Source organism: Cohnella fermenti, assembly GCF_004801405.1.
Taxonomy (GTDB): Bacteria; Bacillota; Bacilli; order Paenibacillales; family Paenibacillaceae; genus Cohnella; species Cohnella fermenti.
In genome coordinates, this window is record NZ_SSOB01000004.1 from 1 (window position 1) to 57,671 (window position 57,671).

Here is a 57,671-nt window from a genome sequence, read left to right on the forward strand (position 1 = left end):
GGGACTTCGATGGGGACACCGTCAGCGGCGATATGACGTTGTACGCGCACTGGACGTTGAACAGCTACACGGTGACGTTCGACCCGAACGGAGGCAGCTTCTCGGGAAGCGAGGTCACCGTCGAACACGGGCAGACGGTAGCCGAGCCGACGGAGCCAACGCGAGTCGGGTATGCGTTTGAGGGCTGGTATGTCGATCCGGCGGATGAGACGGGCGAGTGGGACTTCGATGGGGACACCGTCAGCGGCGATATGACGTTGTACGCGCACTGGACGTTGAACAGCTACACGGTGACGTTCGACCCGAACGGAGGCAGCTTCTCGGGAAGCGAGGTCACCGTTGAACACGGGCAGACGATAGCCGAGCCAACAGAGCCGACGCGAGTGGGGTATGCGTTTGAGGGCTGGTTCGTCGATCCGGCGGATGAGACGGGTGAATGGGACTTCGACGCCGCTCCGGTAGTCGAGGACATGACGTTGTACGCGCACTGGACGAATCGTGACACGGGCGGTACGGATGACTCCGACTCCCCCGATGCCGATTCGGGCAATGATGCGGACCACCAGGCAGATGAACCCGGTAGTCCGACCGGCGCTTCGGCTACGGCGAGCGTCAAGTTGAACGGCGTGACGGCAGAGGTAAGCGTCACGGAGGAAGTCACGGCCGAAGGGCAGAGGTATATTCGTCTCACGTTCACCTCCGAACAACTACGGGAAGTATTGGTGTCCGATACGCCAGAAATTGTGATTGCGGTGGAGGGACCGGATCCGGCGGTCAAGGCAATCTTCCCTGCACAACCGTTTCTTCAGACGTGGCGGGTGCGGCCGGATGCCAGGCTGTCGCTTAGCGTCAACGGCAACGGGTTGCAGATTCCGTTCGAAGCCTTCGGAGAACTGGAAGAGGAAGCGACGTTAACGGCGACGATTGCGCAGGTCGCCGCTGCAGATCGCATCGACAGCGCCGACGCAGCGCGGGTACTGGGGAATCCGATCTTCTTTGCACTGAATTCGGGAGACCGGACAATCGAAGGCAGTGGGCCCGACCGTTACCTTCGGCGAACGATTGCGCTGTCGACGCCGGTCAATCCGGACGAGGCTTCGGTCGTCCGAATCGATGCGAGCGGCGAGCTTCATTTCGTTCCGGCTGTTTTTGCAGGCGGACAGGCGAAACTGTATGTTTTGCACGATGGCTTATACGCGGTCATCCGTTCGAGCGTGTCGTTCACGGATATGCAGTCGCATTGGGCTGAGGCGGATGTACGGCTATTGGCGAACAAGCGAATCGTTACAGGTCGGCCGAATGGCGGGTTTGCCCCGGATGAGCCGATCACTCGCGCCGAATTCGCGTCGTTGCTTGTTCGGTCGCTCGGCCTCTGGGAAGAGGGCCACGCTTCGACATTCACGGATGTGGCGGCGAACGACTGGTACGCCGACGCAATCGGTGCGGCACAGCGATCGGGTCTGATCGGGGGTTACGAAGACGGAACGTTCCGTCCCGATGCCAAGATCACCCGCGAACAAGTCGCAACGATGATTGCAAGAGCGATGGAGTTCGTCGGTAAAGCGCCGCAGGCCGATGCGGGAGCGCTGGAATCGTTCGTCGATGTCGCAGACATCTCGGACTGGGCTGCGGAGGCAGCGGCGTGGCTCTTCGAGGCAGGCATAGTTAAGGGGATGAACGATACGGTCTTCGCCCCTGCGGCGGACGCTTCGCGGGCGCAAAGCGTGGTGATGCTGAGAAGAATGCTCCAATACATTCAATTCATTGCCCCATTTTCCGAATAAAAATAGTTCCACAACCGTTTTTTGACCGCCTGCACATGGGTTTCCAGCAGAAATCGCAGGCGGTCGAGGCACTAATCGGGTGCCGTTCTGAACAAATACTGGACTAATCGTTCCGGAAAAGATATACTGTGTTCACGAGAGGGGGGGCCCGCCATCGGACGCAACAAAGAATTCGATAGGGAGCAGGTGCTCCATCAAGCCATGCTGGTGTTCTGGGAGAAAGGCTTCGAGGGAGCGAGCATCCCCGATCTGCTTCAGGCGATGGGCCTCAGCCGGTCCAGTCTGTACGAGACGTTCGGGGATAAAGAGTCGCTTTACCTGGAAGCGATCGAGCTTTACAAGAAGAGGAGCTTGAGCAAGAGGCGCCTTCTGGAGAACCCGACATCCGCGAAGGAAGGCATTCGGCAATACTTCGACCGCCATATCTCCGCCGCCTTGGACGAGGCTTCTCCCCATGGTTGCTTGATCACGATCGCGACCGTTGGCATGGACTCGCCGGACGAGCAGACGAGAGCCGCGATCCGGGACAGCTTCGACGGGCTGGAGAAGTGCTTCATCGACGTCCTCCGCCGGGGACAGCAGACGGGGGAGATCGCTGCGGACCAAGACGTGAAGACGATGGCGACCTTGCTGCTCAGCCTCAACCACGGGATCAATGTCGTGACGAAGATGAAGCCGGACAGGCAGCAATACGACGATATGATCGAGGCCGTTCTTGGATTGCTGTAGGAGGAGACGGCCTTTTTTTAAGAGATTACTGGAACGATTGTTCCGGTAAAAAATGCAGTTTTGTACGCATCACCAAGCAAAGGGGAAATTCGCATGAGCGCACTCGAAGAGCAGCAACCTGCCGCCAAAGACTTCTCGCCCGCAATTATCCGCATTCTTGCCGTCGCCTGCGGACTCATCGTCGCCAATCTTTATTACGCCCAGCCCTTGATTGGGCCGATCAGCTCGGACCTGGGGCTGTCGTCCGGAGCGGCGGGGCTGATCGTTACGCTGGCCCAGATCGGCTACGGCCTTGGGCTTCTGTTCCTCGTCCCCTTGGGGGACATCGTCGAGAATCGCCGGCTGGTCGTTATTCTTCTGTTCCTCGCGGCTGTCGTGCTTGCGGCCGGAGGCGTCGTTCATCATTCCGTCCTGTTCCTGGGCGTCTCCATGCTGATCGGGGTAAGCTCCGTCGCCGCTCAGGTTCTTGTCCCGTATGCGGCGCACCTGTCGCCGGAAGCGACGCGAGGCCGCAACGTCGGCAATGTCATGAGCGGACTGCTGCTCGGCATTATGCTCGCTCGTCCCGTGTCGAGCCTGGTGGCGGAATACTTGGGGTGGAGAGCCGTCTTCTACTTGTCCGCGGTCGCCATCGCCGCTCTCGCTATTGTTCTGGCCCGCGCGCTTCCGGCTCGCCAGCCGACGTCTTCCGTGCGGTATTCGGCGCTGATCGGCTCGATGACGCAGCTTCTGAAGACGACGCCGGTGCTTCGGCGCAGAGCGCTCTACCACGCCAGCGTATTCGGAACGTTCAGCTTGTTCTGGACGACGGTGCCCCTGTACTTGACCGGCCCGGTGTTCCGCTTCTCCCAACAGGAGGTCGCGCTCTTCGCGTTGGTCGGCGTATCCGGCGCGCTCGCCGCACCCGTCGCCGGCCGACTGGCGGACCGGGGCTGGATTCGTCCCGCGACCGGAATCGCGCTCCTTCTCGTGCTGCTCTCGATCGCGCTGCCGCTGGCCGATCAAGGAGGCTCGACGCTTGCGCTTATCCTGCTCGTTGTCGCGGCCGTTGTGCTCGACATGGGGGTGTCCGCGAACCTGGTGCTTAGCCAGCGAGAGATTTTCTCTCTGGGGGCCGAGGTGCGCAGCCGACTGAACGGCTTGTTCATGGCCATCTTCTTCGCCGGCGGGGCGCTCGGTTCCGCGCTCGGCGGCTGGGCGTATTCGGCGGGAGGCTGGCAGGCGGCTCTGTGGATCGGCATTGCCTTGCCGGCGTTAGCCTTGGCTTATTACGCCACCGAGAAGCGCCGCTAACCTCCTCCGAAGCCGGGGGCTGCCGCAATAGCCGCAATATATGTGAAATATCACATTCGCGCCGCCCGGCAGCGGGCACTTTGTCCGATTCTATGCGAAAAATCACATTCGTGGAGGAATCTTCGGCTTGAGTTACCGCATATATGCTAAAAACCACATAAAACGCCGCAATTGCCCCCAATTCAAGCCGACGAATGTGAAAAAACGCATAAAATCGGCAAACGGCGGCGAATGGCGAGTAGCAAGCGGCCCAGCATCCCAGCATCCCAGCATCCCGAAGGAGGCACGGCTAGGCGGCCGATGCACCGATCGGCAACCGCAGCGAGACGGTTGTGCCGCGCTCCTCCTCGGAATGAATGGACAGTCCATATTCTTCCCCGAACGTAAGCTGAAGCCGATCGTTCACATTGCGCAGACCGAAGCCGCCCTCCGCTTCGGAATCGGCGGAGACGGGCCGCTTCAGCAGGCCGGCCAGCTCGCCCGGAGGGATTCCCTTGCCGTCGTCTCCGATCTGAAGGAGATACGAGCCGGAGTCCCTCTTCGCTGCGGAGATCGAGATGGAGCCGCGCTTGCGCTCGGTCTCCATGATGCCGTGCAGCACCGCGTTCTCGACGATCGGCTGCAGAATCGTGCGCGGCACGAGGCAGGTCTGAAGCTCCGGAGGCACCTCGACGATCAGCTCGATCGCCTCCTCGTAGCGCATGTTCATGATTCCGATATAAGCCCGAATATGCTGGAGCTCGGCCCGAAGGGGCACGAGCTCTTTGCCTTGGGAGAGGCCGAGCTTATAGAAGCGGGTCAGCGACAGCACCATGCGCGAGATGTCCGGCACCTGATGCTCGATCGCGAGGCAGTTGATCGTGTCGAGCGAGTTGTAGAGCAGGTGAGGGTTGATCTGCGCCTGAAGCGTTCGCAGCTCGGCGTTCTTCAGCTCCTTGCCCATGCGGAACTTCTCCTGCACAAGCCCGTCCATTCGCCGGACCATGAAGTTGAAGCTCTCGGTCAGCTCGCCGATCTCGTCCTTGCCGCCCACGGTCATAACGACCGGCAGGTCGCCGTTCTGCACAAGGCGCATGCGGGAGGACAAGCGCTTGATGCGAATCGTGCTCAACCGCGAGTAGAAGTAAGCGACGACATAGGAGAGCGCCGTGATCACGAGCATCATGACGATCATCCGGTTGCGCAGGTCCGTCAGCGGGCGCAGCGCCTCCTTGAGCGAGACGTGGGAGACAAGCGACCAGGAGGTGCCGGGAATGGCGACGCTCCGGAGCAGCATCTGGCGGTTAGCGCCGCCGCCGTCCCCGCTCGCCAATTCGCTCCCGCCCGCCGCCCCGGCCGCATCCCCGCCTTCCGCTCCGGCCGCACTTCCTGCGTCCGGCCGGGATGCGGCGACGGTCTCGCCCGACTCGTCGCTGCGGAGCAGGACGTAGCTGGAGGCGGTGAGCTGCGCCTCCGTCACGATCCGCTCGACATCGGCGAGCGGGATATCGACCCGGGCCACGCCGACCGGCTTGGTGAAGTCCACAAGGCTCCAGACCGTTCGCGCGACGGAGACGACCGCGACGGCTCCGGCATCCCGGCGGGGAACGAACCAGTACGCGGATGCGCCGGAAGCGTTCATGCGAGCGTACCAGTCTTCGCCGGCAAGCCTGGACAGGGGGGACAGCCGCGCCCCGTCGTCCGAGAAGACGAAGCGGTCGTCGAGATACAGACGCACCCGGTAAACGCCCTGGGACTTCTCGATGTTCTGCAGGAACGGCGTCATTCGGTTGTAATCCGTAAGCTGCGAAGGAATGTCGTAGCGGTCCGCATCGGTGGCAAGAATGGCGTTGATCTGGCCGTCCAGCGAGACGGTGTTGAGCGCGCCGATCGCCTTGTCCGCCAATGCGTCCAACTGGCGCGCAGCCTCGTCGAAGACCTGCTCGGCCGACTGCATCGTCTGGCGGCGGACGACTTCCGCGCTTCGGTGGTAGGAGAACCAGGTCAGAATCGCCATCGGGACAAGAATGAGAACAACGTAAGAGAGGAACACTTTGCGCTGCAGACTCAGATGGCTGATGACGCGGTACAGCGGCCGGAGCGGGAAGCCTCTCATGGGTTGATTGTCCTTCTGAACTCGGAAGGCGTCAGCCCGCATTCCTTCTTGAACAGGCGGGCGAAGTACTTGCCGTCGGTGTAGCCGACGAGGCCGGCCACCTGATGCAGCTTGACGGCCGGGTCCGCGATCCGCTCCTTCGCCTTCCCGATCCGAACCGAGGTCAGGTACTGGTTGATCGTGATGCCGGTCTCCTGTTTAAAAATCAGGCAAACATACGAAGGAGTCAGGTAGAGGTGGTCCGCAAGCGCGCTGATCGACAGGTTCGGATCGCACGCCCGCTGTTCGATGAATCGCTTCGCCTTGCCGACGAGGCCGCCCCCTTCCGCGCCCGGCTCCCGCAACGGTGCGGCGGCATCGCGTTGGACCGGCGGCTCATTCTCCTTGAAGCGAGCCTGCTCCTCGGCGCACTTCGCGACGGCCGAAGCGAGCACCCGCTTCACCTCGTCCAGATCGATCGGCTTCTCCACGTAATCGACGACGTTCAGCTTGATCGCCGACTTCAAGTAGTCGACCTCCGAGTAAGCGCTTAAAATTATGACCTTGCTCTTCGGAAGGCAAGCTCTCAGCTCGCGCGCGAACGTCAGGCCGTCCATGCGGGGCATGCGGATGTCGGTCATGACGATGTCCGGGGAATGCCGCTTCGCAAGCTCCAGCGCACGGATTCCGTCGTCGGCCTGCTCGACCTCCCCGATTCCGAGCTCCCGCCACGGAATATGGTTCAGCAGCGTGTTGCGCGTCGTGCGCTCGTCGTCCACGATCAGCATCTTGAGCACTTGTCTCTCCCCCTTTATCCTGTAGTATAACGCATACGCGCGAGTTGGCAACGACCGCTTCCTTCCTGCGCCCAAGTCTATAATTTTGTCTATCCGATTCGTATTTTCTCCCCCTATCCGCCGTTTGTAAGCGTTTTATATAATGGGGTCAGCCTAGGCCGAACACCCATACCGAATGCAAAGGATGATGCATGGCATGCGCAGCAAGAGCGGAGGGAGCTCATGATCAAGGAGTTCCGCAAGAACAGGATGCTGTTCCTGATGATGGTTCCGTCCGTCGTTTATTTTTTCCTGCTTTGTTATCTGCCGATGGCCGGCACGGTGCTGGCGTTCAAGAGCTATCGCTTCGACAAGGGAATCTTCGGAAGCCCCTGGGCGGGACTGGCCAACTTCGAGTTCTTCTTCCGCTCAGGCAAGGCTCTGCTCGTCACGTCGAACACGGTGCTGTACAACGCGGCCTTCATCGTCAGCGGGCTTGTTCTCCAACTGGCCGTCGCGATTGTGATCGCCGAGATGGGAGGGAGGTTCATCAAGAAGGCGGCGCAGTCGATTCTGCTGTTCCCGTTCTTCCTCTCCTGGGTCGTCGTCGGCGCAATCGTCTACAACCTGTTCAACTACGATTACGGCTACCTGAACGTGCTTCTCCAGGCGATGGGGCTGCCGCAGCAGGACTTCTATTCCTCTCCCGGCTGGTGGAAGTACATCCTGCTCTTCTTCAACAACTGGAAGTACGTCGGGTACAATTCGCTTATCTACCTCGCGGCGATCATCGGCATCGACCGCAGCCTGTACGAAGCCGCCGCGATCGACGGGGCGAACGTCTTCCAGCGCATCCGCCGGATTACGCTCCCGCTTATCGTTCCGACGACCGTCATCATGGTGCTTCTGTCTATTGGGAATATTTTCCGCGGCAACTTCGATCTGTTCTATCAGCTTGTCGGCACCAACGGCCTGCTGTACGACGCGACGGACGTCATCGACACCTTCGTCTTCCGCTCGCTGCTCGGCTCCCAGGACATCGGCATGTCGGCCGCCACCGGCTTGTACCAATCGGTCGTCTGCTTCGTCATCATCCTGATTACGAACGCGATCGTGCGCAGGGTGCAGCCCGACTATTCGCTCTTCTAGGAGGCCCGTATGCTAACTTACACCAAGGACCGTCTGCTGTTCAACGTCCTGGGCTACACCTTCCTTGGCCTGCTGTGTCTTCTGTGCCTCGTGCCGCTGCTGCTGGTCGTCAGCGGTTCGCTGTCGGGAGAGGAGCAGCTTGTCCGCAACGGCTTCCGGCTGCTGCCGCAGAAGCTGAGCCTGGACGGCTACCGGATGGTGTTCAAGGCCCCGGGGGATATTGTGCGCGCATTCGGCGTGTCGCTGCTCGTGCTCGTCGCCGGCACGTCGCTGGGCGCCTTCCTGACCGCAATGACCTCGTACGTCATCGGGCGCAAGGACTTCAAGTACCGGAACTACTTCTCGTTCTACATCTACTTCACGTCCGTCTTCAGCGGGGGCCTCGTGCCCTGGTATCTGCTGATGGTCAACTATTATCATATGAAGGACAGCGTGCTGGCGCTGATCGTGCCGCTGCTGATGAACGTCTTCTACATCCTCGTGATGAAAAGCTTCTTCGCATCCATTCCGGAGGCCATCATCGAATCCGGCAAAATCGACGGGGCGGGGGAGCTGCGGATATTCCTGACACTTATGCTGCCGATCGCCAAGCCGGGGCTGGCGACGATCGCTCTGTTCATCGGGCTCGGCTACTGGAACGACTGGGCGAACGCGATGCTGTTTATCCGCGATCCGAATCTCGTTCCCTTGCAATACTACTTGTACAACCTGATGAACAAGACGGAGATGCTGAACAACCTGGCGGGGAAGACCGGCATGCCGATTCCCGACATTCCGAAGGAGACGTTTAAGCTGGCGATGACCGTGATCGTCATTGCTCCGGTGTTCTTCGTCTATCCGTTCCTGCAGCGTTTTATCGTCAGCGGGGTGACCATCGGCTCCGTCAAGGGTTAAGCCAATCGCGATATCAATTATGCTGTCTATTATGCTGTTCCTAATAAAGGGAGGATCATCGAATGACTGTCCGTCAAACAGCAATATCGCTGCTGCTGCTCGTCTGGCTCGCGGCTCTGCTCGCCGGCTGCTCCGGCTCGAAGGATAACGGGGGAGCGTCGCAGCAGGCTTCGCCTTCCGAATCGAACGCCGGGGCGTCCGCATCCGCCTCGGGAGAGGCCGCGAAGCCGGACACGTCCAAGCCGGTCACGCTCAAGATGGTGCTGATCAGCGACGGAGCTCCGGATTCCGATCTCGTCTACGGGGAGATCAACAAGAAGCTGAAGGAAGACATCAACGCAACCGTCGACGTCGAGTACATTCCGTTCGCGGACTGGCAGAAGGCGTATTCGCTCAAGTTCGCCGCCGGCGAGGACTTCGACCTGATCGTAACGGCGACCTGGGGCCAATTCGCGGATTACGCGAGGAAGGGCGCCTTCATGGAGCTGACGCCCGGGCTGATGCAGACGTACGCTCCGCAGACGCTTGCCAGCTCCAGCCAGGAGGTGCTCGACGCCGGAACGGTCGACGGCAAGCTGTACGCGCTGCCGATGAACTACCGCGAGATCTCCGTCTACGGCTACGTCGTAAGAGGCGATCTGATGGACAAGTACGGCATCTCCTCGATTGATTCGCTTGACGACTTCGAAGGGTATCTGAAGGCCGTCTCCGAGAACGACAAGGAGCTTGTTCCGTGGGAAGCGACCTCCTACGACAACTGGATCATTCCGCACATGCAGCTTCAAGATCTGCGCGACCGCTACGAGATGGGCACGGTCGGCGTCAGCGTGGACCTGGCGACGAATCGGATCGTCGATGCGACGGAGTCCGATCCGGCGGCGCTCGAGCTGTACAAGAGAATGCAGACGTGGAATCAGTCAGGCTACATCTCGAAGAATTCGCTCGTCAACAAGGTGTCGTCCAAGGATTCGTTCGTCAACGGCAAGAGCTCCGCGTTCCTGACGAACCTGCTCGACGCCAACGCCGCTTATCAGACGGTAATGACCGCGCATCCGGAATGGGACGTCCGCTTCTACCCGATCAATACGTCCAACAAGGTCGTCGCGAACTCGTACATGGCCAACGGCATGGCGATCAACGCGAAGTCCAAGAACGCGGAGCGCGCGCTGATGCTGCTCGACCTGTTCAAGAACGACGCGTGGTACAACCAGACGACGACGTACGGCATCCAGGGCAAGCATTGGGACGTCTCGGCGGAAGGCAAGCTTGTTCTGCTCGCCGACAGCCCGAACTACCCGCCGGACGGCACTTGCCCGTGGGGCTGGCGCGACGAGCGCTACTATCTGACGTCGCAGGACGGCCTGCCGAACTTCGACGACGTGATGAAGTCGCAGCGCGACCGGGTGTTCAATACGCCGCTTAACGACTTCCAGCCGGACCTCGAGAACATCAAGACGCAGCAGGCGGCGCTGTCCGACGTGTCCAGCCAGTACCAGTCGCCGCTGACGCTCGGCTTCGTCAAGGACGTCGACAAGGCGTATGCGGAGCTGCTCGCCAAGCGGAAGCAGGCCGGCTTCGACACGCTGCGCCAGGAGCTTCAGGCTCAGATCGACAAGGACGTTGCGAATTAAGGGGCGGAAAAGAGCATGTGGCATCCGGACGATTACCTGGCCAAACTGTATGAGGAGACGAAGGGGAGAAGGGAGCGGGAAGCGAAGGACGAGAGCGTGCCGGAGCGGCGAGAGAGGCTCAGGCTGCGGTTGAAGCAAGCTCTCGGGCTCGAATCGGGGGCCAAGGAAGCGCAACCACTGAACCCGCGCCTGCTGGAGAGAACCGAATGCGTCGGCTTCGTCCGGGAGCGGATCGAGCTGACGACGGCGGACGGGCTGCGAATGCCCGTGTACGTGCTTATCCCCTCCGACCGGCCCGGTCCGCATCCGATCGCGATCGGATGCCACGGGCACGGCTATGGCAGCCGCGAGGCGATCGGCCTCGCGCCGGACGGCTCGGAGCTCGGCGAGAACGCGGGCCGACATTCGCGATTCGCCGCGGAACTCGCGCTCCGCGGCTTCGCGGTCGCCGTGCCGGAGCTGCTCGGGTTCGGCGACCGGCGGCTCCGCGACGATGCCGCGGCGGGTCCCGAGACGTACAGCTGCTACCGGCTCGCGGTCCATCTGCTGATGCACGGCCGCACGCTCGCCGGGCAGCGCATCGCCGAGACGCTGCGCGTCGCCGACTACATGGCAGCCAGGCCGGACTGCGACGCCGCCCGCATCGGCGCCATGGGCTATTCCGGCGGCGGGCTTGTCGCCGGAGTAGCCGCCGCGCTCGACGAGCGCATCGGGGCGACCGTGCTGTGCGGCTACGCGAGCCTGTTCCGCGACGGCGTGCTGGCGACGGCGCACTGCCTGGACAACTACGTTCCCGGCCTGCTGGAAGCGGGGGAGCTGCCCGATGTGCTCGGCCTGATCGCGCCGCGGCCGCTGCTGCTCTCCTCGGGAACGACGGACCCGTTGTTCCCGGTCGAGTCGGTCCGCGAAGCGCACAGGCGGCTGCGGGAGCTGTACTCGGAGACGGCGCGAGACGCGGTGGCCGAGTCCGGTGCGGAGTCCGGGAATGGGGCTGCGGCCGCGGCAACGGAATCCGGTGCGGAGTCCGGGAATGGGGCGGCAGCGGAATCCGGCTCGATGCCGGAGCTGGACATCTTCGCGGGCGGGCACGTCGTCAACGGAACCCGGGCCTACGAGTGGCTGCAGCAATGGGCGGGGCTGACGTTCTGACGCAGGCGGCCGGCTGCGGCTCGAACAGCGGCGGCTCGGACGGATCGATGAGGAGTTGTCCTGCAATTGCATATTGGAGAAATGGCGGCATTGGGGGCCTCTCCCGGTGCCGCCATTTTGGCGTTGTTGAGCCTGTCCGCCTTGCTCTCGAGCGATAGGCCGATCCGCTCAACCGCAGACTCAGCTTCCGATTCCGGCGTGTACCTATTCGTATTGGCGAGGGGGAGGGCCCCCATCCTTATTTCCCAAAAGGGCGCCTTATCCCATCTGTTCAGAGCATGATTTTCCAAAAATTAGGATTCTGATAGAAAGGGATAAGGCACTCTATTTTGAAGAAAAGATAGCGGCACTGTCGGTCGGTGCGGCGATACGGAAAATCAGGAACTGGAGTCGCAGGCTCGCTATAACAAACGGAATTGCCGGGGCCATTTGTCAGCGAGTGGTGATGTGCGGGGAATCCGTCTAGAATAACGGCGACTTCGGCGTTCCGATTATTTGCGGAGACTGCTTCTTTATCGAGTCGATCCTGCGGCTGCAAGGGCGGCATCGGCTGCTCTGGTAGGATGATCTGTTGTCTTTTATAATTCGCTGTTCTTTTACGATCCGGCGTCCGATCTTATCAGCGGACAAGAATCGCAAGATCGGCTTATTGGCCGCGCTCCCTCCTTCCGTTACAGTGACTCTAGAGCAATGAACATCACGCACATCTGCAGGAGGCCGGCCATGATCTACGAGAAGCTGACGGAACAACATTTGCACGAGATAGTGAACATATGGAACGCGGAGCTGGGAGCATCGTATCCGCTGCGGCCGCGGCTGCTGAAGCAGAATGTGTTCGCGGACAGGCGGCTGCTGAAGGAAGGCTCGTGGGCGGCGCGGGAGTCCGAGGGCGGCGAATTGGTCGGATTTGTCGCGGTCAAGAGAACCTCCGAAGGAGACGAGAGCTTCGAGCTGGGACGGGACCTCGGGTGGATTCACGCGCTGTTCGTGGCGCCGAATTGGCGGGGGCAAGGCATCGGCGGCTGCTTGCTGCGCCGGGCGGAGGAGGCACTGGCCGCTGCGGGCGTCCGCCGGGTCCAGCTCGGCAACGACTTGCACCGCCGCCTGTTCCCGGGGGTGCCGAACGAGCTGACGGAGACGAAGGGATGGTTCGAGCGGCGGGGGTACGAATACCGGGAGGATGCGTACGACTTGATTCGATCGTACTCGGCCGAGGAGCGGGCGGAGCTGCCCGACACGGGAGAGGCGACGGCGAGAATTGCGCAGGCGGCGGATCGCGAGGAGCTGACCGCCTTCATGACGCGCTGCTTCCCCGGCACATGGGACCTTCAGCAGCGCGACTACTGGGAGCAGGGGGGCGACGGGCGGGAGTATGTCGTGCTGGAGCGTGCGGGCCGGATCATCGGCTTCTGCCGGATGAACGACGCGAAGTCCCCGCTGCTCGCACAGAACGTCTATTGGGCGCCTCTGTTCAATGAGGAGCTTGGCGGGATCGGCCCGCTTGGCATCGACGAGGCGCAGCGCGGGCACCGCTACGGCATCTCCATCGTCCAGGCGGCGATCGGCTTCCTGAGGGAGCGGGGCGTCCGGCACATCGTGATCGACACGACTCCGTTCGTCGACTTCTACGGGAAGCTCGGCTACAAGCCCTGGAGGAAGTATGCGAAGTATGGGCGAAGCTTGGCCGGAAGCCAGAAGGAGAGGGAACGGTGAGAGAGGAACGCATCGTCCTGGAGAGCAAGCGGATCGTGTTCGCCGCCGCATTCGCCCGTGAAGCGCTTCTTCGGCCGGCCTCGCCGAGAATAATAGAACGACCAGAGATAATAGAACGACCAGAGCCTTGGGCCGGATGCCGATCCGGTCTCGTTTTTTTATTTATCGGCAAAAAAATGGACATGGCAGGAATGATGTTATCATGGTATTGACACTGATTGGTAATATAATATAACATACACATATCATAAAATTCCCCTACATCCTCAGAAGCAGGCTCGAACGACAACCTCAACCGATAACCGACAACGAACACCTCACCTGCATATTTAACCGACACTGCATGCAAAACAAGAGAAATTGATCATTTTTTTTAGGTTTTCGCGGAATTTCCTAATCATTTTTCTTTTTTATATCCGAATGTTCGGATGTTGCTCGTCTATGTTGACATGCATGAATCTCGATAATTTTCGCTGCGAAACTGCCGGGATGCATGGTTTTTATGTCATTCCCTTCGTTCTTTTTGTCTTTTTTCCTCCAAATTTTCGCTTGTTTTCAGTTTTTGTACCATTTTATTTTATAATAAATTCCAAATAATTAGCATTATTTTATAATTTATTTAAATGTCAGATCAAGTACAAGACATTAACATTTTTAACGTAAGATATATTGACATGAAAATAAATCCAACACTATAATACAGACAGCCGAACGGTAATCGACTACAAATAAAAAAACGTTCGGAAAATCACCATTAGGAAAAGGGAGTGGAGTTGTGAAGAGAAAAGGAAATTGGTTTAAAGGCATGGGGTTGGCCGTATCGGTGAGTCTTGCTCTGGTGGGATGCGGCAGCAATAACGAGAACAATTCGGCCTCGTCTTCGGCACCGGCTTCCTCGGCGCCGGCCTCTTCGTCCGCAGCAAGCGAAGGCGGCACGGTCAAGGTCGGCATTCTGCACTCGCTCAGCGGCACGATGTCCATCAGCGAAGTGACGGTCAAGAACTCCGAATTGATGGCGATCGACGAGATCAACGCCGCCGGCGGCGTTCTGGGCAAGCAGATCGAGCCCGTGATCGAAGACGGCGCATCGGATTGGCCGACCTTCGCCGAGAAGGCGCGCAAGCTGATCTCCGAAGACAAGGCAGCGACGGTATTCGGCGGCTGGACATCCGCAAGCCGCAAGGCGATGCTGCCCGTATTCGAAGAGCTTAACGGTCTGCTGTGGTACCCCGTCCAGTATGAAGGCCTCGAATCCTCTCCCAATATTTTCTACACCGGCGCTACAACGAACCAGCAGATCGTCCCTTCGGTCGACTACCTGCTGGAACAAGGCAAGAAGAAGTTCTTCCTGCTCGGCTCCGACTACGTATTCCCGCGCACGGCGAACAAGATCATCAAGGCGCAATTGGCTGCCAAGGGCGGCGAGACCGTCGCCGAAGAGTATACGCCGCTCGGTCATACCGACTACACGACGATCATCGCCAAGATCAAGGAAGCGAAGCCGGACGTCGTGTACAACACGCTGAACGGCGACAGCAACGTAGCCTTCTTCAAGCAACTGAAGGATGCGGGCATTGCCGCCGCGGATCTGACGACGCTGTCGGTCAGCATCGCCGAAGAGGAAGTCAAGGGCATCGGCGCCGACTTCCTGGCCGGACATCTGGTTGCCTGGAACTACTATCAGACAACCGACACGCCGGAGAACAAGACGTTCGTCGAGAGCTTCAAGGCGAAGTACGGCGCGGACAGCGTAACGAGCGACCCGATGGAGGCGGGCTATACGGCCGTCTACCTGTGGAAGGCGGCGGTGGAGAAGGCAGGCTCCTTCGACGTGGACGCCGTGAAGGCAGCCGCAGGCGGCATCGAGTTCAACGCTCCGGAAGGCAAGGTTACGATCGACGGCGAGAACCAGCACATCTACAAGACGGTCCGAATCGGCGAGATTCAGTCCGACGGCATGATCAAGGAGCTGTGGAACTCCGGCAGCCCGGTCAAGCCGGACCCGTACCTCAAGGGCTACGATTGGGCAGGCGACCTCAGCTCGGGGTCCTAATCCTCAAGGCATAAGGGCAATCGAATGGGCGGGAGCAGCGCTCGGCGAGATATTCGACGACACGGCGCACTCCCGCTTTACCTTCATCGCAGGGAGGGGGCGAATGTCATGGAGATGTGGATCTCCCAGTTGTTCAACGGCTTGAGCGTCAGCTCCATTCTGCTGTTGATTGCGCTCGGCCTCGCCATTACCTTCGGACTTATGGGCGTCATCAATATGGCGCACGGCGAGTTTATTATGATCGGCAGCTACACCGCCTACTTGACGCAGAATTTGTTCAAGGACCTGCTGCCCAAGGGCGCTTTCGACAGCTACTTTATCGCGGCGATCATCGCCAGCTTCCTCGTTGCGTTCGTCATCGGCTATGTGCTGGAGGTGATATTGATCCGGCACTTGTACGGCCGTCCGCTGGACAGTCTGCTCGCTACATGGGGCGTCGGCCTCGTGCTGCAGCAGATCGCGCGATCGATCTTCGGCGCGCCGAACGTCGCCGTGAGCAGTCCGTCGTGGCTGAACGGCGGGCTTGAGCTTATAGACGGCGTGGTGTTCCCTTACAAGCGGCTGTTTATTCTCGCGCTGGTCGCCATATGCCTGGTCGCCATGTATATGTACATTTATCGAAGCGCGTCAGGCAGACGGATGCGGGCGGTCATGCAGAATCGCGAGATGGCCGCATGTCTCGGCATCTCGACCAGGCGCGTGGACGGGATGACGTTCGCGATCGGTTCGGGCATTGCGGGAATCGCGGGCTGCGCATTGACGTTGATCGGCCCGATCGGCCCGAACATCGGCACCTATTATATCGTCGATGCGTTCATGGTCGTCGTCCTGGGCGGCGTCGGCAAGCTGGTCGGCACCGTTGTCGGCGCGCTCGGCATCGGCTTCTTCAACACCATGTTCGAATGGTGGTCGAACGCTTCGCTCGGCAAGGTGTTCGTCTTTATATTGATCGTGGCTTTCCTCCAATGGAAGCCGAAGGGATTGTTCGCCGTTCGCACGCGCCAACTGGATTGACGATCGAATGAGAGCCATTACATCGAAGAGGAGGTGAGCCTTCCATGACGTCGATTTTTGCGGACCGCCGAAGACTTTGGCTGTTGCTCGGCTATATCGCAGCCGCAGCGGTATTGTTCTGCGCTCCGCTGTATTTAAGCGATTTCCGCCTTAATTTGCTTGCCAAGTTTCTTGCATTCGCGATCGCAGCGCTCGGTCTTGACCTGCTCTGGGGTTATACCGGCGTACTAAGCCTCGGACACGGCGTGTTCTTCGGACTGGGAGCTTATGCGATGGGCATGCATCTGAAGCTTCAGGCGAGCGGGACGCGGTTGCCCGACTTTATGGATTGGAGCGGGTTGACGAAGCTGCCCTGGTTCTGGGAACCGTTCAAGGTGTTCCCCGTCGCGGTTGCGCTCGGCATCCTGATCCCGGCGCTGCTCGCTTTGTTCCTGGGCTTCTTCACGTTCCGCAATCGGATCAAGGGCGTGTACTTCACCATTCTGACGCAGGCGCTTGTCATTATTGTCACAACGCTGTTCATCGGGCAGCAGGCTTATACGGGCGGCACGAACGGACTGACGAGCTTCACCAAGCTGCTGGGCGAGCCTCTGAGGTCGGATACGATGAAGACCGTCTTGTATCTTGCGACGGTCGCGGTGCTCGTGCTCGTGTTCATGTTGTGCCGTTACATCGCGAACAGCCGGATGGGCAAGGTGCTGCGCGCCATTCGCGACGGGGAGAACCGGGTGCGCTTCCTCGGCTACAATCCGGCGACGTACCAGATGATGACGTTCGCTTTCTCCGGTGCGCTGGCGGGCATAGCGGGAATGCTGTTCGTGCTTCATGTCGGCATTATCTCGCCTTCGATGATGGGCATTGTGCCGTCGATCGAGATGATTCTGTGGGTCGCGATCGGCGGAAGAGGCACGCTGATCGGCGCTTTGATCGGAACGCTGGCGCTCAACTATGCCAAGAGCGGTCTGTCCGAAGCCTATCCGGACTTCTGGACGATTGGCCTCGGCGTGCTGTTTATCGTCGTAACGGTTTTCTTGCCGGGCGGCATTGCCGGTCTGATTCGATCCGGCGCCGAAGCCGTCCGCAGAATACGCGGAAGGGGGAATATGCATGAGTCAGGCGCCCATTCTGTCCTGCAAGGAAGTAACCGTAGCGTTTGACGGATTCAAGGCCGTTCAGGGCATGAATCTGCTGCTGCTGCCGGGAGAGCTGCGCTTCCTGATCGGGCCCAACGGCGCGGGCAAGACGACGATGCTGGACGTCATCTGCGGCAAGGTCAAGCCGGTGTCGGGGAGCGTGTCGTTCCACCGTCGGCCCGGCGCCCTCGATATCACCAAGCTCCAGGAGCACAAGATCGCGGAATCCGGCATCGGGCGCAAGTTCCAGACGCCCTCCATCTTCGCAGGACTGACGGTAATGGAGAATCTGGAGATCGCCATGTCGCAGAATCGCAGCGTGTGGGCCACCCTGCGAGCAACGCTCAAACCGAGCGAACGCGAACGAATCGACGAGGAGCTGGCGCTCATCGGTCTTGGCGATCAGCGTCACCTGCGGGCGGGACTGCTCTCCCACGGCCAGAAGCAGTGGCTGGAGATCGGGATGATGCTGCTTCAGGAGCCGGAGATTCTGCTGCTCGACGAGCCGGTGGCCGGCATGACGGACAAGGAGACGGACAAGACGGGAGAGCTGTTGCAGGAGATCGTCCGCAAGCGGACGGTCGTCGTCGTCGAGCACGACATGGAGTTCGTGCGCAACTTCGCCAGCAAGGTGACGGTTATGCACGAAGGCAAGCTTCTGAAGGAAGGCACGATGGATGAGATTCAGAGCGACGACCGGGTGGCCGAAGTGTACCTGGGCAGAGGCAAAGGGCGGGATGCGCATGCTGTCGGTTGAAGCATTGGAAGCGGGCTACGGCGAGAGCATGATCCTGCGCGACGTGAGCCTGAAGGTGGAGCCGGGTCAAGTCGTATGTCTGATGGGACGCAACGGCGTGGGCAAGTCCACGCTGGTCAAGAGCATTATGGGCGTCATCAAGACGAAGCGGGGACAAGTCAAGTTTAACGGAAGCGATATTACCCGATCGCCTTCGGGCGAGCGGGCGCGGGCGGGGATCGGGTACGTTCCGCAGGGGCGGGAGGTGTTCGGCCAATTGAGCGTCTATGAGAACTTGCGGATCGGACTCGAAGCGTGCCGCGACAAGAAGCGGCGCAAGACCAGGGAGATCCCGTCCGAGGCTATCGCGAAGTTCCCCGTGCTGCCGTCGATGTACGGGCGACGAGGCGGCGATCTCAGCGGCGGGCAGCAGCAGCAGCTCGCCTTCGCCAGAGCGCTCGTCTCCGAGCCGGAGCTGCTGCTTCTCGACGAGCCGGCGGAAGGAATTCAGCCATCGATCGTGCAGGATATTCAAGATGTTATTCGCAGCATTCGCAATGAAGGCCGGACTTCGATTTTGCTCGTCGAGCAGAGTCTGGACTTCGTTCGCAGCGTGGGAGACGTATTTTACATCATGGAGAAAGGAACGATCGTCTGGAGCGGTGGCAAGGAGCGTCTCGACGATCCGAACGTGATGCGGTATTTGACGATCTAACCCAAGAAGCGGCAACCGGATGTTAGGGAAGAAGGAGGGGTTAGAGCTGAATTATCCGTGGAAAAGGTATTTTGTCATCGTGCTGCTGCTCCATCTTTTCGGTTTTGCGGGATTTTTTGTCGCTGCGGCTCGCGACCCTATTTTCTGGGGGCTGGGCATGCTGGCTTATTCGTTCGGCTTGCGTCATGCGTTCGATGCGGACCATATCTCGGCGATCGACAATACGGTTCGCAAGCTGATGACAGGCCGCCAGAATCCGCATGGCGTCGGTTTGTTTTTTTCACTGGGCCATTCAACGGTCGTTTTTGTGATGGTGCTGGCCATCGGTCTCACCGCCAATACTTATCTTTTTAATGACGAGGCGCTGCGGGAAGCCGGTTCGATCATCGGGACATCCGTGTCGGGATTTTTCCTGATCGTTATCGGATTTATTAATGTAGCGATGCTTGTTCGCTCGATTCGCGAGGCAAGGCAGGCGCGCGGCGGGTCCGCTTCCGGCGAGGACGGCGCTTCGTCCGCGATGCCCGTCGGCGTGCTGACGGTGCTGCTGAGGCCTTTTTACCGTCTTGTACGGAAGAGCTGGCATCTGTATCCGCTCGGATTCCTGTTCGGGCTCGGATTCGATACGGCTACCGAGATCGGCCTGCTGGCATTGTCGGCCGGAGCGGTAAGCCAATCGGCTTCCCTGGTCGGTATCTTGGCGTTGCCGCTCCTGTTCGCCGCCGGGATGACGCTCTTGGATACGATCGACGGCATGATGATGAGCCGCGCCTATCGACTGTCTTCCGCGACACCCCGGAAGAGGCTGATCTACAATCTGGTTGTGACAGGCGTCTCGGTGCTGTCCGCGTTCTTTATCGGATTCGTACAGGTGCTGCATTTGTTTGGGGAGAAACTGCCGGAAAGCTGGGTTGCCTGGTCGGAACGGCTTGATTTTGTATATTTGGGTCTGGGACTGGTCGGATTCTTTATCGCGACCTGGGTGTTGTTCGCCATGCTGCGTAAAGGAGCGAGGAGCAGGCATGCAGTTGACGGAGCGTGAGAAGGAGAAGCTGTTGATTACGGTTGCGGCGAATTTGGCGCGCGATCGGTTGAAGCGAGGCGTGAAGCTGAATTATCCCGAGAGCGTCGCGCTCATCACCTCGGAGATTATGGAAGGCGCGCGCGACGGAAGAAGCGTGGCGGACCTGATGGCTTACGGCAGGCAGATTCTGACCGTTGATCAAGTCATGGAGGGAATCCCGGCGATGATTCACGAGGTTCAGGTGGAAGCGACATTCCCGGACGGCACCAAGCTGGTCACGGTGCATCAGCCCATCGGCTGATGCGGCCATCGGGGGCCGAACGGCCGGAGAGCGAGGTTGGATAGGGATGGTACCGGGAGAATATCGCGTGCGACCCGGCGAGATCGAATTGAATGCGGGCCGCCGGACGATCGAGATTATGGTAGCCAATATGGGAGACCGTCCTGTACAGGTCGGCTCGCATTATCACTTCTTCGAAGTCAACAAGCAATTGCGCTTCGAACGCGGTCAGGCGTTCGGCATGCGGCTCGACATTCCGGCGGGCACGGCGGTTCGGTTCGAGCCCGGCGAAGAGAAGCCGGTGAAGCTGACCGAGCTTGGGGGCTTGAGGCGGTCCTTCGGCCTGAACGGCCTGACAGAAGGACCGGCTGAGGCAGATGCCGGGCCATTGCCCGAAGGACCGGCCGGCCGGCTGGCGGAATGGAGGGCCGTCCATGAGTAGCATGAATCGCGGCGATTACGCCGGCATGTTCGGTCCGACGACGGGCGATGCGGTTCGGCTCGCGGATACGGAGCTGTGGGCGGAGATCGAGCGGGATTATACGGTTTACGGCGACGAATGCAAGTTCGGCGGCGGCAAGGTGATCCGCGACGGGATGGGGCAGTCCTCTCATGCCGTCCGGGAGGAAGGCGTGCTGGATACGATTATTACGAACGCCGTCCTTATCGACCATTGGGGGATCGTCAAGGCGGATATCGGCATTAAGGACGGCCTGATCGTCGGCATCGGCAAGGGCGGCAATCCGGACATCATGGACGGCGTGCATCCGGAGCTGATCGTCGGCGCGAGCACCGAGGTCATCGCCGGGGAAGGCCGAATCGTTACGGCGGGCGGCATCGACGCGCATATTCATTTTATATGTCCGCAGCAGATCGAGACGGCGCTGTCGTCCGGCGTCACGACGATGATCGGCGGAGGGACGGGACCGGCAACCGGGACCAACGCCACAACCTGTACGCCGGGGACCTGGCATATGAGGCGTATGCTGGAGGCGGCCGAAGCGTTCCCGATGAACCTCGGATTCACCGGCAAGGGCAATGCTTCATTCCCGGCTCCGCTTATCGAACAGATCGAGGCGGGCGCGATCGGGCTCAAGCTGCACGAGGATTGGGGCACGACGCCGAAGGCGATCGATACCTGCCTGCGCGTAGCGGACGAATTCGACGTTCAGGTCGCCATCCACACCGATACGCTGAACGAAGCCGGCTTCCTGGAGGACACGCTGGCGGCGATCGATGGACGGACGATTCACACGTATCATACGGAAGGAGCGGGAGGAGGCCATGCGCCGGACATCATTCGCGCGGCGTCGCATCCTAACGTCCTGCCTTCTTCCACGAATCCGACCCGTCCGTTCACGGTCAATACGATCGAAGAGCATCTGGATATGCTGATGGTCTGCCACCACCTCGACAGCCGTATTCCCGAAGACGTCGCCTTCGCCGATTCCCGCATTCGGCCGGAGACGATCGCCGCTGAAGATATTTTGCACGATATGGGCGTATTCAGCATGATCAGCTCCGACTCGCAGGCGATGGGACGCGTCGGAGAAGTTATTATCCGAACCTGGCAGACCGCGGACAAGATGAAGCGCCAGCGGGGCTCCCTGGCGCCGGATACGGAGAGCGACAACTTCCGCATTAAACGATATATCGCGAAGTATACGATCAATCCGGCGATTACGCACGGCATCTCGCATATCGTCGGTTCCGTCGAACCCGGCAAGTTCGCGGATCTGGCGATCTGGACGCCGATGTTCTTCGGCATCAAGCCGGACCTGGTGCTCAAGGGCGGAAGCATCGCCTATGCGCAGATGGGCGATCCGAATGCCTCCATCCCGACGCCGCAGCCGGTGATGGGCCGCCCGATGTTCGCCGCATACGGCAAAGCCGTGGAGAGAAGCGCCATTACCTTCGTCTCGCAGGCTGCTTGCGACAGCGGTCTGCCCGACAAGCTGGGGCTTCGCAAACGGATCGAACCGGTCAGGAATTGCCGAAGCGTCTCCAAGGCGGACATGATCCACAACGGCGCAACGCCTGCCATCGATGTCGACCCGGACACCTATGCGGTCACGGTGGACGGCGTTCCGGCCGTATGCGAGCCGGCGGAGAGGCTGCCGATGGCGCAGCGCTACTTCTTATTCTGACGGACAGACCAACCGAAGCGGAGGAGCGCCTATGATTCGCTGGCTCGCCGCCCAACAGTTGCTCGACTCCGCGCTGCCGATCGGCGGATTCTCGCATTCGTTCGGATTGGAGGCCGCCGTACAGGACGGCCGGGTCGGGAATATGCGGGAGCTGGAGCAGTACATGCACGTCATGATTCGCCAGAGCTGGTCGACCTCCGACGCGATGGTCGTCAAGGCGGTCTACGAGACCGCCGATATCGGGGACTGGCCGCGGCTCTGGCGGATCGAGCGGCAGGTTCATCTGCAGCGCGCGGGGAGTGAATCCCGCGAGGGCGTTGAGAAGATGGGCAGGCGGCTGCTTCAATTGGTCGCATCCATTCATCCGACGCTGGATTGGTCGCCGCTCGCGGACGCCTACCGGACCGGCGCCAACCTCGCCACGCACCCGCTCGTTCACGGCTTCGTGTGCTGGAGGCTCGGGCTTAGACTCGACGAGGCGGTGCAGGGCTATTTGTATTCCTGTGTCGTCACGACGACCGGCAGCGCGCTCAAGCTGCTGCCGGTCGGCCAGACCGAATGCCAGGCGTTGATCGCCAGGCTTGGCCCGGCGATTGACGAGGGATGGCGGATCGCACGCGAGCTGGAGCCGGAGGACGCCTACAGCAGCGCGCCTTTGTCCGAGATATTCGCCATTCGGCACGAGAGCTTATATTCCCGATTGTTCATGTCATAACGATTGCAATTCGCTCGTATTTAACCAACAGGACGGAGGAACAGCCAATGTGCCAAGGACAAGGTCATCATCACCATCATGAATGGTCGCAGCCGGTATTCGAGGGATCGCGTCCGATGCGAATCGGCATCGGAGGACCGGTAGGAGCGGGCAAAACCGCCTTGCTGGAGAACATCGCCAGGGAACTGAAGTCGAGCTACAGCCTCGGCGTCATCACGAACGACATCTATACGAAGGAGGATGCCCGCATCCTGCTCGCGACGGGCGTACTTCCCGAAGATCGGGTGATTGGCGTAGAGACGGGCGGCTGCCCGCATACGGCCGTTCGCGAGGATGCGTCGATGAACTTCGAAGCCGTATCCGAGCTGGAGCGGCGCTTCCCCGACTTGCAACTGGTGCTGATCGAGAGCGGCGGCGACAATCTGGCCGCGGCGTTCAGCCCGGAGCTGGCCGACCGCTTCATCTACATTATCGATGTCGCCCAAGGCGAGAAGATTCCGCGCAAGGGCGGTCCGGGCATTATGCGCTCCGATCTGCTCATTATTAACAAGATCGATCTTGCGCCTCATGTCGGCGCGAGCTTGCAGGTCATGGAGGAAGACACGAAGCGGATGCGCGGGGAGCGGCCTTATGTATTTGCGAATCTGCGCGGGGGCGAAGGCGTGAGCGAGATCGTGTCGTGGCTCGCGCACGAATATCAGCATGCCAATCGCATCGAACACAGCCATAGCTGACCGGGAGCGGTATCGCACCGCCGTATTGGACGTCTCGGCCGCCTATCGGGGCGACAGGACCGTACTGGCCGGCCGTTATTGCACGTCGCCGATCAAGATTGCCAAGACTTTTCCCGAAGACAAGTCGCTCTGCGTGATGATTATGGACGCTTCTCCAGGCATGCTGAAGGGCGACCGCTATGAGATGCAGTGGGCTGCGGAAGCGGGCGCCCAGCTCTGCCTGACCAATCAGGGCTTTACCAAAGTGCATCCGTGTACGCCGGAGCTCGGCGCGTCGATGGAGAACCGCTATCGTCTCGCGGCAGGCGCTTGTATCGAGACGATGATGAAGCCCATTATGCTGTACAAGGATGCCTCCTTTACGAATCGGACGGTTGTTGAGCTGGAGCGAGGCGCCGTATGGATGCAGGGCGAAGCGCTGAGTCCGGGCCGGGTGCTTCGCGGCGAGCGCTTCGCCTACGAGCGACTGGACAATCGGATCTCCGTGTACTACGAAGGCGAGCTGATTCATCATCAGAAGCAGCTCGTCCGTCCGGGCCGGCAGTTGATCGCAGCCCCAGGGGCTTGGGAGACTTACAGCCATCTGGGAACGTTCCTTGTCTTCTCCGATCGGGTCGACACGGCGCTGCTGGAGTCGGTGAGAGCGGTGCTGGACCGGTTGCCGTTCTCGAGCGATCAACTGTACGCGGGCGCTGCCATGACTTATCGGCATGGCTTGACGGTAACGGCCGCCGCTTCGTCGTCCTGGATCGTTCAGCACATGTTGAAGGAAGTTTGGAACGAGGTGCGGCAGACGTTGCTGCATCTGCAGCCGAGCCGGATCGGCAGCGTCGGTTAAGCGGCCGACGACAGAAGCGGCTTGCAGCGAAGAGGTAGGGAATGGCTCCCGTTTTTTAGGGAGTCATTTTTGTGTTGACATATGCATGTAGGCTAAAAATCACATAAAACGCCGAGATCGCGGCTCATTCCAACCAATGAATGTGAAAAACCGCATAAAATCGCAAAAGCCGGCGGATCAGAGGACAAAATGGGCTCACGGAGCGGGAGAGGAGCGCCGCGCACTACGCCTAGAGGTCAGCTTGCCATGCATCCGCTTGCCATGCATCCGGTACGCGGCAACTCCTCCCCCCGCGCCTTCTCCCCCCGCACCTTTTCCCCCACACCTTCTCCCCCTCTGGCGGCATTAGGTCTCCTCTCCCGTTCGTTCAGGATGGGAAGGAGTGGGGATGACCCGGCGGCGGTCGGGGTGCGACGAAGAGCCAAGAGGTTTCTGAGCCGAGGGGAGAAGAGGCATAAGCGCGCAGAAGGGGGGGCGCCTTGCTGCATGACGCTGGAGTCGATGGAAGTCACGGGGTGGATTGCCCGTGACTGGCGAATAGGCTCGCCCAAACGGATACGCTCACACTCAAAGGACGCAGTTAGGCGGTTTTCTTATCACAATTCCTCAAGGAAATGACGAGTTTGTATAAAGCCGACTGTAGAGAATGTGTATTGAGCATGCAATCCAATTCGGGGTACAATCTACTCGAGCAAAATGATAATGATTATCATTACGAACAAATGGATTATTTTGCTGCAGAACTTAAACTTACAGGAGTGAATTTAATCATGGCAAGATCGGGGTTTATGAGAACGGGATGGCTATCGCTTATAACGGCAGCAATGCTTGCGGTGACAGGTTGCGGCTCGACGGACAATCAAGCGGGGACCGCGGCGGCAACCGATCAATCTGCGCAACAGACAACGACAGCGTCAAGCGAAGCTCCGCCTCAGAAGGAAACGCGCATTGTAACCGACGGCTTCGGCGAGGTAGAGATTCCGACGAATCCGAAGCGAGTCTCCGCTCTTTATCGTGAAGATTATTTGGTTGCGCTTGGGGTAACGCCTATTGTGCAATATTATAACCCGATGTGGGGCAAGCAGGACTATTTGAAGCTGGAAGTGCCGTTGTTCGACGTGACCGGCAGCGTCGAAGCGATGGTTGTGGCCGATCCGGACTTGATTATCGGAGCCGGAGAGGTCGATGCAGAACAATACGCGCTCTATTCCAAGGTTGCGCCGACGTTCCGTTTGCCGGATGACGTACTTGCGGATACGCGCAGAACATTGACCGTAATCGCCGATCTGCTTGGTCTCAGCGACAAGGCGGAGCAGGTGCTTGCCGATTACGAAGCGCGTATTGTCGATGTGAAGGCGAAGCTGAACGCGGCGATCGGCGATGAGAAGCTTGTTGTTCTGCGGATGAACGTCGTAGATAAATCGGTTAATATTTTCGGCATTCATAACACATTTGTCGGACAAATCTTGTATGAGGATCTTGGGCTGAAGGCGCCGGGATTCGCCGAGGCGATGACGGAGGGCAATATCGTCTTGTCGAAGGAGGTCATTCCGGAGCTTGATGCGGACCATATTATTTTGCTTCCGTCCAACGGGACATGGGAGGATGAGGGCAACGCGAAGGCGCTTGAGGAGATGATGGCAGATCCGTTATGGCAGACCGTTCCCGCATTTAAGAACGGCCATGTATATCCCGTAGAGAGATCGTATTGGCAGACGGGAGCCATTACGGCCAACGGATTGAAGATGGATGATCTGCTTCGATTGCTGGCATCTTAGCAGGAGATAAGAATAAGAGTGAATTAGGCAAGAGCCGCTTATCAACGAAGGTTGATGGGCGGCTCGTTATGATTTACACTATATTCATTGAGAATGAATATCAATTAAAAGGCAGTTGAGAGCAACGATGGATATTGAACAGCCCGAACAAGCCGGAACGGCCCCTTTGGTCCAATATGTGCTGCGATCAATCCGCTTGATCGTTGCGGGCGAGCAAGCGGGAATGGGGGAGTTGGGCGGCAACGGCAGCGATGGAGCCGATCAGGAAAGCTTTGAACTGCTCATTATCATGAGCGGGACGGGACAAGGAAAATGCTATTTGCAGGGGCCTGGAAGATCTTTATCTGTCGATCAAGAGGTGATGAGCTGCAGCTATTACCGAGTGCGCTTCGCAACGAGCGGCCATGATGCAGCTTCCGGCTTGCTGCCGGATAAGCAAGAGCTTGCCTGCGCCCCCTTCGCGAAGACGATGGAACTGCTTGATGAGATATATGGACTCCGCGAGGCGAAGGGCGAGCTCGAGCGGTTCCAGCGATTCGTGAGATTTCAAGAGCTGTTGCTCTTGCTATTCCGCCAAAATACACCTGCAGCCGAGGATAAGGGAACGGATATCGAGCGGCATGAGGTAGAGCTTAGCATACGGCATATTCATCAGTATTACCGTGAGCCTCTGACCGTGGAGGAGCTGGCCTCCCTCGCAGGCATTGATCGCTGGAAGTATACCCGTCTGTTCAAACAAGCTACGGGTCAAGTACCGCTCCAGTACTTGAATGAAGTACGGATTAATCAAGCCAAGAAGTGGCTGGCAATCGCCGATGACAAGCTGTTCGATATTGCGCTGAATGCAGGTTTTAACAATGAATATTATTTCAATCGTCGGTTCAAGCAGACGGTAGGCTTATCGCCCGGACAATACCGTCTGAGCCGCAAGGGACAGCTGAGAGTAGTAGCACCGTATTTGGAGGATTTTATCGTCGCGCTGGATATGCAGCCTATCGCCCAGTATTGGCATGCGAAGTGGGGCAAACAAGACTATTTGGGCTTAAACCATATTCCGACGTTCGACGAGAACGGAGGCAGCTTGGACGCGCTTTCCGGTTATAAGCCGGATCTGATATTGCTTACGGATCGTTACGAGCAACAGCAATATTCTCAGTACCGACGCATATCCAACACGTGCATCCTGCGTGAGCAGACCAATAATTGGCGTACGCTGCTGCGTACCGTCGCCGATTATTTCGGTCGGACGGAGTTGGCCGACGATGCTATCGCAAAGTATGATTCCAAAGCACGGAGCGCGTGTCATACGCTGAGTCGGGTTATGAGAGGCGAAACGGTCGCTTTTTTGCGTATCTCGGCGGATCAAATCATCCAATATACGCAAGAGGGGCAAGGCTTTGTTTCGACTGTTCTCTATGGCGATGTTGGCTTGCGCTCCCATTCCGCAGTAGGTGTAGCTTCAAAGGCGAACAGGCCGGGCATGTTCACACTCTCTATGGAGGATCTGCGTACGTTAACCGCGGATCATCTGTTCATTACTTTCGATAAGTGGCATAGCCAGGCGGAGGGGAAGGAGAGGGAACTGCTGGAGCGGCCGGAATGGCGCGATCTGCCCGCTGTGCGGAACAATCGCGTTTACGAGGTTGATTTTCTAACTTGGATGAATAACGGAGTTATTTCCAACGGCAAAAAAATCGACGATATCCTGCGAGCGTTAGCATGAATTTTGTATAAAGGAACCGTCGATTTTGTCCATTGTTATTGCCATGTTGCCGAGGCTACAATTATGTTGATAATGATTATCACGGCATGGGCGTTGCTGAGCCGGCTGGAGGAGGGCATCGTTTGACTGGGCAGCTTGAATTATACGATGTGACGATTATCGGCGGTGGTCCTGCGGGGATGTACACTGCTTTTTATAGCGGAATGCGCGATTTAAAGACGAAGCTGATAGAAGCGAAGGACGAGTTGGGCGGACGGATGCTTATTTATCCCGAGAAAATGATCTGGGACGTTGGAGGGGTTCCGCCGATTCTATGCGAGAAGTTAATCGCCCAATTGTCGGAGCAGGCGAAGACGTTCGACCCGACCCTTGTATTCGGCCAGCACATTATCGGACTGGAGAAGCAAGCGGATTCGACGTACATTCTGGAGGCGGCAACGGGGGAGAAGCACTGGACGCGCACGGTCATTCTGGCTATCGGCCGCGGCATTCTGCGAATGGCGAAGCTGGAACTGGAAGGGGCCGAGCGCTATGAGGTGTCCAATCTGCACTATACGGTGCAGGAACTGGAGCCTTTCCGGGGGAAAAGAGTCCTTATCTCGGGTGGGGGGAACTCCGCCGTCGATTGGGCGAACGAACTGGTTCCCATCGCGGCTCAGGTCACAGTCGTGCATAGGCGCGACCGCTTCGGCGGACATGAGAAAAACATTGTTCGAATGAAGGAGTCTTCTGCCGATGTGCTTACGCCATATGAAGTCACGAAGTTATGCAGCGGCAACGGCAAGTCGATTGAACGGGTAACGATTGCCCATATCGAATCAGGGGACTCGCGAGAGCTGGAGATAGACGAGGTTATCGTCAACCACGGGCTGAAGTCCGATTTTACAGGCATCAAGGATTGGGGACTGGATATGGACGATTGGAACATATTCGTCAGCCCGAGACTGGAGACGAACCTGCCGGGCATCTTCGGAGCCGGCGACTTCGTCAATTACGAGAGCAAGCTCAACCTCATTGCAGGGGCGTTCACGGATGCGGCCTTGGCGCTTAACAGCGCCAAACGGTACATGGACCCCGAGGCGCCGAGAATGGCGTATGTATCGTCGCATAACGAGAGGTTTAAAGAACGGAACAAAGCGCTTGGCGTATCCGATGAATAGCAGGGTTTTCTAAACCGGGCTTGCTTCGAATAGCTCAGCTCGGGAAAGGTCTCAGATCCGGTTCAGATTCATTAAAGGTTCGCATCCTAGGATAGAGAAGTGAACCTTGGAGGCAGAGATGATTGCCCAAATGAAAATGAAAGGTGATGAGCGCAATGTTTAGAAAGTCTAAATTGATCATATCGTTGTTATTAGCTGTTGCCGTTACTTCCGCGATGACTGGTTGTGCGTCGAATACATCGACGAATTCGACTGATTCCCAATCGGAAGATGCTGCGCAGAGCGGAGAGGCACAGCTTGCAACGCTTGCCTATGCGGATGAGATCAACAAGGACGAAATCATGACATTCGCCATTACGGTGGATCAAGCCGAATGGCAGGAGATGCTGGATAATGCGGCAGCAGAGGAATATATCGCGGCGGACATTACAATCAACGGGACAACTATCACCAATGTAGGCATTCGCCCGAAAGGCAACTCCAGCCTCAGTTCGATCGTTCGGGACGATACGACTGACCGATACAGCTTCAAAATAAAATTTGACGAGTATGTAGACGGGCAAACTTGGCAAGGTCTGGACACTATCGTGCTTAACAACAACTTCTCCGACGCAACAAGCTTAAAGGAATACCTCTCTTACGACATTATGTCCTATATCGGAGCAGATGCGCCGCTGTTTGCTTTTGCGGACATCTCGCTTAATGGCGAGACATGGGGATTCTATCTGGCCGTCGAGGATATCGACAACAGTTATCTCGAACGTGTGGACAAAGAGGACGGCGAGTTGTATAAGCCAGAATCGGATATGGGCGAAGGCATGGGCGGAGGCCAATTCCCCGATGGCGCGCAGGGGGAACAAGACTTAACGACTCCCGAGTCGACGCAGGACTCTGCTCAAGCAATGCGGGACCGCCAGAATGGCGGAGGAATGGGAGGCATGGCCGATAACGGCAGCTCCCTGCAATATACCGACGATCAGAGCAGCAGTTATTCGGCTATCTTCGACAATGCGGAGACCAAAACAAATGAAGAGGATGAGCAGCGCCTTATTGAAGCTCTGAAGAACCTGAGCGAAGGCAACGATCTTGAATCTGCCGTGGATGTCGACGAAGTGCTTCGGTATTTCGCAGCTCATACTGTGGTCGTCAATCTCGACAGCTATGTCTCCAGTATGGCACACAACTACTACCTTTATGAGGAAGACGGGCAACTCAGTATCCTGCCTTGGGATTACAATCTTGCGTTTGGCGGCTTCCAGTCCGGCAACGCGTCGGATGTCGTGAACTTCCCGATCGATACCCCGGTGTCGGGCGTGAGCATGGAGGATCGTCCGCTGCTCGACAAGCTGCTTGAAGTACCCGAGTATCTTGACAAGTATCACGAGTATCTTCAAGAGATTATCGACGGTTATTTCGCCGACGGCAAATTCGAGCAGACGGTCGATAAACTTAGCTCGATGATCTCCGAATATGTCAGCAACGATCCAACGGCGTTCTACACGGCCGAGGAATTCGAAGCGGGAGTTGCGGAGCTCAAGCAACTGGGAACCCTTCGCGCAGAGAGCATTCAAGGTCAGCTCGACGGGACCATTCCATCGACGACGGAAGGTCAGCAGGAGAATCCAAGCGCACTCATTGACGCATCGTCGGTCAACCTGGAAGCGCTCGGCTCTCAAGGCGGCGGCATGGGCGGCACAGGCGGCAAGGGAGATTTCCCTGACATGGGCGGGCTTGATTCTGAAGTCATGCAGCAGGCTATGCAGTTGATTCAGGATGCCGGAGGAACCGTCACGGACGAGATCAAGTCACAGCTCCTAGCGCTTGGCCTGACCGAAGAGCAAATCACCATGTTCACACAGATGCGTCGATAGAGGTTTTGTAATGGACGCCTGCCAGGAAACCGCCCAAAGTCCAATAAGGATTTTGGGCGGTTTCGTCCTTTTATCACAATTGTTCCTGTTCTTCGTTGCGTTGTAAAAATTCGTGAACGTAGATCTCATTTATCCGTTCCCAAACGCCCCCCGCTTGATCCTTAAATTTTAATTCCGCAGGTTGCCCCTTCAGTATAAAGGCGCCGGTCTTGTGTCGATGATCTCCGAGAGCGCCTTCGTACAGCTTGTTGGCTCCGTTGGTAGGCGGCGGGAAAAACAGCGACATCAGCGCTTTGACCAGCAGGGGCAGGCCGGAATCCTTCCCCTTTCGTAACGTGTTGTTGCCGCCGGGGTCGACGCTGTAGATCGTAATGCCGTCCTCGGCAAGCTGCGGTGCAATCGCCTCGGTCCAAAGCGAAAGCGCGAGCTTGGAGGTTGCGTAAGGGCCGAGCAGCTTGCGGAAGGTTTTGGGACGCTCCAGGATGTCGACCGTAAACTCCTTCGTAAATTTTAGCGCCGACGATGAGGTGTTGATCACTGTTTTTAAATGCCCGCCTTGAATCGAGTTCTTCAATTCCATCAGAATGATATACGGAACGACCGTCATCAGCTCATAGTGCTTCTCGCGTCCTTGTGCCGAATAGCTCAGCTCGGGGAAGGACCCGCCGGCGTTGTTGAACAGAACATCGATCCTCCGCTCTTTGCTTTTAATCTCCTCCAACGTTCCTCTCAAGCTGGCATAGTCGGCAAGATCGGCTGTTTTATAAATTCGCAGCGATCTATTGTGGACGGCTTGCCGAATCTGCGAATCGTCCGTCGGGAAGTCGGAACGGTTCAGAGCGACCACCTGCCAGCCCTCCGACAGCAATCTCCTCGTCAATTCAAACCCGATCCCGGAGCTTGCGCCTGTAATCAAAGCGATAGGCTCATATTGGTTCTTGTTCATTGTGCTTCTCCTCCTAATAGCGAGGTATTCCTCGGATAGCTCACATTCTATTAGTTGGAGTCGACTCCAAGTCAAGGAGCTGGACAAGGTATCGGCTTCCTATTGTATAATGCAGGCAATAAGCGATCTTCGGGAGGGAACGGCATGAAGGCAGAGTCGACTTTTACCATAAAGCAAACCGCCAAGCAAACGGGAGTGTCGGAAGACACGCTCCGCTATTACGAGAAAATTGCGCTGATGCCCCGGGCGGATCGGAAGGACAACGGACACCGGGTCTATCGGCAGGAAGACATCGAGAGAATTCGGCTGCTGGCTTGTTTGAAAAAAACGGGGATGCCGCTTGAGGAGATGCGGCCTTTCCTGGAGGTGTCCGTCGATGCCGACCCAGCGGAATTTCCCGAGTTGGTGGAGCAATTGAGGAGCCACCGGGAAAATATCGTCAGCCAAATTGCCTCTTTGCAGCAGGTCGTCGATTTTATCGACATGAAGCTGGAGGAGGGGAAGTATCGACGGAACTGTTCGGACGAACGTCAGGACGGCGCCGCTGAGAGCATGATGGAAGAACCGGCACACAAGTCGCTCTCTCCCGCTGAACGGAGTTATTTTCCCATGTCGGGCAGGGCGGGGAAATCATCGGATTAAGGTTCATCGCGCGTCAAAGTAATCGAGTCCCTTCGTCGGGTAATAGCGATAGAGAGTCATCTTGCTCGCGCTGCTGCTGTCAGTCCCCTTGATTCCGGTATCCAAGGCCGATGCGGCGGGGGTCCTGGCTGTGGCAACCTCGACCGATGCGACGGCGTTGGCGAATGCCATCGTCGGCAGCGGAGTTCAGGTGTCGAATATTACTTGGCAGGGGGGAAGCAACAATTGCGCAGGGAATTAATGATTCAGCCGCCGCCGGAGTGGCCGTGGGGATTAGCGGAGATTCCGATCTGGATGCGTTGACAACAGGAGGAACTGCCGACGAGTCCGACGGGCTCGATGTACTATATCAACAATGTTGTTGGCTCCACCTTGATGCAGATGGACGGGCTTACGACTGTGCTGTCGGTATCCGCAACCGTCAACCTATTCGGCAGGAAGCAACGGATCATTGAGCGGCAACACATCGCAGACCGTCAATCAAGGCACAAGCGGAACGACGGTTACGGCAGTTCCGAACGCGAACTACCACTTCACGGGTTGGAGCGATGGCGTAACGACAGCGAGTCGGACGGACACCAACGTGACAGCCGACCTGAATGTGACGGAGAACTTTGCGATTAACAGCTACACGGTGAGCTTCGATAGCGACGGCGGCTCGGCGGTGAGCGACCAGTTGGCGAATTATAACGGCACGGCTGTTAAGCCGGCTGCAGCGGTTCGGCTTGAGCAGCCGACGGCAGCCGGTGCAGCAGCAAGTCTGGACGGCTACCAGGATATCGGGAACATGAGCGCATCCGATCTGGAGAATATTCGTTTGCTAGTGAAGCTTCGGATTATGACAGGAACAAGTGATCATGTCTTCAGCCCGGATGGCGTAACAACCCGCGCGCAGGCAGCGACCGTATTTGTCCGTATGCTGCGGCAGCTTGAATTGATCGACTGAGAGCATGCGTCAAGCGTATCCTACCGTGGCGTAGAATATGAGGATTGAAGGAGGGGGTTGAACATGCACGATAAGCGACTGTTCGAGGGAATGAGCGAGCTGGAGGAGCTCGCCAGAGGAGTACTGGCGGTGCCTGTGTAGGTCTCATATACAGTTACGCAAAGAAGGCACCCGGTCGGGTGCCTTTTGAGTATGCGACGGGCAGCCGCAACTTTAGGAATCGCTACGAGCAAGCCATAAAAGGAATGTTCGGAAGGAAGATGCGATGACCCCATGAGTTTTTCGGTTTACCTGAAAAGGACGGCTGTTCATTCCATTCGTCCGAGAACTTTTGCGATTTTATATGATTTTTCATATTCATCGCATTGGATTCGAGGCAATCGAGGCGTTTTATGTGATTTTTAGCATATATACGCCAATCCGTGCCGGATTTTTCGCCATGTATGCTAATTTTCACATAGAATGGCCCAGACTCCCCATCATCAAGCTGCGCCAATGTGGTTTTTCACATAAAATCCGGCCTCCCTCGACTCCGGCTTCCCCCGACTCCGGCGTCTCCGATCCGGCCTCCCTCGACTGCGGCTACTCCCGCAGCCCCATCTCCCGGTATAACCGCTCGTCCAGGCAATCATGCAAGTAGAAGCGCGACAGCACGTAGTGCTCGGCCATGTCATCGGGCTGGAAGGCGCGCAGCTCTTCCGCGATCCGCTCGCGGGAGCGGCGGAGCCCCTCGCGCGTGATGCGGTAGTTGTTCGAGAGCGACCGCCATTCCGGCTCGCTGTCGGGGTACAGCTCGCGGCGGTACGCATACTTGTGGATCGTCCGCGAGCGGTCCGCCGCCCGCTCGAAGTCGAGCAGGGCGGCGATGAGGCGGGCGACGCCGGCGTTGCGCGTGACGGCGTCCAGCAGCTTGGGCATGGACGAATAGTAATCCTCGTCGTCGCGATTGCCGAGCAGCCGCTCGGCCGTCTCCGGAGCGACGCCGTGGAACACGTGCAGGAACCGGTCGATGAACGGGAGCGGAGGGGACAGCTGACCGCTCGAGCTGCTTCCGTTCGGGTTGCTTCCGCTCGAAGCGTCGGCCGCCTCGCTCCGACCGCTTGTCCCATTCGCCCCGCTCCCGCGCTTCCGGTTCCAGCTCGCGTCCGCGAAGCAGGCCATCGTGTACCACGAGGTCTCGAACACGCCGTAGGGAACGCCAAGGCTGAAGACGGCGGTCCAGTTCGTGCCGACGAGTCCGCACAGCCGCCGCTCGGCGGCGATGGCTGTCCACTGCTCGATGTTCGCCAGCCGCTCGCGCACGAGCGGGTAGTTCTGGTCGTCCTTCGCATCGAAGCAGCGGACGGACGGCGCTCCCATGACCTCGACGCCGAGCTCCTGCAGCCGCGTGAGGAGCGGGGTGACGAGGCGCGAGACGTTCTTGCCGTTGTAGTGCCAGCTCATGACGGTGACGCGCTTGTCCAGCAGGGCCAGCTCTTCGTCCGAGCATTCGGCGAGCACGTCCTGCCAGATGATCGGCTTCTTGCTGAGTTCGCACGTAAAATCGACCAGGCGATTCACGTACGCCAGGAAGGCCATGTTCCGCGAGCCGCCGAACGCCTCCCGGCAAACGGCGCATTCGCACAGGCTGTATACTTCGTCGCAGCCGAGATGAAGGTATCGCGAACGCGGATGCCGCGCCGCGAGCTCCTCCAGCATGCCGCAGACCAAAGCCGAGGCTTCCGGGCGGCTCGGGCACAGCTCGCCGGTCGATTCCTCCGTCTCCCGCAGATGCTTGTACTCCTCGCGCCCAAGCACGTATTCGAGGTGGCCGAACGTCTGCTGCAGCGGGATGACTTCGATGAAGCTGCGTTCCGCCGCTTCCAGCAATCGGTCGAGCTGCCCGTCCGTCAGCGCATGCCGCGGATGCCGGAAGGCGCGCTGCGGCTCCTCGGCGAACGGGAATTTGTCCTCGTATTCGATGAGCAGCGCGTTCGCCTTGAACGAAGCCATCGTCTCGATGTAGTCGACAAGCAGCTCCGGCTTCGAGAATGTCTGGCGCAGATCGTAATTCATGCAGCGAAGCGGAACGTCCGGCCAATCGACGACATTCGCCGCTTCCAGACAAGCGCCCGGCTCGAGTCCTGCGAGCAGTTGCCGGAGCGTCTGAATGCCGTAGAACAGCCCGGCTGCGTCGCCGGAGGCAATCGTCGCGGTTCGGCCGCGCAGCGACAGACGGTACCCTTGAGGGGGCAACACCTCGGGCATCTCGGCCGTGCCGGATTCGAGCCTCTCCTCTTGCGGCCCCCAATGCAGCTCATAGCAAGAAGCTTCCGTCCCCTCCCCCTCGGACACCCGGCATTCCCGCCCCGCGAACAACGCCTCTGCGGCAGCCGTCAGGCGCGAATGTTGCCAGGCGGCACTCGACAGCTTCACCTCACTCTCCCAATCCGGCGCATAACGCGTCCCCCCGATCGGAATGCAGCTCTTTGCGAGCGGAATTGTCAGCATGATTTTTTCCCCCGTTCTCACTCTCGCCATTGGCTGTGCTGCCTGCGGTATTCGCTCGGCGTGATGCCGGCATATCGCTTGAAGACGCGGTTAAACGACGCAACGGTGTAATAGCCGACAAGCGAAGCGATCTCCTGAATCTTCAGATCCGTCTCGCGCAGCATCTCGGTCGCCTTGTTCATCCGCACGGAGAAAATATAGTCGCTAAAGTTCGTGCCCGTCTTCTCCTTGTAGTAGGTGGACAGGTACGGGCCGGTGATGCCGAGTTTGCCGGCGATGACGTCAAGCGACAAATCCTCGCCGTAGTGGGCCTCGACGTATTCCATAACGAACTTCGTGATGACGTCGGTCGAGGACTTCTTGGCCTGTACGGCGGCGGCCGACCTCGACAGGAACTTGTCGAAGAACGCCTTGTACTGCTCCAGCGTATGGCACGCCTTAAGCTGCTCGTAGGGAGAACCTCCATCGGCAATGGTGCCGGGCGAGATGTTCTGGGCGTACATGATTTTGATCGCACGGTTCACGATGTCGACGGCGAAGTCCTGGAACTGATAAGCGAGCGCTCCCGCCTTGTCCAGTTGGTCGAGCAGCCGGTCGACGAGCGGAATCGTAATGTCGTCGCAGCCGGATTGGAGGTTGGCGGTCAACTCCTGCTCCTCGGACGGAGAAGGAATCATGAGCGACGGCTGCGGAACCCATTCTCCGATGACCTGCACGTCCTCGCCGAGGCGGCGCTGCTTGATCAGATCGAGCACATTCTGGTACGTCTCGGCGAAGTCGGAGGAATGGTGGCGAACCGGGCTTATCGCGATTGTGAAGTTGCAGTACGGGATGTCTCTGCCGAGCATCGCGACCAACTCGCTCATGTCTCCGTCCCGGCCTTCTCCTCTTCGCCTTATGTCCCGCTCCTCCAAGCCGTCGTTCTCCTTGTCCTCCTTCACGAACAGGATGGACAGAACCTGATCCTTCTCGAGCTGGAACGTAAGCGAGTTGTCGTAACGGCTGGAGAAGTGGGCGGCGATCAGCTCCTTGTACATATTGAAGGCGCGCTGAGGCGCATTCGCGATCTCCTTGGCGAATCGGTCCTTGAATTCGATCTGCGACAGGACAAGCCGGTAAGGCTCGTTCGTATCGATCGAGGTCTGCATCCATTCCGCGTCGCCCTGCAGCTTCTTCAGCTTCTTCATGTAGGCGAACTGCTGCAGCAGATTGTTCTTGGCGAGCAGGTCCTCGTGGTATTGCTGGTTCGAGCGGGACAGATGGCTCAAGGTGCTCTGCAGCAGGTTGAACTCCTTGATCCGGCTGCCCTCCACGGCGGGAACGCCCAGAATGCTCAGCGATTGCACCGACCGGATCATGTTGGCGAGCGGGTTGTGGAACCGCTTGGCGAACCAGTAGGACACGGCCAGGCCGATCAGGATCGACAGGGCGATAAGGGCGGCCAGCGCCAGGTTCAGGCGGCGCAACTGCTCGGCGAGACCCTTCGTCGAGACGACCTCGAAGTAGGTGAAGCCGGAATCGTCTGCCGTTCGGTAGAAGTAGTACCGATCGTTCGCGACGACGTAGCCCTCGCCCTTGCGCTGCGCGATCTCTTCGGGAGGAGCCGCCTCCGCCCCGGAGGAGAACAGCACCCGGCCGTCCTCGTTCAGGATGATGAAGCTGCTGTCCGGCTTCGGCTGATGGAACGCCTCGAAGGCTCGATTGGCATTCAGCAGCGCGATAAAAGCAAACTGGTGATCGTAAGCGTTCTTGACGAGGATGGGCATAAGGGTACCGATCGTCTTCTCCTCGAACGGCGAGACGTAGCGGAACGTGCCGGCGGGATACACGTTGAAGCTCCGTTCGCTCTGCAACTGCTCGCTCCAGAAGTCGGCGGTGTAGTCCGGATGGTTGTAGAACCGGGAGAACATCGCCTCTGCGGAACGAGTGCCGTCGCGTTCAATGACGAAGTCGTCGTTCTTGAAGTAATAGACGATGTTATCGAGGTACAGAAGGGAGTTGTTCAGGTTGTGCTCAAGCTCCTTCTGCACGTCGATGACGACGTCGTAACGCCGCATCGGGTCGCCGCGCTTCAAGATTTGAGTATTGTTGTCGAACAGATAGCCGAGCATGAAGCTGCGGATCAGCTTGATGTGCTTCTCGTAGTTTGATGCGGATGCCATCAGATTCAGGCTGCTGGTCTGGATCATCTCGTCCTTGATATTGTTGCGGAAAAAAGCGAAGGCGATCGAGTTGATCGACACCAGCAGCAAGATGACCGCGATGAAGCTGCCGAACAAGGTGTAGAAGAGAGACATCTGGTTTTTGCCCATCCCTTTGGATCGTGTCTTCCCTCTCATCCGAATGTTCCTTTCCTGTTGTCGTCATAGAACTGAGTATAGCCGCATGTTAGCTTTTCTCTCAATACTCATCGCTTTGGAAACTTGTTCATTTTAACGATCCGTTAACAAACCCCCGCTAATTGCAAGATTCGAGAAGAAACGCAAGATCCCCTGATAGCTCGGCCCGAGGCGAGCTTGATATGATGGCTCTCGAATTCGAAGGGGAGGCGATGGAGCTGAACACTTATCGCGTGGCCATTATCGGAGCCGGCAATATCGCAGGCTCGCACCTGGAAGCGATGAGGGCGATGAGTTCGCCGGACCGGCTGACGCCGTGCGCGATTGCGGACGTGAATTCGGCGCGCGCGGACGCGCTGGCCGGCAAGTACGGCATCAGGTCCTATATCGATTATAAAGAGATGCTCGCCAAGGAGAAGCCCGATATCGCGATCGTAACCTTGCCGCACTATCTGCATCGGGAAGCCTCGTTGTTCGCGGCGGAGCAGGGCTGTCATATTCTGCTCGAGAAGCCGATGGCGCTGAATACGAAGGAATGCGACGAGATTATCGCGGCGGTCCGGAGGAATCGGGTGAGGATGATGGTCGGCCACACTCACCACTATACCGCGGAGAACCGGGAGGCCAAGAGCTGGATCGCGAGCGGCCGGCTCGGCAAGCTCGTCATGATGAACGACCGGCGGCACCTGCCGTACGACACGCCCGCGCGGCCCGGTTGGTTCTTCGAGAAGGCGAAGGCGGGAGGCGGCATTCTGACGAATCTGGGCTCGCACTCGATCGACAAGCTTCAATGGCTGACAGACAGCCGGGTGACGGGAATCAAAGCCCGCGTCGACTATTCGCTGCGCCGAGGCGACGTCGAAGGAGGCGGCACCGCATTCCTCGACCTGTCGTCGGGCGTTCCCGCGACGATCTCCCAATCGGGCTATCCGGGCGCCATTGTCGACGAGACGGAGCTGCTGTTCACGGGAGGCAGCCTGCTGCTCCGATCCGGCATCGGCCTCTGGGCCGGGGACGGCCGGGAGTACCGGGAGGTGCCGGTTCCGCCGCAGGCCCCGCCGTTCGTCCTGCAATTCGAGGACTTGCTCGGGGCGATCGAGGAAGGGCGCGAACCGGAGAGCTCGATGGCGTATTCCCGCAGCGTCGTCGCGGCGGTGGAGAGCCTGTACCGCTCGAGCGAGCTCGGGACGGAAGTGGCCGTCGACCAAGGGGGCGGCGCGAATGAGCGCGGATAACGCGATAAATGCGATGAACGCGGCGAATTCGGCGGTTGCGTCGGAGGGGAGCTTGCGAATCGGCATGGTCGGCCTCGACAATTCGCGGGTGGTCCACTTCGCGCGGATGCTTAACGAGGAAGGGCATCCGTATCGGATCGAGGGGGCTCGCTTGGTCGCCGCATGGCCGGGAGCGGCATCGCCGGACTTCGCGATGAGCGCCGGGCGGCTCGACGGCTACGTCCGGGAGCTGCGCGACCGCCAAGGCGTGGCGATGCTGGAGTCGATCGACGAGGTCGCCCGCCGCTGCGACGCATGGATGCTCGAGGCAGTGGACGGAAGAACGCGGCTCGAACTGTTCGGGCGGATGGCGCCGTACGGCAAGCCGATCTTCGTCGACAAGCCGTTCGCGCTTAGTTCGGCGGAGGCGGAGGAGATGGCGAGGCTGGCGGCCGAATGCGGCACGCCGTGGATGAGCTGCTCGGCTCTCCGCTATGCAGGGGCGCTGACCTCCGCCCTGCGGGACAATGGGGCGGGGCCCGTGCTGGGCGCGGACTTCCACGGCCCGATGGCGCTGGAGCCGACCCAGCCGGGCTACTTCTGGTACGGCATTCATACGGCGGAGATGCTGTTCCGCGCGCTCGGGCAGGATTGCGCCGAAGTGACGGCGTTCCGCACCCCGGAGCACGACGCTGTTGTCGGCACGTGGGCGGACGGACGAATCGGAACGATTCGCGGCTTCCGGACGGGCAGCGAGGCGTTCGGCGGAACGCTGCACCGGGCTTCCGGCTCGCGGGCGATCGAGATCCGGGAGACGGACAAGCCGTTCCTGGCCGAGACGCTCGAGGCGCTCGTCTCGTTCTTCCGCGCCGGACGCTCCCCGGTCGACCCGGCCGAGACGCTGGCGATCGTCTCCTTCCTGGAGGCGGCGAACCGGAGCCTTGCGGACAACTGCAGCATCCGGCTCCTTGGCAGACGTTAAGAAGATTGCCATCTCTAATGGTAAGCGAAGAAAAGCGAGGTTTCCGGATATCGCATCATTGAGGGAAGCGTGTCGAGATCGTAAGGTTAACGGCATAGACGCCCTGCCCCAGACTGGAGGATCACCGAATGATTGCAACTCGTTCCACCCCATTCCGTTCAAAGCTGAACCGAAGCAAATACTTGCTGTTGCTTTTTCTGCCGGCGCTCATCTATTACATCATGTTCAAGTACGTGCCGATGTTCGGCATTCTGATCTCGTTCAAGGACTACAACGCCTTCAAGGGAGTGTGGCAGAGCGATTGGGCAGGAGTCAAGTACTACAAGATGTTCTTCGAGAGCCCGGACTTCCTCAAGCTGCTGAAGAACACGATTCTGCTCGGCTTGTACAAGGTGATCTTCTCGTTCCCGGCTCCGATTGTGCTTGCGTTGCTGCTGAACGAGGTTCGTATCCTGACGGTGAAGAAGGTCGTGCAGTCGATCAGCTACTTGCCGCACTTCATCTCCAACGTTGTTGTCGTGAGCATGATGTTCCTGTTCCTGTCGCCGACGAACGGGCTCGTCAATCAGTTGATCGAATGGCTGGGCCACGACACGGTCAACTTCATGCAGAACGCGAACTACTTCCGTTCGCTCTACATTCTATCGGAGATCTGGCAGCACATCGGCTGGGAGACGATCATCTATCTCGCCGCACTCAGCGCGATCGATCCGCAGTTGTATGAAGCGGCCCGGGTGGACGGGGCGAACCGCTGGCACCAGATACGGAATATTACGCTGCCCGGCATCACGCCGGCGATTATCATCCTGTTTATTCTGAACATCGGGCACGTGCTCGATATCGGCTTCGAGAAGGTGCTGCTTATGCTGAATCCTTCCATCTATTCCACGGCCGACGTGCTCAGCACCTACGTCTTCCGGACGGGCATCCAATCCATGAATTACAGCTACGGAACGGCCATCGACCTGTTCACGAGCGTCATCAACCTGCTCTTCATTCTCACGGCGAATTGGATCAGCCGCAAGAAGAGCGAGACCAGCCTGTGGTGAGGAAGGGAGAGGGACCTTATCAAACATAAATTCGGTGTATTCGATGCCTTGCTGTATATCGTTCTGTTCGCCGTCGCGGCTTCTGCGCTCTATCCGTTCATCTATATGATCGCGGTATCGCTGAGCGGCACCGTGCCCGTGCTTAAGGGCCAAGTGTTCTTCTGGCCGAAGGCGTTCACCTTGAACACCTACAAGGCCGTATTCGACAACCCCGAGATCGGGCGAGCTTATCTCAACACGATTGTGTACACGGTGCTCGGGACGGCAATCTCCTTGCTCATCACCGCCGCGGGAGCGTACGCGCTCTCGAAGCGGGAGATGATGTTCCGCCGCGGCTTCATGGTCATCGTCACGATCACGCTGTTCTTCAGCGGCGGCATGATTCCGACATTCCTCGTCGTCCGCAGCTACCACCTGATCGATACGATCTGGGCGATGATTCTGCCCGGAGCGATCAGCACCTGGAACCTCATCGTGATGCGAACGTTCTTCTCCGGCATGCCGCAGGAGGTCGAAGAATCCGGCAAGATCGACGGCTTGAACGACATCGGGATTTTCTTCCGGCTCGTGCTTCCGCTGTCCAAGGCGATCATCGCTACGGTCGGTCTTTTCTACGGAGTCGCGATCTGGAACAACTTCTTCTCCGCGCTGCTCTACCTAAGAGACGCCGACTTGTTCCCTCTTCAGATCATCGTCCGCAACATGGTGCTTCAAGGCGCCAGCGGCGCGAACGGAGCGGGGAATGTGGGCGGCGACTCGATGATCATCGACGAATCTCTCAAGTACGCCACCATCATCGTCACGACGGTTCCCATCCTATTGGTCTACCCGTTCCTCCAGAAGTATTTTGCCAAGGGGGCACTTATCGGGTCGGTCAAAGGTTAATATACAAGCATGGGAAAATACGAACAGGAAAAGGAAAGCGAGGGGCTACAATGAGCAAGAAGACAAGTGTCGTGTTAGCCGCGGTAATGGGCATGAGCCTCGTATTGGGCGCGTGCTCGAGCAACAACAACGGGGGAGAATCGTCCCCCTCGGCTTCCGGCGCCGCGCCAAGCGGCAGCAGCTCCGGCGCAAGCTCGCCGGCCGCATCTCCGGAGCTCAAGGAGCAGACGTTCACGTTCCTGAACTACAGCAACCCGAGCTGGCCGTATGACGAGAACTGGCAGGTGTACGACTTCATCAAGGAGAAAACCGGCGTCACGCTGGACGTCCAGCTCCCGGCCGGCAACCTTCTGGAAGACGCCCTGAGCCTCACGATCGCTTCCGGCGATCTGCCGGACCTGATGTGGACGCAATCGAAGGCGATCGCGGACAAGTTCGGCCAGCAAGGCGCGCTCGTCAACATCCTCGACTACGTCGATCAGATGCCGAACTTCAAGGCTTGGATGGAGAAGTATCCGACAGAGACGCAGAACGTGCTCTCCTCCGACGGCAAAATGTACGTGTTCCCGAATCAGGGCCTCGGCGAGTCGAATCGCCGCACCTGGATGTACCGCCAGGACGTCTTCGAGAAGCTGGGGCTGTCCACGCCGAACACGTGGGACGAGCTCTATGACACGCTGAAGAAGCTGAAGGCCGAATACCCGGACAGCTACCCGCTTACGTTCCGCAACGGACTTCGCTACTTCTACGACTTCGGCGCGGGCTTCAACGTCTCCGCTCCGGTCGATACGACGGCACCGAGCGTGTTCTTCGACGACACCGCAGGCGAATGGAAGTACGCGGCGATTCAAGACGAATACAAGACGATGCTGACCTACTTCAACAAGTTCTACAAAGACGGCCTTATTCCGAAGGACTTCCTGACGATCGACACGAAGATGTGGCAGGACATCGTATCGACGGATCGCGCATTCGTTACGCTCGACTACATCGGCCGGATCGACTTCTACAACTCCGCGCTGCGCGCCGACAATCCGGACTTCACGATGGCATTCATGGCGCCGCCGGCCGGCTGGGAAGGCGGACCGCAGAAGAACGCGTTCACCGCGACGATGGAAGAAGGTTTCATGATCTCCTCCAAGACGAAGAAGGTCGACGACATCGTGAAGTTCATCGACTTCTTCTACTCCGAGGAAGGACGCGATACGGTATCCTGGGGCAAGGAAGGCGTTACCGCCAGCGGCAAGTCGTACATCGAGAAGTACGCGGACATTACCGACCTGCGCAAGAAGACGGGGCTGTCCACCGACGGCACGTACGCCTGGTACGACTTCGACAGCCACATCTCCGTCTCTTCGCCGGAGCTGCAGGCGGCATACGAGCAAGCGCCCAAGTACGACGGCTACAAGCAAGCGAGCCTCGCCTTCACGCCGGAGGAGCAGCAGATTCTCAGCACGAAGGGCGACTCGCTGAACAGCCACCGCGACGAGAACTTCGCGAAGTTCATCCTCGGCACCCGCAGCTTCGACGAGTGGGACAAGTTCGTGGAAGAAGAGAAGAAGCTCGGCTACGAAGACATCCTGGCCATCTACAAGACAGCCGACGACCGCGCCAAGGCGGCTGTGAAGTAAGAGCTCGCAGGCAGCGGACAGGCGGCATGTGGTGGGCAATAGGGAACATGTGGTATGTGGTGGGGAGTAGGTAGAGTGTAGGAGGCAGCAGGCAGCGGGGCGAGGGAGGCGAAGGAGGCGAAGGGCACGCTTGATTGCGTACATTCGCCGAACTCCCCCGCCCCCCAAGCCTGGCACCAGCCCGCCGCCACAATTTTATGTGAAAATTCACATTCGTAATGCCGGTAGGGGACCGATCACCGCGGTTTTATGCGAGCTCAACGGTGCTTGACAATTGTTCTATGGTGACTTTGGAAGGTTCCGAAACTGCGCACACGGTTGGGACGGAGCGTCGGATGGAGGAAGAGAGTAACCAAACTGCGCACCTGAGCCCGGCGTAGCGGCGAAGAAGCCAAGAAGGTAGTTTAACAGCGCACACGGTCGGGACGGAGCATCGGATGGAGGAAGAGAGTAACCAAACTGCGCACCTGAGCCCGGCGTAGCGGCGAAGAAGCCAAGAAGGTAGTTTAACAGCGCACACGGTCGGGACGGAGCGTCGGATGGAGGAAGAGAGTAACCAAACTGCGCACCTGATCCGCCCGAATGTCGGAAATTCCGCCATACAGCAGCCGCAAGCCGTCCGAAGCCACCCAAATGTCGGAAATTCCGCCATACAGCAGCCGCAAGCCGTCCGAAGCCGCCTGAATGTCGGAAATTCCGTCATACAGCAGCCGTTAGTCGGTCCCGATCCGCCCGAATGTCGGAAATTCCGCCATACAGCAGCCGCAAGCCGGTCCCGAGCCGCCCAAATGTCGGAAATTCCGCCATACAGCAGCCGTTAGTCGGTCCCGATCCTCCCAAATGTCGGAAATTCCGTCATACAGCAGCCGCAAGCCGGTCCCGCCCCGCCCAAATGTCGGAAATTCCGTCATACAGCAGCCGCAAGCCGGTCCCGCCCCGCCCAAATGTCGGAAATTCCGCCACACAGCAGCCGGCAAGCCGTCCGAAGCCGCCCAAATGTCGGAAATTCCGCCATACAGCAGCCGCAAGCCGGTCCCGAGCCGCTCAAATGTCGGAAATTCCGCCATACAGCAGCAGCTAGTCGGTCACGCCCAGCCCGAATGTCGGAAATTCCGCCATACAGCAGCCGCAAGCCGTCCGAAGCCGCCCGAATGTCGGAAATTCCGCCATACAGCAGCCGCAAGCCGGTCCCGCCCCGCCCAAATGTCGGAAATTCCGCCATACAGCGGCCGCAGCCGTAATCGCAATCGCAAGCCCCGTTGCCGCACGACGGGGCTTGTTCCATCCTGCCCGGCACGACTATCGGGCGAGAGGGCCACACTATCAAGTCAAGTGAGAGGATGATCACGATGGCATTATCGATCCAGAGGTACCTGAAGCCGATCAGCGCCGCTCTCTCGGCGCTTATGCTCGTCACGGCAGTGCTCGGCACGTTGCCGCCGCGCACCGCCGCCGCAGCCGGCGGCGATGCCGACCCCGGCGCCGGTTCCGCTGCCGCCGCAGCGCCGATCGCCGTCCCGTATTCGACGCAATTCAATGCGATGGATTCGGCGACGAACTCGACCGGCGATACGGTCGGCACGGCCGGCATCGCACTGGTCGCGAACACCGATCCGGCCTACATCAAGGAAGGCACCGGCTCGAAGAAGTGGATTCTCAACATTGTCCCCGACGAGACCAAGCCGACCGAATATATCGACGGAGCGGCGCTTATCTATCCGAAGCAGGCTCCGAACATCGACCTGAACAGCTACAGCACGCTCAAGTTCTGGGCGTACAACGTGAAGGCGCGGACCGGCGACCAGGCGGAGAAGCCGTTCCAGATCCGCTTCTTTATGAAGGGCGACAGCCAATATTACTATTACCGCATCGCCCTTGACTGGACGGGCTGGAAGGAGATCGAGGTTCCGCTGGCGACGGTCAAGACGCAGAAGAGCGCGGATACGGTGGCGGCGTGGGGACCGCTCGATTATATCCGCTTCGATCAGGCCGGGGTGTCCGGCACGACCCGCGATCCGGAGCTGAACATGTACCTCGACGACTTCCGGCTGACGGGGGCCGGCGAGCTGTATCCGGTCGTTGCGAGCAAGCCGTCGGGCGAATATGTCAATAAGGCGACGGTGACGCTCTCCACCGCGTCGACCCCGTCCTCCCTCGCAACGATCTCCTATAAGAGAGAGGGAGTCGACGCCGACTTCCAGGCCTACACCGCTCCTCTCGTGCTGACCGAGGACACGACCCTCGTGACCAAGGCCTCGCTGAACGGAGTGGACAGCGCAGAGACGACATACGAATACACCTTCGTCTACGGAGATTACGTCGAGAGCGTGACGGCGTCGCCCCCGGCCGGCATGTATGCCGAGCCGAAGACGGTGTCGCTGAGCACCGAGACGGAGGACGCGGATATTTTCTACAAGATTGTGGGCGTCGACACCGACTTCCGTCTCTACACCGCTCCTCTTCTCGTCGACAGCTCGCAGACGATTGCGACCAAGGCGGAGCTGGACGGCACGGTGAGCGAGGAAGCAAGCTTCTCGTACGACATCGACCTGTCCGGCAGCTCCAGCCTGCAGATCAGCAACACCGAGACGTTCGCCGGGTGGACGAACACGACGCCCGTGACCGAGCCGGCCGTTCTCGGCAGCGCGTCCGGACAGTGGCTGGACCCGACGACCCCGATCGACATCACCGACGTGAAGACGGCGCCATGGGCGTCGAACGACCAGGTCGAGTTCTGGCTGTATTCCGACGCCATCTCGAACAAAAAAATTTACTTCATCCTCTACACCCCCGACGACAGCAATCCGGGCAACGAGTACTTCATGACGTCGTTCTTCGTGGACTGGAAGGGATGGAAGAAGGTCGAGCTTCCGCTGAACAAGTTCCTCAACTCCAACGGCGGAGCGAACCTCGCCAACCTCACGAAGGCGATCATTCACCCGCGCTGGTACGATTCCGATCCGACTCCGAGCCCGACCGACAAGCTCATCTTCGACGGGCTGGCGCTGACGAAGAACGCAATCGAGCCGTCGATTCGTCAGATCGACAAGAGCGCGCTGCCGGACAGCACGGTCCACTACGCCTTCTCGCTCAAGAACATCGGAGGAGAAGCGACGGCGTATCAGTTGACGCAGAAGACGGCGTTCGGAGCGGGCTACGAGGCGGTCTTCCCCGAGACGACCTCCGTCGTGGCGAACGGAGCCGAGACGGACGTCGATGTCGTCGTGACGGTTCCGGCTGCGGCGCAGGCCGGGGATTCGGTGAAGAGTGTGCTGAACGTCAAGCCGCTGCAGGGCGGCAAGGAGACAACGATCGAGATGAACCTGAAGGTAGGACAGCCGCGCGAGGCGACGATGCAGCATCCTTACGTGATGGCGTCCGAGGCCCAACTGACCGAAGCGAAGAGGAAAATCGCCACCTACGACTGGGCACAAGATTACGTGGAAGCAGTTGCTCTCAAGGCCGACGAATGGGTCGACAAGACGATGAATTATCCGTCCAAGCCGGGCGGCGAGAGCACGCTGTACGTCTGCGGCGACGTGTCGCTCACGTTTAATTACGACAAGCCGCACGAGCACCTGTGTCCGACGGACGGCGAGTATTATACCGGCGACGACCTGGATGCCGCCTGGCGGTTCTACGCCCACACGGCGAACATCGAGGCCGCCCGCAACCTCGCCATCGTCTACTCGCTGACCGGGGAGACGAAGTATGCGGCGAAGGCGAAGGAGATTCTCGTGAACTACGCGGCGCTCTATCCGAGCTATCCGCTGCAGCCGCTGAACGGGCGAATCTATTATCAATCGCTCGACGAGGCCGTGCAGATCATCTCGCTGGCGCAAGCGTACGACCTGATCGAGCCGAGCGGCCTGCTGAGCGCGGCGGAGAAGTACGACATCGAGATGAACCTGTTCGCTCCGTCGGCGAAGACGCTGCAGGGCTACGACACCGGCAAGTCGAACTGGCAGACGTGGCACAACGCCGCGATCGGAGCGATCGGGGCGCTGCTGGAGGACAAGACGCTGATGGACTTCTCCGTGTCCGGACGCAGCGGCTTCGACTTCCAGATGGAGAACAGCGTGCTGTCCGACGGCTTCTGGTATGAGGGAGCGATCGGCTACCACTTCTACGCGCAATCGGCCTTGTTCTATCATGCCCAGGCGCTTCAGAGCATGGGGTACGACTTGTTCGCAAGCCCGAATTTTAAGAAAATGTACGACGTGACTCTTCAGTATGCTTTTCCCGACTTGGGGATTATCAATGGCAACGACTCGGGCAAGTATCCGACAAGCTTGGCGGCTCCGGGCAGGGTCGTCCCGATGGATTACGAGGCGGTGTACGCGCATTACCTCGACCCGGCCTACGGCGCGCTGTTGAACAAGCTCTACGCAGACAACGGCCGCGTGCGCGGCGGCTTCGTCGTTCCGGGCAACTCCGGCTCCGGCATTGCGGGCGAGCAAGCGGTGTTCTACGGCGTGGACGAGATTCCGAGCGGCGGCTCGCTGCCGTCCGAGAGCGTGAACTTCACGGGCATCGGCCATTCGGTGCTGCGCGCCGGCGAAGGAGACGACCAGTTGTACGCGCTAGTCGATTACGGCAAGCACGGGGGTTATCACGGCCATCCGGACAAGCTTCATCTCGAGATTTTCGGCAAGGGGGAGCGCCTGGCGCCGGACCCGGGCATTCCGCCTTACAGCAATTCGATGTATGAGTCCTATTATAAAAAGTCGTTCCCGCACAACACGGTGCTGCTCGATGGACAGACGCAGCAGGTGCAGGCGGACGGGGCGACGGAGATTTACGAGCCGACGAAGCTGTTCCTGCCGTCCGAAACGATCGGCATCATGACGAACACGGCGAGCAAGGCGTACGAGGGCTTGAACCGGTACGAGCGCACGGTCGCCGTCACGGACAACTACCTGATCGACCTGTTCAGCGTCTCGTCCGACTCGGAGCATCAGATCGATTGGATTGTGCACGGCATGGGCGAATTCGCGACGGATGAGGAGCAGGCGACCTACAACGAGACGCTTGGCACGGATGATGCATACTCGTTCTTCCGCAACGGGCAGGTATCGGACGCGACCGGCTTGTGGGAAGGGGCCTGGACGACCGCGGCGGGCAATGGCCTCAAGCTGTTCAGCCTGACAAGCTCGGACGACAAGCCGACGCAGATGATCGTGGGCGAAGCGCCGGGACCGGGCAACGCGACGGACGTGTATACGCCGGTGCTGATCAACCGCGTGAACGCGTCGAGCGCCCAATTCGTCAGCGTGCTGGAGCCGTTCTCCGGGGAGAGCATCATCGAGAGCGTCAGCCGGACGGAGGGCGGATCGATCGAAGTGAAGCTGAAGGACGGGCGCGGGCAGGTTTTCTACTATAACCCGGACGTTGAGGCGGCAGGGCAACTGCAATACTCGTTCGCAGACGGCGCAGGTTTGACGGCGGACGAGGTGAAGCTGGCGGTCTCGTACGTGAACGGCGTGCTGAGCGTGGATACGCAAGGCTGGACGGGCTACGAGAGCCTGACCGCCGTCGTCTACGCGCCGGGTGCGACATCGGCGCTGTGGAACGGCGAGGAGACAGCGTTCACGGCGGACAACGGCTTCGTCATGGTCAGCTCGACGATTGGCGGTACGGACCCGACAGACCCGACAGACCCGACAGACCCGACAGACCCAACGGACCCGACAGACCCGACAGACCCGACAGACCCGACAGACCCGACAGACCCAACGGACCCGACCGATCCAACGGACCCGACCACGCCGGTTTACCCTGGCGGCGGAACGAGCGTGACGACTCCGACCGACCCTAACCGGGCGGAGAAGACGATCGCCGCGGGAACGGCGTCGGATCTGGCCATCGGCCAGGAGCTGACGGTGACCGTGCCTGCGGGGGCGCTCGGCCAAGCGGCGAAGTACATCGCCGAGAGGCTGGCCGATCCGGCCGTACTCGCGTCATTGGCGGCCGGCGGCGACAAGCTGCTCAGCTCCGTCTTCGAGATCACGAAGAGCGAGCCCGGCGCTTTCACGAAGCCGATCACGATTCGCCTGCAGTTCGACCCGGCGAAGCTGGCCGCGGGCGAGAAGCCTTCGATTCATTACTACGACGAGGAGAAAAAGCTTTGGGTCGAGATGGGAGGGACGGTAAGCGGAAGCTACGTGACAGTCGAGTCCAACCACCTGACCAAGTTCGCGGTTCTGGCGGTCGAGACTCCGGCGGCAAGTCCGAGCTTCGCGGACATCGCCGGCCATTGGGCCGAGAACGATATCAAGGCCGCGCTCGAGGCCGGTATCGTGAACGGCTACGCAGACGGCAGCTTTAAGCCGGACCAAAGCGTGACGCGGGCGGAGTTCATCGTCATGCTGATGAACGGGCTGAAGCTCTCCGGCGGCGCGGAAGCGCTCGGCGGCTTCTCCGACGCCGACGCGGTCGGCGCCTGGGCGAAGCCGGCGCTGGCGCAGGCCGTCAAGGCGGGCATCCTGCACGGCTATGCGGACGGCACGCTCCGGCCGGGCGAGGAGCTAAGCCGCGCGCAACTGGCGCTGCTGCTGGCGAACGCGCTGGATGCCGCCGCTACGGAAGCCGGCGCAATGGAAGCAGGCACAATGGAAGCCGGCGCAACGGCTGCGACGGCGAGTGCGGCGGCAGGCTTCTCTGACGCGGCGAAGATTCCCGTCTGGGCGGCCGACGCGGTTCGGCAGGCGCAAGCTCTCGGCCTCATGAAGGGCCGAACGGGCAACCTGTTCGAGCCTGGCGGCGTCGTCACCCGCGCCGAAGCGGCGACGGTCATCGTTCGGCTGCTGCAGCTCCTCTAAACCGCAAATAAGAAGAACCGTCGGGGAAACTTCGCCCTGACGGTTCTTCTTATGCGGTTTTTCACATTCGTCGGCGTGGATCGGCGGGAACCTCGCGTTTTATATGGTTTAATACGATGTTGAACCAGAGATTTTAACGGGCACACTCGTTTCGATACTTCGCTCATGGTATGAGATTCTATTACGATGAAGTGGGAAGTTGGGCCGCCGTGCTGGCCGCAGACGGGTTTGGCGACAGATCGCGAAATGTAATCGAAATTTCAGGCTTATTTGCTCGATCGGGCCACAGATCGCGAAATGTACTCGAAATTTCAGGCTTATTCGCTCGACATGGCCACAGATCGCGAAATGTACTCGAAATTTCAGGCTTATTCGCTCGACATGGCCACAGGCCGCGAAATGTACTCGAAATTTCAGGCTTATTCGCTCGATCGGGCCACAGACCGCGAAATGTACTCGAAATTTCAGGCTTATTCACTCGACCTGGCCCCGGGTCAGGAGTTTTCGGGTTCATCGTTCTGTGCGATTGTAACTTGCTAGGTTAAATTCATTCGTTCAACTTATATAGCACCCGCCCTGCGCGGTCGGCATGTTGGCGAGAGGAATTCCGTATTATGGGGTTGGCAAGGGCGCGATCCCCCTGCTAAACCCTTATGCCTCTTCTCCCCTTGAATCAGGAACCTTCGCTTGCCGATCATCCCCTTTGCTCTTGGGTCAGCTCATTCCCCTTGCACATCCTTGTCCTGAACGAAAGGGAGAAGAGACCTAATGCTGCCAGAGGGAATAGGGCGCAGGCGAGAGAGGGGAGAGCCGCTGGACGGGATTGCAAGTGGAACGAACAGTCGATAGGCGGGTTTCACGCTCATTGGCTTCGCCAATCGTCTCTTCGGAGCATCGATAGGCGGGTTTCACGCTAACCGGCGGCTCATCGATAGGCGGGTGTCGTTGTGCGCATCTCCCATCCAGCACCCCGGTATCGTAATTGCCTCTATAAGTGCGGTTTCTCGCATACAAACACCGCTTCCCAAAAAACCACCGGCAGCCGGTTGCCCGGTCCGCCGATGGTTTAGACTGGCAGATTCTGGCTTAGTAGAGCTGTGTGATCTTCCACCAATTGATGTCATAGCCGCCGACCGGGGCGTACAGGCCGAACTGGTACGTTCCCGCCGTTATCTGGACCTGGTGGGAGACGGTGCGGTAGCTGGACCAACTGCCGGTGTTCGGAATGTCGACCTGCCCGAGAACGGTGGCGCCTTCGTTGATGTCGAGCGACAGCTTGCCGCCGGTGTTGGGGGAGGCGACCCGGTACTCCACGAGGTAGGTGCCGGTCTTCGGGATCGTTACGTTGCCGAAGGCGATCCAGTCCTGCGCGTCGATGCCGCCGACGTTCAGCCCCCCGCCGGCATCCGGCGTCGGCTCGGTCATGACGCCGTGCATCGCCGTGTAATCCTCCGCCTGGAACGTCCGGGTGAAGCAGCCTCCCGAGCTGAGCTCGCAGATATCCGCCCGGTTCGTGGACACCTTCAGGTCGTCGTACCAGATATACGAATCGTTGGCCGGCGCGAAGGACGACGTTGCTCCTCCGAAGAACGACGAGAAGTACGCCTTGTCGACCAGATCGGCATTGCGGACGAAGCGCAGGCCGGTGATGGTGGCCGCCGAGACGCCGTTGTACCAGATCTGAATCTCGCCGTCCGGGTTCGCCGCTCCGCTCGTCACCGTGTTGACCTTGAGCCGCTGCACGATGTTGACCCAGGTTCCCTTCGGGTAGTAAATATCGGTGCCGTTGCTGTTCTTGAGCACGGCGTAGTCCCCGTATTGGCCGTTGTTGCCCATATGATAGTAATAGATGGCCGCTTGGCCGCCGGATCGCCAGATCATCCGCGAGCTGAAGCCGTTATAGCCGGTGCACGTCTGGCCGCCCGAGCATGCCGCGCCTCCGGCCAAGCCGAGCCCGAGCTTGCCGGCGAATTCCGTCGTTCCCCAACTGAAGTCGCTGCTGAACCGGACCCAGTAGGACAAGTAATATTCCTGTCCCGGGGTCAGGACGAACGGAGCCTGCGCGCCGGAATTGTCCGGGTCGATCTGCCCCGCCGGGTAGAAGACGCGGAGAGATTGGCCGCCGGAGTGGTTGAAGTTGTAGCCGTCGATCCAGGTTCGGGTGCTCATGCCGAGGTCCCAAGGGGCGCTCCAGCCGTCCGTTGCCCACTCGCCGAGCGTATAAGCAGTGCCCCGGGCGGGCCGTTCGAACGTGTTGAGCTTCGGTGCGGCGAAGGCGGAGGACGAGTCTAGCAGGAGCAGGAACAGCACAAGCAAGGTGATGGTCTTCTTCATTGGATTACCTCCTTGTAATGGAATGATGCGCGGGTTGCGGTCTGTCCATGGAGCCGGTCCCTTGCTGTGAGAAGCCGGATCACCCCCCTTGGCGTACCGGATTATAAGCGTTGCGCTTCAAGCTGAAGGGGACGTGGTTGCAGCGCAGCTCGAATGTATCACGGGTGGGAGGAGGGTTAAATCGTCATATTTTCAGAACATTCGCAATCATTAAGGCGCACCGCGGCACCGAAGATGTCTCTTTTAACGATTCTTGACCTGTTTCCGGAGGCTCGCAATAATGACAGGAATCGGGAGTTGCTTTTGCGAAAATTTTTTTGGTATGATAACAAACAGACTGGTTGGTATGTGGAGGTGTGTTGCGGGAATGGACACGAAATCGCTGATAATCGATATCGCGACCAAGCTGTTTCAGAAGCAAGGCTATACGGGCACGGGGCTCAACGAAATTCTCAAGCTCGGCCATCTGACCAAGGGTGCGTTGTACCATCATTTTCCGGGTGGGAAGGAAGAACTGCTGCTCGCCTGCATTCGTTCCTTGCATGAGGCGATTGCAGAAGACATCGAGTCGATCTTCGAGCGCCAACCGACGACGGCGGAGGCGATCGGCGCCGTGTTGGACCGGCTGATCTTCCTCTACGAGACGGAGGGGACGATCGCGGGCTATACGATCAGCAGTGTCGTCAGCGGGATCGATACGCTCAGCGATCCGGTGAGGAGGGCTTGCGCCCAATTGTATGTGGAGATGCAGGGGATCTTCCGGCGCAGACTTGCGGAGGACGGCCTAGCGGCAGAGAAAGCGTCTTCCTTGGCGCTTATGGTAAACGCATCGCTCGAAGGGGGCATTGTACTCTGCTTGACGACTCAATCGACAGAGCCTCTCTTGGCCATCAAGCAATGGCTGCCAACTATGATAAAGGAGTTAGAATCAAGTGAATAAAGGAATTACTGCCACAGCAACAACTGCCGCTACAGCAACCAAGACCAACACCGTACCGATCATGGCCGCTCTGTTCGTGGCCGGCTTCGTCGGGCTTTTCAGCGAGACGGCATTGAACATCGCTCTGAGCCAATTGACCGCGATCTTCGCAGTCAGCAATACGACCGTCCAGTGGCTGGCGACGGGGTACTTCCTGACGCTCGGCATCCTGGTTCCGGTCACCGGCGTGCTGATGCAGAGGCTGACGACACGCCAACTGTTCCTCACCTCGGTCTCGCTGTCGATCTTCGGGACGATCATCGCGGCCCTGGCGCCTTCCTTCGGAATTCTGCTTGCGGCGCGGGTCATTCAAGCGGCAGGGCTTGCGATCGTTCTTCCGCTTACCCAGAACGTCATCTTCACCATCTTCACGCCGGATAAGCGCGGCGGGGCGATGGGCGTCATGGGGCTGGTCATTCTGGCCGGACCCGCGCTCGGGCCGACGCTCGCCGGCCTCATTCTGGACACGCTGTCGTGGCACTGGATATTCTGGTTCACGCTTCCGTTCCTATTGTTCTCCATTGCGCTCGGCTACATCCATATTCCGAACTTGAACGAGCTGCGCAAGGTGAGGCTCGATGCGTTGTCCGTCTGCTTGTCCACGATCGGCTTCGGAGGCGTCGTCTACGGCTTCAGCGCCGCCGGCGACCGCGGCTGGGGCGACGGACTCGTGACCGGCTCGATCGTCGTCGGCTTGTCCGGCCTGCTCCTCTTCGCGCTTCGCCAGACGAAGATGGAGATGCCGATGCTCAATATGAAGGCGTTCCGCAGTCCGCTCTTCGTGCTCGGTCTTATCATGAACATGATTACGTTCCTGAACATGCTGTCCCTGCTCGTCGTGCTGCCGATGTTCATGCAGATCGCGCTCGTCGTCACGGCGTTCGCGACCGGCCTGCTGCTGCTTCCGGGCAGCTTGCTCAACTGCATTCTGTCCCCGGTTATCGGCCGGATGTTCGACAGGTACGGCCCCCGCGCCGTCATTGTGCCGGGGACGATTCTGATCGCGGTCGGCTACTTGCTCTATGCGACATACGGGACGGAGACCGCCCTGTGGGCCGTCGCGCTGACGCATGTCGTCATGATGCTCGGCGTCGGGCTCGTTATCGCATCCGTCCAGACGAACACGCTTAACGCCCTGCCGCGCCGGTACTACCCGGACGGAATCGCGATTACGCAGACGGCTCAGCAGGTATGCGGCGCGATCGGCATCGCCGTTATGGTGTCGCTCATGACCGCCAAGCAGAACCGCTACCTGGAGGCGGTCGCCCCCAGCATCGAGGAAGCCGCGGCGGCGGGCTCCTCGCTTGTGTTCAAGATCGGACTGGCGCTGGCCGTGGTCAATGTCGCGATCTCGTTGTTCTTCAGGAAGGCGAGGCCGGTTCAGGCGTAGGCAGACAGTCAGTCGGAGAAAAACATATTTGCGAGGAACATCCCTGTCTGGTCGGGGATGTTCCTTTTTGTTGCGGATGTCGGGGATTTATGTGAAATTTCGCATTCGTGCAGCGCAATAACGGGTGGTTTGAGCGATTCTATGTGAAAAATAGCATACATAGCGGAGATTCCGGCCCGAGGTGCTGGATGTATGCTAAAAACCGCATAAAACACCGCAATTGCCGCGTATCCCAGCCGATGAGTGTGAAAAACCGCATAAAATCGCGGAGGATGGCGGATCGGAGAATGTCGCTTGACTTAATGCGATATATCGTATTATAGTATGGGTACATCGTTAACGATATATCGTATTGAATGCATCTGCTAATTAACATCCACTATATAACAAGGAGTGAACGATCATGAGAATGAATCCATTCGGACATGGAAGGCAGCGCGGCCAAGGTTGGAGAGGCTTCCGGGGAGAAGCCTTGCGCGGACGGGAGATGTTTTTCCGTCAGGATGACGGAAGGGGAGGCGGCCGCGGCGGGCCGGATGAGCGCGATGGGCGGGGAGGCTACGGAGGCCGCGGCGGACCAGAGGAACGCGGCGGTCGCGGAGGTCCGAGCGATCGCGGCTGGCCGGACGGTCGCGGCCGTCATCCCGGTCATCCGGGGCACGGAGGCCACGGAGGCTTCGGGGGCCATCCGGGCCGCGGAGGCGGTCCCCGAGGCTTCGACGGGCCGGGGCGGGGCCGCCCCGGTTTCGGAGGACGCGGGGAACCCTGGTTCGACGGCCGGCGCGAAGGCAAACGCTTCTTCATGCGCGGCGAGTTCAAGTTCGCCCTGCTGGAGCTGCTTGCCGCCGAGCCGATGCACGGCTACCAGTTGATCAAAGCGATGGAGGAGAAGACGGGCGGCTTGTACACGCCGAGCGCCGGCTCGATCTATCCGAACCTGCAATTGCTCGAAGAGATGGGGTTCGTCCAATCCGGCGAAGCGGAAGGCAAGAAGCTGTATGAGATTACGGAAGCGGGCAAGGAGCATCTTCGCGAGCGCGCGAAGGAGGCGCCGGTCGCTCCCGAGGGGCGCTGGGATCGGCGCGGTCATCCCGGACCGGAACGGGAGGGATGGCCTCCCTTCGACAAGCGCGACTTGCGGGATCTCGCAATCGGCTGGCCCGAAGCCGTCGGCTTGCTGGCCCGGGCAGCGAGAGAGTCGCAGGCCGATCCGGGGTCCGAACGGGCGGAGCGGCTGCGCGAGCTTATGCGGAAGCTGACGGAGGAACTGCGGCAAGAGCTGAACGCCGACTCCGAGTTTTCCGCCGCTTCCGCTGGCTTGTCCAGCCCGCTTGCCGATGCGGAAGCCGACGTCGACGCGGACAAGGAAGCCGATGCCGATTCTGCGGATCGTGATCCGGATCGCGAGCCGCCCGCCGAGTAAGCGCCGCCTTTATTCTGGAATCGGTCTTCGTTATCCGGCTGATCCGGTTCCGACCGCCCGACATCCGTCCGATTTCTTCCTATCGGGCAGATATCGGGCGGATTTTTTTGTTAGTCTTTGGTTCCTTAGTCCCCTCAAGGTGTGATCTACCGCACAGCGCCGCGCGCTCCCTATTGCGTACAGTAGAGACCATGTCCTTACGCATAACGGCAACCGGACAAACCTTATGTTGTCACTGGAGCCGGGTGTGGATTACACTGGTACTGTTGCCAATCCGATCCGGAGAAGGGGGTGAACCTGCAATGGAAGTTACCGCTCTGCAGCAGGTGGAGAAGCTTGCGTTGAAGAAGCATAAAGTGTTTAAGCAGAGCAGGCTCCGGTATATCGCGCGTTCCGCGCTGGCGAGCATGTTTATCGGCTTCGGGGTCATCGTCGCGTTCAAGACGGGCAGCTTCTTCTATGGGGAGCATTCGCCGCTTACGTATCC

The 57,671-nt window shown here is 59.2% G+C and carries 44 protein-coding genes (1 of these 44 running past the window's edge); 38 read left to right on the plus strand and 6 right to left on the minus strand.

The features are described from left to right. The 3 genes from E6C55_RS04205 to E6C55_RS04215 all read left to right on the plus strand — a co-directional run. Positions 1-1,784 (plus strand): InlB B-repeat-containing protein (locus tag E6C55_RS04205; protein WP_211093519.1); only part of this gene is annotated, 1,784 nt, incomplete at its 5' end. Positions 1,785-1,985: 201 nt separating this feature from the next. After that, the gene (locus tag E6C55_RS04210) at positions 1,986-2,513 is read left to right on the plus strand and encodes a TetR/AcrR family transcriptional regulator (RefSeq protein ID WP_230986527.1); all 528 of its coding nucleotides are present in this window, start codon (positions 1,986-1,988) and stop codon (positions 2,511-2,513) included. A 93-nt stretch (positions 2,514-2,606) separates the two neighbouring features. Further along, positions 2,607-3,806 carry an MFS transporter gene (locus E6C55_RS04215; protein ID WP_136368539.1) on the plus strand — a complete coding sequence of 400 codons (1,200 nt, stop codon included), beginning with the start codon at positions 2,607-2,609 and terminating at the stop codon, positions 3,804-3,806. 289 nt (positions 3,807-4,095) lie between these two features. Here E6C55_RS04215 and E6C55_RS04220 read toward each other — a convergent pair whose 3' ends face one another. Further along, the gene (locus E6C55_RS04220; protein ID WP_168735451.1) at positions 4,096-5,901 is read right to left on the minus strand and encodes a cache domain-containing sensor histidine kinase; all 1,806 of its coding nucleotides are present in this window, start codon (positions 5,899-5,901) and stop codon (positions 4,096-4,098) included. Beyond that, entirely contained in the window at positions 5,898-6,668 is a 771-nt protein-coding gene (locus tag E6C55_RS04225; protein ID WP_230986542.1) for a response regulator transcription factor, read from the minus strand. Before E6C55_RS04225 ends, E6C55_RS04220 begins: the two co-directional genes overlap by 4 nt. A 231-nt stretch (positions 6,669-6,899) precedes the next feature. Here E6C55_RS04225 and E6C55_RS04230 point away from each other — a divergent pair, with 231 nt between their 5' ends. The 22 genes from E6C55_RS04230 to E6C55_RS04335 all read left to right on the plus strand — a co-directional run bounded on the left by E6C55_RS04230 (position 6,900) and on the right by E6C55_RS04335 (position 31,113). Then, on the plus strand, positions 6,900-7,805 hold the full coding sequence (locus E6C55_RS04230) for an ABC transporter permease (RefSeq protein ID WP_136368542.1): 906 nt from the start codon (positions 6,900-6,902) through the stop codon (positions 7,803-7,805). Between the two features lie 9 nt (positions 7,806-7,814). Continuing rightward, entirely contained in the window at positions 7,815-8,699 is an 885-nt protein-coding gene (locus tag E6C55_RS04235; RefSeq protein ID WP_136368543.1) for a carbohydrate ABC transporter permease, read from the plus strand. A 62-nt stretch (positions 8,700-8,761) separates the two neighbouring features. Continuing rightward, positions 8,762-10,330, plus strand: a complete 1,569-nt coding sequence (locus E6C55_RS04240; RefSeq protein WP_136368544.1) for an extracellular solute-binding protein — start codon at positions 8,762-8,764, stop codon at positions 10,328-10,330. Between the two features lie 15 nt (positions 10,331-10,345). Next, positions 10,346-11,479, plus strand: a complete 1,134-nt coding sequence (locus E6C55_RS04245; protein ID WP_136368545.1) for a dienelactone hydrolase family protein — start codon at positions 10,346-10,348, stop codon at positions 11,477-11,479. Between the two features lie 723 nt (positions 11,480-12,202). Further along, positions 12,203-13,192 (plus strand): GNAT family N-acetyltransferase, encoded by a 990-nt coding sequence (locus E6C55_RS04250; protein WP_136368546.1) that lies wholly within the window; start codon positions 12,203-12,205, stop codon positions 13,190-13,192. After that, the gene (locus E6C55_RS04255; RefSeq protein ID WP_136368547.1) at positions 13,189-13,404 is read left to right on the plus strand and encodes a hypothetical protein; all 216 of its coding nucleotides are present in this window, start codon (positions 13,189-13,191) and stop codon (positions 13,402-13,404) included. Before E6C55_RS04250 ends, E6C55_RS04255 begins: the two co-directional genes overlap by 4 nt. Before the next feature lie 593 nt (positions 13,405-13,997). Then, positions 13,998-15,245 carry an urea ABC transporter substrate-binding protein gene (gene urtA, locus E6C55_RS04260; protein WP_136368681.1) on the plus strand — a complete coding sequence of 416 codons (1,248 nt, stop codon included), beginning with the start codon at positions 13,998-14,000 and terminating at the stop codon, positions 15,243-15,245. 108 nt (positions 15,246-15,353) lie between these two features. Next, positions 15,354-16,259: an urea ABC transporter permease subunit UrtB gene (urtB, locus tag E6C55_RS04265; protein ID WP_136368548.1), complete on the plus strand. Its 906-nt coding sequence runs from the start codon at positions 15,354-15,356 to the stop codon at positions 16,257-16,259. A 44-nt stretch (positions 16,260-16,303) separates the two neighbouring features. After that, on the plus strand, positions 16,304-17,416 hold the full coding sequence (urtC, locus tag E6C55_RS04270) for an urea ABC transporter permease subunit UrtC (RefSeq protein ID WP_136368549.1): 1,113 nt from the start codon (positions 16,304-16,306) through the stop codon (positions 17,414-17,416). Further along, entirely contained in the window at positions 17,367-18,149 is a 783-nt protein-coding gene (gene urtD, locus E6C55_RS04275; protein ID WP_136368550.1) for an urea ABC transporter ATP-binding protein UrtD, read from the plus strand. The genes urtC and urtD overlap by 50 nt, the downstream gene beginning before the upstream one ends. Then, positions 18,136-18,843: an urea ABC transporter ATP-binding subunit UrtE gene (gene urtE, locus E6C55_RS04280; RefSeq protein ID WP_136368551.1), complete on the plus strand. Its 708-nt coding sequence runs from the start codon at positions 18,136-18,138 to the stop codon at positions 18,841-18,843. Before urtD ends, urtE begins: the two co-directional genes overlap by 14 nt. A 19-nt stretch (positions 18,844-18,862) precedes the next feature. After that, positions 18,863-19,885, plus strand: coding sequence for a HoxN/HupN/NixA family nickel/cobalt transporter (locus E6C55_RS04285; protein WP_136368552.1), 1,023 nt, complete (start codon positions 18,863-18,865; stop codon positions 19,883-19,885). Beyond that, on the plus strand, positions 19,866-20,168 hold the full coding sequence (locus E6C55_RS04290) for an urease subunit gamma (protein WP_136368553.1): 303 nt from the start codon (positions 19,866-19,868) through the stop codon (positions 20,166-20,168). The genes E6C55_RS04285 and E6C55_RS04290 overlap by 20 nt, the downstream gene beginning before the upstream one ends. A 46-nt stretch (positions 20,169-20,214) precedes the next feature. Further along, entirely contained in the window at positions 20,215-20,589 is a 375-nt protein-coding gene (locus E6C55_RS04295; protein ID WP_136368554.1) for an urease subunit beta, read from the plus strand. Further along, the gene (ureC, locus tag E6C55_RS04300; protein WP_136368555.1) at positions 20,582-22,294 is read left to right on the plus strand and encodes an urease subunit alpha; all 1,713 of its coding nucleotides are present in this window, start codon (positions 20,582-20,584) and stop codon (positions 22,292-22,294) included. Before E6C55_RS04295 ends, ureC begins: the two co-directional genes overlap by 8 nt. A gap of 31 nt (positions 22,295-22,325) precedes the next feature. Continuing rightward, the gene (locus E6C55_RS04305) at positions 22,326-23,009 is read left to right on the plus strand and encodes an urease accessory protein UreF (RefSeq protein WP_136368556.1); all 684 of its coding nucleotides are present in this window, start codon (positions 22,326-22,328) and stop codon (positions 23,007-23,009) included. 47 nt (positions 23,010-23,056) lie between these two features. Continuing rightward, positions 23,057-23,743: an urease accessory protein UreG gene (gene ureG, locus E6C55_RS04310; RefSeq protein WP_136368557.1), complete on the plus strand. Its 687-nt coding sequence runs from the start codon at positions 23,057-23,059 to the stop codon at positions 23,741-23,743. Then, entirely contained in the window at positions 23,712-24,581 is an 870-nt protein-coding gene (locus E6C55_RS04315) for an urease accessory protein UreD (protein WP_136368558.1), read from the plus strand. The genes ureG and E6C55_RS04315 overlap by 32 nt, the downstream gene beginning before the upstream one ends. Before the next feature lie 770 nt (positions 24,582-25,351). Then, positions 25,352-26,359, plus strand: coding sequence for an ABC transporter substrate-binding protein (locus E6C55_RS04320; protein WP_136368559.1), 1,008 nt, complete (start codon positions 25,352-25,354; stop codon positions 26,357-26,359). A gap of 127 nt (positions 26,360-26,486) precedes the next feature. Further along, positions 26,487-28,082, plus strand: a complete 1,596-nt coding sequence (locus tag E6C55_RS04325; protein ID WP_136368560.1) for a helix-turn-helix domain-containing protein — start codon at positions 26,487-26,489, stop codon at positions 28,080-28,082. 122 nt (positions 28,083-28,204) lie between these two features. After that, a complete protein-coding gene (locus tag E6C55_RS04330; RefSeq protein WP_136368561.1) occupies positions 28,205-29,242 on the plus strand; it encodes an NAD(P)/FAD-dependent oxidoreductase in 1,038 nt (345 codons plus the stop codon). 155 nt (positions 29,243-29,397) lie between these two features. After that, positions 29,398-31,113: a CotH kinase family protein gene (locus E6C55_RS04335; RefSeq protein WP_211093520.1), complete on the plus strand. Its 1,716-nt coding sequence runs from the start codon at positions 29,398-29,400 to the stop codon at positions 31,111-31,113. Between the two features lie 73 nt (positions 31,114-31,186). On the opposite strand, the gene E6C55_RS04340 is transcribed toward E6C55_RS04335, so the two are convergent. Next, complete coding sequence (locus tag E6C55_RS04340) at positions 31,187-32,059, minus strand: SDR family NAD(P)-dependent oxidoreductase (RefSeq protein WP_136368562.1); 873 nt, start codon at positions 32,057-32,059, stop codon at positions 31,187-31,189. 144 nt (positions 32,060-32,203) lie between these two features. Between E6C55_RS04340 and E6C55_RS04345 the strand changes: the two genes are divergently transcribed. The 3 genes from E6C55_RS04345 to E6C55_RS34135 all read left to right on the plus strand — a co-directional run bounded on the left by E6C55_RS04345 (position 32,204) and on the right by E6C55_RS34135 (position 33,647). Continuing rightward, positions 32,204-32,701, plus strand: coding sequence for a MerR family transcriptional regulator (locus E6C55_RS04345; protein ID WP_136368563.1), 498 nt, complete (start codon positions 32,204-32,206; stop codon positions 32,699-32,701). 61 nt (positions 32,702-32,762) lie between these two features. After that, positions 32,763-32,942: a hypothetical protein gene (locus tag E6C55_RS04350; RefSeq protein ID WP_136368564.1), complete on the plus strand. Its 180-nt coding sequence runs from the start codon at positions 32,763-32,765 to the stop codon at positions 32,940-32,942. A 156-nt stretch (positions 32,943-33,098) separates the two neighbouring features. Continuing rightward, on the plus strand, positions 33,099-33,647 hold the full coding sequence (locus E6C55_RS34135; protein WP_269145536.1) for an InlB B-repeat-containing protein: 549 nt from the start codon (positions 33,099-33,101) through the stop codon (positions 33,645-33,647). A 582-nt stretch (positions 33,648-34,229) separates the two neighbouring features. Here E6C55_RS34135 and E6C55_RS04360 read toward each other — a convergent pair. Both E6C55_RS04360 and E6C55_RS04365 read right to left on the minus strand, forming a co-directional pair. Then, positions 34,230-36,137 carry a family 20 glycosylhydrolase gene (locus E6C55_RS04360; RefSeq protein WP_168735452.1) on the minus strand — a complete coding sequence of 636 codons (1,908 nt, stop codon included), beginning with the start codon at positions 36,135-36,137 and terminating at the stop codon, positions 34,230-34,232. Between the two features lie 17 nt (positions 36,138-36,154). Next, positions 36,155-38,476 (minus strand): helix-turn-helix domain-containing protein, encoded by a 2,322-nt coding sequence (locus E6C55_RS04365; RefSeq protein ID WP_136368567.1) that lies wholly within the window; start codon positions 38,474-38,476, stop codon positions 36,155-36,157. 182 nt (positions 38,477-38,658) lie between these two features. Between E6C55_RS04365 and E6C55_RS04370 the strand changes: the two genes are divergently transcribed. From E6C55_RS04370 to E6C55_RS04395, 6 genes are all read left to right on the plus strand, one after another. Continuing rightward, complete coding sequence (locus E6C55_RS04370) at positions 38,659-39,711, plus strand: Gfo/Idh/MocA family protein (RefSeq protein ID WP_230986528.1); 1,053 nt, start codon at positions 38,659-38,661, stop codon at positions 39,709-39,711. Continuing rightward, a complete protein-coding gene (locus E6C55_RS04375; RefSeq protein ID WP_230986529.1) occupies positions 39,698-40,672 on the plus strand; it encodes a Gfo/Idh/MocA family protein in 975 nt (324 codons plus the stop codon). The genes E6C55_RS04370 and E6C55_RS04375 overlap by 14 nt, the downstream gene beginning before the upstream one ends. A 128-nt stretch (positions 40,673-40,800) precedes the next feature. After that, a complete protein-coding gene (locus E6C55_RS04380; protein ID WP_136368568.1) occupies positions 40,801-41,721 on the plus strand; it encodes an ABC transporter permease in 921 nt (306 codons plus the stop codon). Positions 41,722-41,739: 18 nt separating this feature from the next. Next, positions 41,740-42,606 carry a carbohydrate ABC transporter permease gene (locus E6C55_RS04385; protein ID WP_230986543.1) on the plus strand — a complete coding sequence of 289 codons (867 nt, stop codon included), beginning with the start codon at positions 41,740-41,742 and terminating at the stop codon, positions 42,604-42,606. 50 nt (positions 42,607-42,656) lie between these two features. Next, on the plus strand, positions 42,657-44,237 hold the full coding sequence (locus E6C55_RS04390; protein WP_136368569.1) for an extracellular solute-binding protein: 1,581 nt from the start codon (positions 42,657-42,659) through the stop codon (positions 44,235-44,237). A gap of 1,349 nt (positions 44,238-45,586) precedes the next feature. After that, on the plus strand, positions 45,587-51,058 hold the full coding sequence (locus tag E6C55_RS04395; RefSeq protein WP_168735453.1) for an S-layer homology domain-containing protein: 5,472 nt from the start codon (positions 45,587-45,589) through the stop codon (positions 51,056-51,058). A 1,086-nt stretch (positions 51,059-52,144) separates the two neighbouring features. Here E6C55_RS04395 and E6C55_RS04400 read toward each other — a convergent pair. Further along, positions 52,145-53,392, minus strand: coding sequence for a carbohydrate-binding protein (locus E6C55_RS04400; protein WP_136368571.1), 1,248 nt, complete (start codon positions 53,390-53,392; stop codon positions 52,145-52,147). Positions 53,393-53,759: 367 nt separating this feature from the next. Between E6C55_RS04400 and E6C55_RS04405 the strand changes: the two genes are divergently transcribed. The 4 genes from E6C55_RS04405 to E6C55_RS04420 form a co-directional block, all read left to right on the plus strand. Beyond that, complete coding sequence (locus E6C55_RS04405) at positions 53,760-54,332, plus strand: TetR/AcrR family transcriptional regulator (protein WP_136368572.1); 573 nt, start codon at positions 53,760-53,762, stop codon at positions 54,330-54,332. Continuing rightward, positions 54,325-55,761, plus strand: a complete 1,437-nt coding sequence (locus tag E6C55_RS04410; protein WP_230986530.1) for a DHA2 family efflux MFS transporter permease subunit — start codon at positions 54,325-54,327, stop codon at positions 55,759-55,761. The genes E6C55_RS04405 and E6C55_RS04410 overlap by 8 nt, the downstream gene beginning before the upstream one ends. Before the next feature lie 403 nt (positions 55,762-56,164). After that, entirely contained in the window at positions 56,165-57,184 is a 1,020-nt protein-coding gene (locus tag E6C55_RS04415) for a PadR family transcriptional regulator (protein ID WP_230986531.1), read from the plus strand. Positions 57,185-57,486: 302 nt separating this feature from the next. Next, positions 57,487-57,671, plus strand: the 5' portion of a protein-coding gene (locus E6C55_RS04420) for a formate/nitrite transporter family protein (protein WP_136368573.1). Its footprint extends 637 nt past the window's final position; 185 of the gene's 822 nt are visible here — the first part of the coding sequence; the start codon lies at positions 57,487-57,489; its stop codon lies off the right edge, out of view.

What these genes read in the sequence shown, in the direction of transcription:
- E6C55_RS04360 (WP_168735452.1), bottom strand. Translation starts at nt 36,137, where the DNA reads ATGCTGACAATTCCGCTCGCAAAGAGCTGCATTCCGATCGGGGGGACG.
- E6C55_RS04415 (WP_230986531.1), top strand. Translation starts at nt 56,165, where the DNA reads ATGAGAATGAATCCATTCGGACATGGAAGGCAGCGCGGCCAAGGTTGG.
- E6C55_RS04295 (WP_136368554.1), top strand. Translation starts at nt 20,215, where the DNA reads ATGGTACCGGGAGAATATCGCGTGCGACCCGGCGAGATCGAATTGAAT.
- E6C55_RS04340 (WP_136368562.1), bottom strand. Translation starts at nt 32,059, where the DNA reads ATGAACAAGAACCAATATGAGCCTATCGCTTTGATTACAGGCGCAAGC.
- E6C55_RS04400 (WP_136368571.1), bottom strand. Translation starts at nt 53,392, where the DNA reads ATGAAGAAGACCATCACCTTGCTTGTGCTGTTCCTGCTCCTGCTAGAC.
- E6C55_RS04220 (WP_168735451.1), bottom strand. Translation starts at nt 5,901, where the DNA reads ATGAGAGGCTTCCCGCTCCGGCCGCTGTACCGCGTCATCAGCCATCTG.
- urtB (WP_136368548.1), top strand. Translation starts at nt 15,354, where the DNA reads ATGGAGATGTGGATCTCCCAGTTGTTCAACGGCTTGAGCGTCAGCTCC.
- E6C55_RS04345 (WP_136368563.1), top strand. Translation starts at nt 32,204, where the DNA reads ATGAAGGCAGAGTCGACTTTTACCATAAAGCAAACCGCCAAGCAAACG.
- E6C55_RS04240 (WP_136368544.1), top strand. Translation starts at nt 8,762, where the DNA reads ATGACTGTCCGTCAAACAGCAATATCGCTGCTGCTGCTCGTCTGGCTC.
- E6C55_RS04335 (WP_211093520.1), top strand. Translation starts at nt 29,398, where the DNA reads ATGTTTAGAAAGTCTAAATTGATCATATCGTTGTTATTAGCTGTTGCC.
- E6C55_RS04305 (WP_136368556.1), top strand. Translation starts at nt 22,326, where the DNA reads ATGATTCGCTGGCTCGCCGCCCAACAGTTGCTCGACTCCGCGCTGCCG.
- ureG (WP_136368557.1), top strand. Translation starts at nt 23,057, where the DNA reads ATGTGCCAAGGACAAGGTCATCATCACCATCATGAATGGTCGCAGCCG.
- E6C55_RS04290 (WP_136368553.1), top strand. Translation starts at nt 19,866, where the DNA reads ATGCAGTTGACGGAGCGTGAGAAGGAGAAGCTGTTGATTACGGTTGCG.
- E6C55_RS04365 (WP_136368567.1), bottom strand. Translation starts at nt 38,476, where the DNA reads ATGAGAGGGAAGACACGATCCAAAGGGATGGGCAAAAACCAGATGTCT.
- E6C55_RS04395 (WP_168735453.1), top strand. Translation starts at nt 45,587, where the DNA reads ATGGCATTATCGATCCAGAGGTACCTGAAGCCGATCAGCGCCGCTCTC.
- E6C55_RS04230 (WP_136368542.1), top strand. Translation starts at nt 6,900, where the DNA reads ATGATCAAGGAGTTCCGCAAGAACAGGATGCTGTTCCTGATGATGGTT.
- E6C55_RS04215 (WP_136368539.1), top strand. Translation starts at nt 2,607, where the DNA reads ATGAGCGCACTCGAAGAGCAGCAACCTGCCGCCAAAGACTTCTCGCCC.
- E6C55_RS04375 (WP_230986529.1), top strand. Translation starts at nt 39,698, where the DNA reads ATGAGCGCGGATAACGCGATAAATGCGATGAACGCGGCGAATTCGGCG.
- E6C55_RS04325 (WP_136368560.1), top strand. Translation starts at nt 26,487, where the DNA reads ATGGATATTGAACAGCCCGAACAAGCCGGAACGGCCCCTTTGGTCCAA.
- E6C55_RS04405 (WP_136368572.1), top strand. Translation starts at nt 53,760, where the DNA reads ATGGACACGAAATCGCTGATAATCGATATCGCGACCAAGCTGTTTCAG.
- E6C55_RS04370 (WP_230986528.1), top strand. Translation starts at nt 38,659, where the DNA reads ATGATGGCTCTCGAATTCGAAGGGGAGGCGATGGAGCTGAACACTTAT.
- E6C55_RS04285 (WP_136368552.1), top strand. Translation starts at nt 18,863, where the DNA reads ATGTTAGGGAAGAAGGAGGGGTTAGAGCTGAATTATCCGTGGAAAAGG.
- ureC (WP_136368555.1), top strand. Translation starts at nt 20,582, where the DNA reads ATGAGTAGCATGAATCGCGGCGATTACGCCGGCATGTTCGGTCCGACG.
- E6C55_RS04380 (WP_136368568.1), top strand. Translation starts at nt 40,801, where the DNA reads ATGATTGCAACTCGTTCCACCCCATTCCGTTCAAAGCTGAACCGAAGC.
- urtE (WP_136368551.1), top strand. Translation starts at nt 18,136, where the DNA reads ATGCTGTCGGTTGAAGCATTGGAAGCGGGCTACGGCGAGAGCATGATC.
- E6C55_RS04245 (WP_136368545.1), top strand. Translation starts at nt 10,346, where the DNA reads ATGTGGCATCCGGACGATTACCTGGCCAAACTGTATGAGGAGACGAAG.
- urtD (WP_136368550.1), top strand. Translation starts at nt 17,367, where the DNA reads ATGAGTCAGGCGCCCATTCTGTCCTGCAAGGAAGTAACCGTAGCGTTT.
- urtC (WP_136368549.1), top strand. Translation starts at nt 16,304, where the DNA reads ATGACGTCGATTTTTGCGGACCGCCGAAGACTTTGGCTGTTGCTCGGC.
- E6C55_RS04210 (WP_230986527.1), top strand. Translation starts at nt 1,986, where the DNA reads ATGCTGGTGTTCTGGGAGAAAGGCTTCGAGGGAGCGAGCATCCCCGAT.
- E6C55_RS04315 (WP_136368558.1), top strand. Translation starts at nt 23,712, where the DNA reads ATGCCAATCGCATCGAACACAGCCATAGCTGACCGGGAGCGGTATCGC.
- E6C55_RS04235 (WP_136368543.1), top strand. Translation starts at nt 7,815, where the DNA reads ATGCTAACTTACACCAAGGACCGTCTGCTGTTCAACGTCCTGGGCTAC.
- E6C55_RS04320 (WP_136368559.1), top strand. Translation starts at nt 25,352, where the DNA reads ATGGCAAGATCGGGGTTTATGAGAACGGGATGGCTATCGCTTATAACG.
- E6C55_RS04390 (WP_136368569.1), top strand. Translation starts at nt 42,657, where the DNA reads ATGAGCAAGAAGACAAGTGTCGTGTTAGCCGCGGTAATGGGCATGAGC.
- urtA (WP_136368681.1), top strand. Translation starts at nt 13,998, where the DNA reads ATGGGGTTGGCCGTATCGGTGAGTCTTGCTCTGGTGGGATGCGGCAGC.
- E6C55_RS04225 (WP_230986542.1), bottom strand. Translation starts at nt 6,668, where the DNA reads ATGCTGATCGTGGACGACGAGCGCACGACGCGCAACACGCTGCTGAAC.
- E6C55_RS04250 (WP_136368546.1), top strand. Translation starts at nt 12,203, where the DNA reads ATGATCTACGAGAAGCTGACGGAACAACATTTGCACGAGATAGTGAAC.